Annotated in this window: 50 protein-coding genes and 1 pseudogene (1 of these 51 running past the window's edge); 34 read left to right on the forward strand and 17 right to left on the reverse strand. The window is 56.6% G+C overall.

Going from position 1 to position 57,671, the window contains the following annotated elements:
• Window positions 1–279: 279 nt before the first annotated feature.
• The 4 genes and pseudogenes from GRAN_RS16900 to GRAN_RS26375 all read left to right on the forward strand — a co-directional run.
• Window positions 280–582, forward strand: a pseudogene (locus GRAN_RS16900) (DUF1738 domain-containing protein); the annotation flags it as partial.
• Window positions 582–998, forward strand: coding sequence for a DUF6908 domain-containing protein (locus GRAN_RS16905; RefSeq protein WP_128914249.1), 417 nt, complete (start codon window positions 582–584; stop codon window positions 996–998). The pseudogene GRAN_RS16900 and the gene GRAN_RS16905, both read left to right, overlap by 1 nt.
• Before the next feature lie 86 nt (window positions 999–1,084).
• The gene (locus tag GRAN_RS16910) at window positions 1,085–2,464 is read left to right on the forward strand and encodes a ParB/RepB/Spo0J family partition protein (protein WP_241654868.1); all 1,380 of its coding nucleotides are present in this window, start codon (window positions 1,085–1,087) and stop codon (window positions 2,462–2,464) included.
• A 29-nt stretch (window positions 2,465–2,493) separates the two neighbouring features.
• The gene (locus tag GRAN_RS26375) at window positions 2,494–2,757 is read left to right on the forward strand and encodes a hypothetical protein (protein ID WP_241654869.1); all 264 of its coding nucleotides are present in this window, start codon (window positions 2,494–2,496) and stop codon (window positions 2,755–2,757) included.
• 317 nt (window positions 2,758–3,074) lie between these two features.
• Here GRAN_RS26375 and GRAN_RS16915 read toward each other — a convergent pair whose 3' ends face one another.
• The 4 genes from GRAN_RS16915 to GRAN_RS27080 form a co-directional block, all read right to left on the reverse strand.
• Window positions 3,075–3,824, reverse strand: coding sequence for an SDR family NAD(P)-dependent oxidoreductase (locus GRAN_RS16915; RefSeq protein ID WP_128914250.1), 750 nt, complete (start codon window positions 3,822–3,824; stop codon window positions 3,075–3,077).
• Window positions 3,825–3,891: 67 nt separating this feature from the next.
• On the reverse strand, window positions 3,892–4,083 hold the full coding sequence (locus tag GRAN_RS16920) for a hypothetical protein (RefSeq protein ID WP_128914251.1): 192 nt from the start codon (window positions 4,081–4,083) through the stop codon (window positions 3,892–3,894).
• Window positions 4,084–4,216: 133 nt separating this feature from the next.
• Complete coding sequence (locus GRAN_RS16925; RefSeq protein WP_128914252.1) at window positions 4,217–4,972, reverse strand: SDR family oxidoreductase; 756 nt, start codon at window positions 4,970–4,972, stop codon at window positions 4,217–4,219.
• 164 nt (window positions 4,973–5,136) lie between these two features.
• Window positions 5,137–5,490 (reverse strand): winged helix-turn-helix transcriptional regulator, encoded by a 354-nt coding sequence (locus GRAN_RS27080; RefSeq protein ID WP_128914253.1) that lies wholly within the window; start codon window positions 5,488–5,490, stop codon window positions 5,137–5,139.
• 258 nt (window positions 5,491–5,748) lie between these two features.
• Here GRAN_RS27080 and GRAN_RS16935 point away from each other — a divergent pair, with 258 nt between their 5' ends.
• On the forward strand, window positions 5,749–6,351 hold the full coding sequence (locus GRAN_RS16935) for a TetR/AcrR family transcriptional regulator (RefSeq protein WP_128914254.1): 603 nt from the start codon (window positions 5,749–5,751) through the stop codon (window positions 6,349–6,351).
• 37 nt (window positions 6,352–6,388) lie between these two features.
• Here GRAN_RS16935 and GRAN_RS16940 read toward each other — a convergent pair whose 3' ends face one another.
• Window positions 6,389–7,366 (reverse strand): helix-turn-helix domain-containing protein, encoded by a 978-nt coding sequence (locus GRAN_RS16940; protein WP_128914255.1) that lies wholly within the window; start codon window positions 7,364–7,366, stop codon window positions 6,389–6,391.
• A 335-nt stretch (window positions 7,367–7,701) separates the two neighbouring features.
• Here GRAN_RS16940 and GRAN_RS16945 point away from each other — a divergent pair, with 335 nt between their 5' ends.
• Both GRAN_RS16945 and GRAN_RS16950 read left to right on the forward strand, forming a co-directional pair.
• The gene (locus tag GRAN_RS16945; RefSeq protein WP_161571016.1) at window positions 7,702–8,055 is read left to right on the forward strand and encodes a response regulator; all 354 of its coding nucleotides are present in this window, start codon (window positions 7,702–7,704) and stop codon (window positions 8,053–8,055) included.
• Window positions 8,056–8,170: 115 nt separating this feature from the next.
• Complete coding sequence (locus GRAN_RS16950) at window positions 8,171–8,827, forward strand: TetR/AcrR family transcriptional regulator (protein ID WP_128914257.1); 657 nt, start codon at window positions 8,171–8,173, stop codon at window positions 8,825–8,827.
• A 36-nt stretch (window positions 8,828–8,863) separates the two neighbouring features.
• Here GRAN_RS16950 and GRAN_RS16955 read toward each other — a convergent pair whose 3' ends face one another.
• From GRAN_RS16955 to GRAN_RS16965, 3 genes are all read right to left on the reverse strand, one after another.
• Window positions 8,864–9,493: a response regulator gene (locus GRAN_RS16955; protein WP_128914258.1), complete on the reverse strand. Its 630-nt coding sequence runs from the start codon at window positions 9,491–9,493 to the stop codon at window positions 8,864–8,866.
• Window positions 9,483–12,545, reverse strand: coding sequence for a sensor histidine kinase (locus GRAN_RS16960; RefSeq protein WP_128914259.1), 3,063 nt, complete (start codon window positions 12,543–12,545; stop codon window positions 9,483–9,485). The genes GRAN_RS16955 and GRAN_RS16960 overlap by 11 nt, the downstream gene beginning before the upstream one ends.
• Before the next feature lie 490 nt (window positions 12,546–13,035).
• Entirely contained in the window at window positions 13,036–14,022 is a 987-nt protein-coding gene (locus tag GRAN_RS16965; RefSeq protein WP_161571017.1) for an alpha/beta fold hydrolase, read from the reverse strand.
• A gap of 252 nt (window positions 14,023–14,274) precedes the next feature.
• Between GRAN_RS16965 and GRAN_RS16970 the strand changes: the two genes are divergently transcribed.
• The 6 genes from GRAN_RS16970 to GRAN_RS16995 all read left to right on the forward strand — a co-directional run bounded on the left by GRAN_RS16970 (window position 14,275) and on the right by GRAN_RS16995 (window position 21,544).
• Window positions 14,275–15,891, forward strand: a complete 1,617-nt coding sequence (locus GRAN_RS16970; RefSeq protein WP_128914261.1) for an MFS transporter — start codon at window positions 14,275–14,277, stop codon at window positions 15,889–15,891.
• A gap of 206 nt (window positions 15,892–16,097) precedes the next feature.
• Window positions 16,098–17,381 (forward strand): TolC family protein, encoded by a 1,284-nt coding sequence (locus GRAN_RS16975; protein ID WP_161571018.1) that lies wholly within the window; start codon window positions 16,098–16,100, stop codon window positions 17,379–17,381.
• Window positions 17,381–18,577, forward strand: a complete 1,197-nt coding sequence (locus GRAN_RS16980) for an HlyD family secretion protein (protein ID WP_128914263.1) — start codon at window positions 17,381–17,383, stop codon at window positions 18,575–18,577. Before GRAN_RS16975 ends, GRAN_RS16980 begins: the two co-directional genes overlap by 1 nt.
• A 533-nt stretch (window positions 18,578–19,110) precedes the next feature.
• Complete coding sequence (locus GRAN_RS16985; RefSeq protein WP_128914264.1) at window positions 19,111–20,022, forward strand: NmrA family NAD(P)-binding protein; 912 nt, start codon at window positions 19,111–19,113, stop codon at window positions 20,020–20,022.
• 192 nt (window positions 20,023–20,214) lie between these two features.
• Window positions 20,215–20,802 carry an RNA polymerase sigma factor gene (locus GRAN_RS27085; RefSeq protein WP_390890452.1) on the forward strand — a complete coding sequence of 196 codons (588 nt, stop codon included), beginning with the start codon at window positions 20,215–20,217 and terminating at the stop codon, window positions 20,800–20,802.
• A 121-nt stretch (window positions 20,803–20,923) separates the two neighbouring features.
• Window positions 20,924–21,544, forward strand: coding sequence for a hypothetical protein (locus tag GRAN_RS16995; RefSeq protein WP_128914266.1), 621 nt, complete (start codon window positions 20,924–20,926; stop codon window positions 21,542–21,544).
• Window positions 21,545–21,596: 52 nt separating this feature from the next.
• Here the strand turns inward: GRAN_RS16995 and GRAN_RS17000 are convergent, their stop codons facing one another.
• The 3 genes from GRAN_RS17000 to GRAN_RS17010 all read right to left on the reverse strand — a co-directional run bounded on the left by GRAN_RS17000 (window position 21,597) and on the right by GRAN_RS17010 (window position 25,280).
• A complete protein-coding gene (locus GRAN_RS17000; RefSeq protein ID WP_128914267.1) occupies window positions 21,597–23,222 on the reverse strand; it encodes an MFS transporter in 1,626 nt (541 codons plus the stop codon).
• A 3-nt stretch (window positions 23,223–23,225) separates the two neighbouring features.
• The gene (locus tag GRAN_RS17005; protein WP_128914268.1) at window positions 23,226–23,618 is read right to left on the reverse strand and encodes a nuclear transport factor 2 family protein; all 393 of its coding nucleotides are present in this window, start codon (window positions 23,616–23,618) and stop codon (window positions 23,226–23,228) included.
• An 843-nt stretch (window positions 23,619–24,461) separates the two neighbouring features.
• Window positions 24,462–25,280: an alpha/beta fold hydrolase gene (locus GRAN_RS17010; protein WP_206662818.1), complete on the reverse strand. Its 819-nt coding sequence runs from the start codon at window positions 25,278–25,280 to the stop codon at window positions 24,462–24,464.
• 595 nt (window positions 25,281–25,875) lie between these two features.
• On the opposite strand from GRAN_RS17010, the gene GRAN_RS17015 reads away from it, so the two are divergent.
• The 8 genes from GRAN_RS17015 (at window position 25,876) to GRAN_RS17050 (ending at window position 34,022) form a co-directional block, all read left to right on the forward strand.
• Window positions 25,876–26,751, forward strand: a complete 876-nt coding sequence (locus GRAN_RS17015; protein WP_128914269.1) for an alpha/beta hydrolase — start codon at window positions 25,876–25,878, stop codon at window positions 26,749–26,751.
• A 126-nt stretch (window positions 26,752–26,877) separates the two neighbouring features.
• On the forward strand, window positions 26,878–28,269 hold the full coding sequence (locus GRAN_RS17020; protein WP_128914270.1) for an FAD-dependent oxidoreductase: 1,392 nt from the start codon (window positions 26,878–26,880) through the stop codon (window positions 28,267–28,269).
• Between the two features lie 52 nt (window positions 28,270–28,321).
• Entirely contained in the window at window positions 28,322–28,651 is a 330-nt protein-coding gene (locus GRAN_RS17025) for a hypothetical protein (RefSeq protein ID WP_128914271.1), read from the forward strand.
• Between the two features lie 69 nt (window positions 28,652–28,720).
• Window positions 28,721–28,858, forward strand: coding sequence for a DinB family protein (locus GRAN_RS26745; protein ID WP_277751241.1), 138 nt, complete (start codon window positions 28,721–28,723; stop codon window positions 28,856–28,858).
• 94 nt (window positions 28,859–28,952) lie between these two features.
• On the forward strand, window positions 28,953–30,596 hold the full coding sequence (locus tag GRAN_RS17035; RefSeq protein ID WP_128914273.1) for an FAD-dependent oxidoreductase: 1,644 nt from the start codon (window positions 28,953–28,955) through the stop codon (window positions 30,594–30,596).
• The gene (locus GRAN_RS17040; protein ID WP_206662796.1) at window positions 30,593–31,249 is read left to right on the forward strand and encodes a carbonic anhydrase; all 657 of its coding nucleotides are present in this window, start codon (window positions 30,593–30,595) and stop codon (window positions 31,247–31,249) included. The genes GRAN_RS17035 and GRAN_RS17040 overlap by 4 nt, the downstream gene beginning before the upstream one ends.
• Before the next feature lie 102 nt (window positions 31,250–31,351).
• On the forward strand, window positions 31,352–32,263 hold the full coding sequence (locus GRAN_RS17045) for an NmrA family NAD(P)-binding protein (RefSeq protein ID WP_206662797.1): 912 nt from the start codon (window positions 31,352–31,354) through the stop codon (window positions 32,261–32,263).
• Between the two features lie 133 nt (window positions 32,264–32,396).
• Window positions 32,397–34,022 (forward strand): DHA2 family efflux MFS transporter permease subunit, encoded by a 1,626-nt coding sequence (locus GRAN_RS17050; protein ID WP_128914274.1) that lies wholly within the window; start codon window positions 32,397–32,399, stop codon window positions 34,020–34,022.
• A 147-nt stretch (window positions 34,023–34,169) separates the two neighbouring features.
• Here the strand turns inward: GRAN_RS17050 and GRAN_RS17055 are convergent, their stop codons facing one another.
• Window positions 34,170–34,949: a sensor histidine kinase gene (locus GRAN_RS17055; protein WP_128914275.1), complete on the reverse strand. Its 780-nt coding sequence runs from the start codon at window positions 34,947–34,949 to the stop codon at window positions 34,170–34,172.
• Between the two features lie 756 nt (window positions 34,950–35,705).
• Between GRAN_RS17055 and GRAN_RS17060 the strand changes: the two genes are divergently transcribed.
• From GRAN_RS17060 to GRAN_RS17070, 3 genes are read left to right on the forward strand one after another with little or no spacing between them, the layout of a single operon-like run.
• Window positions 35,706–36,425 carry a Crp/Fnr family transcriptional regulator gene (locus GRAN_RS17060; RefSeq protein ID WP_128914276.1) on the forward strand — a complete coding sequence of 240 codons (720 nt, stop codon included), beginning with the start codon at window positions 35,706–35,708 and terminating at the stop codon, window positions 36,423–36,425.
• A gap of 54 nt (window positions 36,426–36,479) precedes the next feature.
• Window positions 36,480–36,752 carry a cold-shock protein gene (locus tag GRAN_RS17065; protein WP_128914277.1) on the forward strand — a complete coding sequence of 91 codons (273 nt, stop codon included), beginning with the start codon at window positions 36,480–36,482 and terminating at the stop codon, window positions 36,750–36,752.
• Window positions 36,753–36,767: 15 nt separating this feature from the next.
• Window positions 36,768–37,379, forward strand: a complete 612-nt coding sequence (locus GRAN_RS17070) for a response regulator (protein WP_128914278.1) — start codon at window positions 36,768–36,770, stop codon at window positions 37,377–37,379.
• A 10-nt stretch (window positions 37,380–37,389) separates the two neighbouring features.
• Here GRAN_RS17070 and GRAN_RS17075 read toward each other — a convergent pair whose 3' ends face one another.
• The gene (locus GRAN_RS17075; RefSeq protein WP_241654871.1) at window positions 37,390–38,160 is read right to left on the reverse strand and encodes a hypothetical protein; all 771 of its coding nucleotides are present in this window, start codon (window positions 38,158–38,160) and stop codon (window positions 37,390–37,392) included.
• A 552-nt stretch (window positions 38,161–38,712) separates the two neighbouring features.
• Complete coding sequence (locus tag GRAN_RS17080; RefSeq protein WP_128914279.1) at window positions 38,713–39,822, reverse strand: PDDEXK nuclease domain-containing protein; 1,110 nt, start codon at window positions 39,820–39,822, stop codon at window positions 38,713–38,715.
• A gap of 484 nt (window positions 39,823–40,306) precedes the next feature.
• Between GRAN_RS17080 and GRAN_RS17085 the strand changes: the two genes are divergently transcribed.
• The 4 genes from GRAN_RS17085 (at window position 40,307) to GRAN_RS17100 (ending at window position 48,505) form a co-directional block, all read left to right on the forward strand.
• The gene (locus tag GRAN_RS17085; protein ID WP_128914280.1) at window positions 40,307–43,582 is read left to right on the forward strand and encodes a transglutaminase family protein; all 3,276 of its coding nucleotides are present in this window, start codon (window positions 40,307–40,309) and stop codon (window positions 43,580–43,582) included.
• A gap of 290 nt (window positions 43,583–43,872) precedes the next feature.
• Complete coding sequence (locus GRAN_RS17090) at window positions 43,873–44,271, forward strand: Dabb family protein (protein ID WP_241654874.1); 399 nt, start codon at window positions 43,873–43,875, stop codon at window positions 44,269–44,271.
• Window positions 44,272–44,561: 290 nt separating this feature from the next.
• Window positions 44,562–47,261, forward strand: a complete 2,700-nt coding sequence (locus GRAN_RS17095; RefSeq protein WP_128914281.1) for a beta-glucosidase family protein — start codon at window positions 44,562–44,564, stop codon at window positions 47,259–47,261.
• 68 nt (window positions 47,262–47,329) lie between these two features.
• The gene (locus GRAN_RS17100) at window positions 47,330–48,505 is read left to right on the forward strand and encodes a Gfo/Idh/MocA family protein (RefSeq protein ID WP_128914282.1); all 1,176 of its coding nucleotides are present in this window, start codon (window positions 47,330–47,332) and stop codon (window positions 48,503–48,505) included.
• Between the two features lie 5 nt (window positions 48,506–48,510).
• Here the strand turns inward: GRAN_RS17100 and rpiA are convergent, their stop codons facing one another.
• Window positions 48,511–49,221 (reverse strand): ribose-5-phosphate isomerase RpiA, encoded by a 711-nt coding sequence (rpiA, locus tag GRAN_RS17105; protein WP_128914283.1) that lies wholly within the window; start codon window positions 49,219–49,221, stop codon window positions 48,511–48,513.
• 77 nt (window positions 49,222–49,298) lie between these two features.
• Here rpiA and GRAN_RS17110 point away from each other — a divergent pair, with 77 nt between their 5' ends.
• Window positions 49,299–50,258: a 2-hydroxyacid dehydrogenase gene (locus GRAN_RS17110; RefSeq protein WP_128914284.1), complete on the forward strand. Its 960-nt coding sequence runs from the start codon at window positions 49,299–49,301 to the stop codon at window positions 50,256–50,258.
• A gap of 110 nt (window positions 50,259–50,368) precedes the next feature.
• Here the strand turns inward: GRAN_RS17110 and GRAN_RS25795 are convergent, their stop codons facing one another.
• A complete protein-coding gene (locus tag GRAN_RS25795) occupies window positions 50,369–50,728 on the reverse strand; it encodes a hypothetical protein (protein WP_192898036.1) in 360 nt (119 codons plus the stop codon).
• Between the two features lie 407 nt (window positions 50,729–51,135).
• On the opposite strand from GRAN_RS25795, the gene GRAN_RS17120 reads away from it, so the two are divergent.
• Window positions 51,136–52,254 carry a YihY/virulence factor BrkB family protein gene (locus GRAN_RS17120; RefSeq protein WP_241654876.1) on the forward strand — a complete coding sequence of 373 codons (1,119 nt, stop codon included), beginning with the start codon at window positions 51,136–51,138 and terminating at the stop codon, window positions 52,252–52,254.
• A 17-nt stretch (window positions 52,255–52,271) separates the two neighbouring features.
• Window positions 52,272–52,766, forward strand: coding sequence for a DinB family protein (locus tag GRAN_RS17125; protein WP_128914286.1), 495 nt, complete (start codon window positions 52,272–52,274; stop codon window positions 52,764–52,766).
• Window positions 52,767–52,810: 44 nt separating this feature from the next.
• Here the strand turns inward: GRAN_RS17125 and GRAN_RS17130 are convergent, their stop codons facing one another.
• Window positions 52,811–54,697 (reverse strand): M61 family metallopeptidase, encoded by a 1,887-nt coding sequence (locus GRAN_RS17130; RefSeq protein ID WP_128914287.1) that lies wholly within the window; start codon window positions 54,695–54,697, stop codon window positions 52,811–52,813.
• A gap of 92 nt (window positions 54,698–54,789) precedes the next feature.
• Here GRAN_RS17130 and GRAN_RS17135 point away from each other — a divergent pair, with 92 nt between their 5' ends.
• The 3 genes in view from GRAN_RS17135 to GRAN_RS17145 are tightly spaced (at most 48 nt apart) and all read left to right on the forward strand, a layout consistent with a single transcriptional unit that may run on beyond the window.
• Window positions 54,790–56,313: a sodium:solute symporter family protein gene (locus GRAN_RS17135; protein WP_128914288.1), complete on the forward strand. Its 1,524-nt coding sequence runs from the start codon at window positions 54,790–54,792 to the stop codon at window positions 56,311–56,313.
• A gap of 48 nt (window positions 56,314–56,361) precedes the next feature.
• Window positions 56,362–57,342, forward strand: coding sequence for an MBL fold metallo-hydrolase (locus tag GRAN_RS17140; RefSeq protein ID WP_192898037.1), 981 nt, complete (start codon window positions 56,362–56,364; stop codon window positions 57,340–57,342).
• Window positions 57,339–57,671, forward strand: the start of a protein-coding gene (locus tag GRAN_RS17145) for an aldo/keto reductase (RefSeq protein ID WP_128914289.1). It continues 531 nt past the right edge of the window; 333 of the gene's 864 nt are visible here — the first part of the coding sequence; it begins with the start codon at window positions 57,339–57,341; its stop codon lies beyond the right edge, outside the window. Before GRAN_RS17140 ends, GRAN_RS17145 begins: the two co-directional genes overlap by 4 nt.

Raw genomic sequence — 57,671 nt, forward strand, 5'->3', positions numbered from 1 at the left:
CATGGCTCGGTCATGTCTCCATCGACACCACCAACATCTACGCCGAGGTCGATCTGCAACGTAAGGCCGAAGTCCTCGCCCACTCAAACGACTTCAGCACAACACCCACCACCAACCAGCGATGGAAGGACGACCCATCGCTGCTCGCTTTCCTCCGCTCACTCTAAATAGTTATGTTGTGTACGCAGGGCTCGAACCCGCATGTTCAGCGGCAACGAGCCCGCTACGCAACATAACTGCGAACACAACATAAATGCGCTTATGTAGTGCTCAACATAAGCGCACGAGATGATGCACAAGGCCGAGCGGCGCACCGCGACCACCAAGACCGTGCGCGAGACGGAGGCCGAAGCTGTCGCCTTCGTTGTCGGGAAAGCGATTGGTCTAGTTACGGGCAGCGCGTCAGCGGACTACATCAACCTTTATCACGGCAATGCTTCTCTCTTGGCCGAGAGCTTGGAGGTTGTGCAGCAAGTCGCCAACGTCATTCTCGCGGCTTTGGAACCTTCCGTGCCGGATGAGGCAGAAGCGACGACCGCAGCCCAGGAGACGGGTGAAGAGCAACTGCAGGAGGCGGCGTAATGGACACCATTCTCCGCATCCTCAAAGACGCAGGAGGCTGGCATCACGGCCTCCACCTGCGCATCGAAAACCCGCCTTACATGGCGTTGGTAATCGAGGCAACCGATGAATCCGGCCCGTGTGGTTTGCCCGCTCTGTCCGTTTGTCATTACGCAGAACAGAACGGCGACGCGATGCGTGACCCGGAGATGTGTTTCGAGCTGGGATTCGCGGCAGGTCCCCACCTGAACCCGTTCTATTGGCGCAATGACTATCTAGGCGTTGAGCAGTGGAGCCGATTCATCCGTGACGCCCACTACTGCTACCACACGCTACTCCACACCGAGCATGAACGCTTCGCCAAGCTGTGGGACAGAAACCTTCAACAGCAGGGCTTCGCCGAGGCCTTCGAGCGGCAGCGACAGCGACACGCATAAAAGCCAAGTTTCCCCGCCTACGGAGCGGATACAGGGCAGCGTGTGCGCTCCACAACCCCAACCTTCACAGCCCAAAGGAGGGCACCATGCAGGACAGCAGCGCATTCCAATACATCGCCGTTGACCAGATACACGAGTCCACCACCAACCCACGCCAGACCTTCGAGCAAAACAAGCTGGAAGAGCTTGCCGAATCGATCCGCCAACATGGTCTGATTCAACCCATCACCATCCGCCCGAACGCTAGCGGATTCGAAATCGTCGCAGGTGCAAGGCGCTTCCGCGCGGCGCAGCTTGCAGAACTGTTTTCTCTTCCCGCCCGCATCGTAGAACTGGACGATGCCGCCGCGATGGAGTGGCAGCTGGTCGAGAACTCACAGCGTGTGGACGTTCACCCTTACGAAGAGGCGCAAGGCTTTCAGCGTCTCCTAGATCTCCCCGGCTACGACGTAGCCGCGCTTGTCACCAAATCAGGCAAGAGCGCAGCGCACATCTATGCGCGCTTATCACTGTTACAGCTTGTCCCCGATGTCGCGGAGGCCTTTGTGCACGAGCGCATCACCGCCAGCCACGCCAACCTGATCGCTCGTCTACCCCAAGAGCATCAAACGGAGGCGTTCGAAAACTGCTGGCGCAAAGACTGGCAGGACAAGGAAGCGCACCTGCTTCCCGCCAAGCACCTGAGCGCATGGATACAAGCCAACCTCTACCTGAGCCTTGCCGAAGCGCCGTTCGACCTCGAAGACGCCACCCTCAACCCAGAGGCCGGGGCTTGCATCACCTGCCCGCGTCGCAGCGGTTTCAATACCAGTCTGTTTGCCGACGTGCATGGCGACCAGTGCCTTGACGCGCCATGCTTCCAAGCGAAGGTGACGGCTCACATCGACCGCGAGATTGCCGCGCGGCCTGAGCTTGTAACCATCGAGACAGCGTGGAGAGCGCCGAAGGAGCAGCGTCCCGGTGCCTTGCAGAAACACCAATACCGCGAACTCAACATTCCCGATAACCCGGACGCCGAGCCGCCATGCAGTCACACCAAATCCGCCCTGATCGTGTTCGGCAAACATGCCGGGCGCACGCTCACGGTCTGCATCGAACCCGATTGCCCGGTACACAACCCGCGCGAAGTTGCGCGTGTTGCCGCTGACCCACCTCCTGTCATGGCTCCCCCCGCCGAACAGGAGACGGAAGAGGAGGCAGCACAGCGCGAAGCCGAGCACGAGCAACGGATGGCCGAGTATAGAGCCGAACAGGAGCGCAAAGAGGAGGAGCGCAAAGCCGAGTTCGACCGTCAGCAGAAGGAGTATGAAGCCGAGCAAGCGCGTCGCGACAAACAGTGCAAGGCTCGGGTTGCCACTTTCGACCGCATCCTCGACCAGGCACCCGCCGTTTTCACCACCCCCAGCTTCGCTTGTTCCTGCGGTTGGTGGTCTACATCGACCCCTATAGCTTCCTTGAGGAAGTAGCTAGCCATTTCGCGGGGAACGATGAAAACTTGGAGCAGACCGAACAGGAGATCGTACTCGCTGCTCTCGCCGACAGCGCAGACGACAAGCTAACCAGCTTCGCCTTGCGCCTTGCATTGAGCGATCACTTGGCCATACCGCGCGATACCGACCCCGACCTGCTTTCCGAGGCTGAGGCACTATTCGCACCCGCCCAGGCCCGGACCAAGAAAGCAAGTAAGCCAAGAACCAATCCAACCCTCGTCAAACCAGCCGAGAAAACGGCGACTGCCAAGAAGCAGAAAGCCGCCTAAACTGGTTCACTCTGGCCCCGGATTCTTCCGGGGCCGCTTTGTCTCTTAACCGGCCTCTTAATCGCGGCGGGAGAACCCTCTTCGGTTTCTCCCGGCCCTCATCCCGCTTAGCACCGGCCTCGCTCGCCGGCTGCGCGGCAGAAGACGTTCCCCCTTCTGCACTTTCCCCTTCACTGCCTGCGGCGCTCATGACGAAAGGAGCGTTTGTCGCGAATTTGAAAGGGAGAAGCGTAGCCACAACACAGACCTCGGGGAGAACATGATGCTGGGATTGGCGGGTGCGTTTGTTGCCATACATATTGCCGCGCCAGTCAACTCTAAACCTGGCCTAGACCACCATCGACAAAGAGTTCCGCTCCGGTGATGTAGCTGCTGTCATCTGAGGCTAGGAACAAGACCGCCTTCGCGACCTCATCCGGATGCCCGGTTCGGCCGATGGGGACTGCCTTAGCCAAGCTGGTCATACGCTGCTGGCCGACCGGTGACTTTCCTACCAAATCCCGGAATCCCTCTGTATCGATTGAACCTGGACTAACGACGTTGACGCGGATTTTGCGATCCCTGAGGTCAGTGGTCCAAGTCCGCGCAAACGAGCGTATAGCAGCCTTGGAAGCGGCATACACCGAATTGGATGAGAAGCCCTTGCTTCCAACGACTGAGCTGGTCAGGACGATCGTCGAACCCTCACGCATAAGCGGGAGAGCCTTCTGGACGCTAAAGAGCAAACCCTTGACGTTTGCGTTGAATATGCGTTCGAAGTGGCCTTCATCGATCTGGCCCATTTGCGCGTATTCCGCCGTTCCGGCATTTGCAAACACAATATCAAGCCGTTCGTGTGCTTCTGCGATTTGCTTGAAGAGGCCATCGAGGTCGCCCATATCTGCGACATTCCCTTGCACGCCGATGCAGCCTTTGCCGATCTTTGTCACGGCCGCATTAACTTTGTCCTTGTGACGGCCGGTTACATAGACCTGTGCGCCTTCGGCCACGAAAACCTTTGCAGTCGCAAAGCCGATTCCGCTCGTCCCGCCTGTGATCAATGCCACTTTTCCATCGAGCTTTCCCATGTCATTCTCCTGCATGCCGTCGAAGGGTCCCGCTAGATGGTTTCCACTCCTCCAGCGTGACGACTTGCTACCCTTTAGGTTTGAAGGTTGACACCTCAACTGTTTCGACCTTCTCTCGCATGCCTTTGGGCGAACGTTTCTCGCTAACTTCCGGGTCGGGCTTGGGAGCTTGTGATTTTGGTGGATGAACGTGCTGTTCGGTCAATTTGGCCTGTAGTTCTTCTTCAAGTTCCGGGCGGTTCGTGATATTTTCCCTCATTGTGTTTCCTCTCTAGGAGCTCAAAAGAGCGTATTGGAATTGGGTATCGATTCAGCGAACATGAAGAAGTCCGGGCAGTCTGCCTCTCGGTAAGATCGTCTGCGCGTAGACCCAGAGGCTCAACCAGTTTGCTCTACTGCAGGCCGCCCGAAGCTTGTATGATCTGCCCGGTGACCCAGCGTGATTTGTCAGAGGCAAGAAAGGTAACGACATCCGCAATGTCCTGGGTCGTTCCAGCGCGCCCCAGTGGCGTTTGGGTAACAAGGTCTACGACAAAGGCCGTCTCAGAATTCATTCCCAAGGCACTGACACCCTCGGTCAGCACAATCCCGGGATTCACCGAGTTCACTCGGATACCGCGCCTGCCTAGTTCCTTGGCGAGAACATGGGTGATGGAATCGGAGGCTGCTTTGGTTGCCGTATACATCACCGTGCCAGGCAGATTGAGGGTCGTACCGGCGGTGCCGATGTTGATGATGCTTCCGCCGGCGTCACCAAAGCGGATGGAAGCTTCCTTGCACATCAGAAGTGTTCCCAAGACATTCGTATCGAATTGCCTCCGGTACTCCGCCTCTTCGATCTCCGCGAGAGGACCAAACGTGTAAACGCCTGCGTTATTGACGAGGATGGCTACCTTACCGAAAGCCGCAATCGTCTGGTCGAAGATCCGCCTCACCTCCGACAGGTCACTAACGGATCCCTGAAGGGCGATCGCGATGCCGCCTGCCGCAGTGATTGCGGCCACAGTCTTTTCCGCGCCGGTTTTGTCTGAAACATAATTCACGACTGTTGACGCCCCTTCGGCTGCCAGCGCCTTTGCGATCGCCGAGCCGAACCCTTTGGAACTTCCGGTGACGATCGCGACTCTACCGTCTAGATCCTTATGCATGAGGACTCCCTATATCTTTCGAGCGACGAACTCGTCGGTCATTTCCTAGACTACGAATCTGGCTTCAAGGCGTCTTGGCAAATGAGCTTCAGGATTGTTCGAAACAATCGACAGAGTGACGCGAGTCTGCACAATCCTCAGAATGTCAATGTCGGGTTCACCAATCAAGCCTGCGAAGGAGGGACCTTTGCTCTTGCTTGCAAGATCTTTCCCCAAACGGCCAGATGATCCAAGATCGTCCAGATTGTCTCTCTCGTGTCATCGACAAAGTCGTATTCAACATGAAGCAAGGTATCGCTCAAATCCCTTCTCACAACGATCCGTGCGGACTCCAAGGATCGAAGATTGGCTCTTAGTGCCTTCTTCGACGCCTTGGGAATGAGCCTCATGAGCCGACTGAGACGAACGGGTTCCGTTCGCATGGCGCATAGGATTTCCAAGCTCCATTTGCCCTGTAGGACCGTTTTTACTCCAGAAACCCGCTGAATGTAACTTGCGCATTCGTGATAGTCCTGCATCAATCACCCCAAGTCCAAGCAACACTTGGGCTGTCTGAATAATACGACCAGTCGTCTTATCGTGCCGTGACATTCAGCGATTATGTCAACTTCTTCTTTGACGGTGTCTTCAGACAAAACTTAGCGCGATATGCCAAGCATTCGGCTGATCGGCACCATATCGTTATCTGGTTGCCATTGAGACATCCCTGGCGCAGATAATCGAGCAGCCTCTGCGAGGCTGTTCACCTTCTGTCAACGATGAAGAAATGAGCCAGCATGACTGTAAGACGAAATGAGCAGCGGACCCGGTCGCTCATACTTCAAGCTGCATTCGAGATCGTCTGTATCTATGGGTTTTCCGGAGTGACATTAGGGAATCTCGCAAAACACATAGGAATGTCGAAGAGTGGCCTCTTTGCTCATTTCAAATCGATAGAGCAACTTCACCGGGAGCTGATTAAACACATTGGCAGTGTCTTTCGCACGGAAGTTGTGTCCCCAGCTCTCAATGTCGCCGAAGGGCTCCCTCGATTGGAAGCCACCATCGCAAACTGGTTGACGTGGGCGTCTCGTCCGACGGCCTTAGGCGGCGCTCCACTCTTAGCGGGCTTTTTCGAATTCGATGACCGTGAAGGTTCGGTCCGAGATTCTCTCTTAGAGGAAGGAATTCGCTGGTGCACTCACCTGCGGCAGCTCGTTACCCAAGCCATCGCAATGGACGACTTCCGCCAGGATCTTGACGCGGAGCAGTTTGTCTTCGAGCTTTGCGGTATCTACTTCAGCTTCCATGTCTCGGAGCGCTTCATGCGCGATTCAGGCTCGCGTGGTTTCGCAAGACTGGCTGTCGAAGAACTCATCAACCGTGCTCGCAGGCGTTAGCGAGTCATTCGATATGCAAACTCCACAACGAGGGAGACTACACCTTGAAGTCCCTACGCCAGCGGCCGGGGCTGGTGCCAGTGAGCTTCGCGAATGTTCGATTGAACGACGCTTGGTCACAAAATCCGGCTTGGAATGCAATCTCTATCAAAGATTCATTGGAGTTGAGAAGGAGTTGTTTAGCGTGATCGACGCGCTGATCGATAACCCAGCGGTGAACAGGAAGTCCGAAGGTTTTCTTGAAGGACCGCGCGAAATGGCTCACAGACAAGCGGCACTCTTTGGCAATTACCGCCAGCTTGACATCGTCGTACGTTCCCTTTGACAAGAGCTCCATCGCCCGCCGCCTCTGCCAGGTGGAGAGACCGCCGCGATGTACCTCTTCATCCTTCGACCGGGAGCTCCAAAGATGAACCACATGTGAGCAAAAGAGCATCACGAAGTGATTCATGAAGGTGGACGAGAAGAGAGAGGGCGCTTCAATGCAGGGAATGATAAGGCTCGTGAGCTGCGCAAAGACCGGAGACTCACTCAAATCCCCATGGCATTCAATGGAGAGTCGAGGCAGCCCGTTGGCGTCGGTGAAGTCGTTGAGCGTCGTCCGTGGAAGATGAAACTGCACGGAATCGCACGTATGAGCCACCTCAGGTGAAAGTGCCCAGTCGGCGTCGATACTGAGGTTTTCGGCAGTGTCGATCTTGGGATCGGCAGAAACATCAAGCAGCCACCGTTGTTGCACCCGGACAGGGTTGAGATGGACGGTGACGACCAGCCTTGGCAGATGAACGTAGTCAACCGAAGCATTTGTCGTTCGGGTGTGAGGCAATAGAGGTATTACTGCCGTTCTGCCGCGCGTCTCTGATGTGGGCGCGGTACACACGCTGTCTGCGATTGAAGGGAGCGGGCTCCCTTGAACGCTTTTGTAGGGCTGTGGGTTGCGTCTGTCATTCATGTCCGCTACCGCCTTCATGTGCTTCTGCAATTGATAATACGACCAGTCGTACTCGGGAATCATGAAAAGGAATTACCCATTCGTGGGGGGTCCTTTAGGGTGTTTCCTCCCTTTTGAGTGATTCGACGATCAGCGACAGCCAATATATTGACAGGCAACAGGTTCCAACGACGCGAAACCGCCAGAGATTCGCAGAACAGTCGTTGGAGGTCGGAACCTCGTGCCTCACGGACGCCTTTCTGGCCTGTTCCGCTAAAAGCCGAATGGCTTCGACAAGAGAACTCGGCGTATGTCAGTTACGGTTGCGGTAGTCGATTGCACACAGATTCGTTTGCATTTGGAGGTTCATTTTGCGCGGAAGAGAGAACACCGCATCAGCCGGACACCGGATCTTATGTGTGGACGACGATCTTGTATGTCTTAAGCTCCGTCAGACTCTTCTTGAAAGCAACGGATACGCTGTGATCATCTCAGATCGACCGTTTGAGGCTTTAAAGCAAGACTTCGACGCTGTCGACCTAGCGTTCGTGGATTACGACATGCCTGAGATGAATGGCAGAGAGTTGCTGCTCAGAATGCGCGCGTCAAACGCGACATTTCCGATTGTTCTCCTGAGCGGGCGAGCCTATACCTTGCCGGTCGAGGTGCGCGGCCTCTTCTCAGCTTGCATCGATAAGGGCTCGCCGGTAGGAGAAATGCTCGAAATCATCGAGCGGTTTCGGACCCAGGGAGACGTGAAGGATTGGGGTTAGGCAAGGTGCATTCAGCTCTCAGACCCGAGTTGCAGGTCGGTTTTCAAGCCAACCAGCACTAGACCAGCGACAGGTGGCCTCAGCTTCGCTATGATTGCACTGTAAACGGAGTGCCATGGCAAACACCGGAACTCGCGAGAAGATCATAGAGGCAGCGTATGTCCGATTCTATGAGTTCGGATACAACGGCACGAGTGTACAAGACATCGTCGATCTGGTCGGCGTTCCCAAGGGAACCTTCTACAACTATTTTAAGAGTAAAGAACTTTTAGGCCTTGAGGCGCTCGATCTCTATGCTTGCGTCGCCGACAAGGTGTTCACGCCACCCGACGTCGCACAAGGATCGCCCAGGTCGAAGAAACCTCCGCCATCGGAGATTGCACGCCTCCGCGGCCAATTTGAGGAAGCTCTTAAGTTTCAGGAGCGGCAGAAGATATCTCTCGGCTGCCTTATGGGAAACTTCACCGCGGAATCTTCTGCATTGCCAGAGAGTTTCGGGAAGTTGATTGAAAAGAGCTTTAGTCGTTGGATTGCTGCGGTCTCTGCTTCCCTCCGAGCAGCTCAAGTGAGTGGGGAAGTTGCCCACTCGCATGATCCGGATAGTCTTGCCAGATACCTGATGGCTGCATGGTTTGGCTCGTTGCTGTTGATGAAGAATTCGCAAAAAAAGACACCGATCGATGATTTTTTCAGACTAAGCTTTGATACGCTCCTGAAAACTGCGCCTCCGCTAACTAAAAAGAAAGTGCCGCAACGTCGCAACGGGAAGTGAGAGACTTCGATCTCGGTGCGGAGACGAGATGATGCACTATCCGTCGAGGAAGCCACGCCTCATCGCGATCGTCACAGCATGAGTTCGATCTTGCGCCGAGAGCTTCGACAGGATACTCCCCATGTGATTTTTCACCGTGTCTTCTGAGATCGATAGTTGCTGCCCGACTAGCTTATTCGAATGTCCGTTCGAAACTAATCGGAGTACCGCAATTTCTCTTGGAGTCAATGAATCATGATCGAAATTATCCGCGATCCGCTCCGCAACTTCTCTAGGGATGCAACGTTTGCCGGCATAAACCATCCTTATGGTTTCGAGGAGCTCTTTGCGCAGCATGCTCTTGAGCAAGTATCCCTGAGCCCCGGCACGTAAGGCGCGAACCACTTGTACATCTCCATCATAAGTTGTGAGCATAATGATCCGTGCCGAAGGAAACTCAGATCGAATCACTGTGAGAGCTTCCGTCCCACTCATGACAGGCATCTGTAGATCCATGAGTGCGACGTCCGGTTGGAGCCTTCTGAAGGCTTCAATGGCCTCTTGACCATTCGTTGCCTCTCCGACGAGTGTCATATCCGATTCCAAGTTAACCGCACCTGCGATTCCCTCTCGGATCATCGGATGGTCGTCAACAGTAAGGACAGTAATCTTCTTATTAGCTTGCATCTAAGGGGCCTCGGCTTCGGACTCGCCTCCAAAAGAAGGAAAGGTACCCTCCTGTTGGCTTATCCACGTAAGCCAAATCAGCGGGTACCCGCAAAGTTATCTCCGTACCCTCATCGGTGCGACTCAGAATGCCGAACTTTGCCCTAATCTTTAGAGCGCGTTCGCGCATGCCACCCAGACCCCAGTGGCCCGCGCGACCAAATTCTATTACTTGCCTATCAATTCCGCTTCCGTCGTCCCGGATCCCAAGGGCAAAAAATCTTCTCTGAAACGTAATCTCGCATTCGACGGTCGTCGCGTGCGCGTGGACAAAAGCATTTGTGAGAGCTTCGCGGCCGATTGAGTAAGTCTCGTCTTTTACGATAGGGTGCAGGTCGAGCGGATCACCCCTGAGACTAAGTAAAAACTTCACATGATAGGTCGATTGCAGTTCTTCGCCGATCAAACGTAAGGCCTCTGCCAAGTCTGTCACATCTGAACCTTCGGCACGCAGGTTCCGAACTTTGTTCCGCCCCTCCTTTAACACTTCATCCGCCTGATCAAGAGCACTGTTCATCATGGTATGAGCAGGTTCAAGCTGAGGTATCTGCGTTGCTACATTTTGAAATTTAAGGACCAGACCCTGGAAGCCTTGCAGAAGAGTGTCGTGCAACTCGCGGGCGATCCTTTCGCGTTCAACCATTCTTTCTGAAAGATGTGCCTTCATTCGGGCTGTCATGGTCCTGAATCGCCAGGCAACAACTAGAGTGATCCCACATGCAACTGCGAGAAAACATAGGATTCGAAACCAAAGGGACTCCACCGTAGTAGGCGGGACTATAAAGGAGAAGGTTGTTCCTGCCTCATTCCACAGACCATCGTTGTTCGCCGCAATGACATGGAAGTGATAGGATCCGGGACCGAGCTTAGTATAGAACGCTTGCCTGCGTGTTCCAGCGTTCTGCCAATCCTTGTCAAAACCATCAAGGCGGTACCGGAACTGAACCCTTTCCGGAACAGTTAGACTCAAGGCTGTGTAATCTATGCGCACGCTATCGGGGTCAGGAGTCAGTTTTAACGCTCGAAGATCCGAGTAGACGACTGAATCCGAGGTAAGAGATTGGATCGCGACTGGCGGTGCAACCTTATTTTGTGGACTATGCGCAGGATCTATCATGCCCACAGCGTTTTGAAGCGCGAACCACATCTTTCCGTTATCACCTTGAGCGATCGTAGGGTTCACATCTTCACCTGACGACCCCGCGGTGATGCCGTCCAGAACGTCGTAGACGCGAGCCTTCACCATGATTGATTTACTCGACGACGGGCGGTTGAGTTCCGAAGCAGGGATCATCACAATGTTGAAGGCACCATTCAACCAGAGATCGCCGTTTGACGTCTCTGAGATCCCCGACAAACCCAGAAACTGATTTCCTTGTGCATCTTCGATTTCTTGAAAGTGTCCGTCGACAAAACGTCGAAGCCCGTTTTCGCCACCGATCCAGATGTGGTTGCCCCGGCAGTGAAAGGACAACACGTTGCCAATTTTCTCGTCGTCATCTTGTGTCATCACACTTACGTGACCAGACTTCTCCAAAATAGCTACTCTGCTGGAGCTATAGCCGAACCAGATGCGTCCCTGTTCATCGGTCATGGCAGCCCTGGCGCTTCTCGTGGGTAACGCCGGATTGATGTCAGAAGTAGTCCAGAGCCCATCGTGAAAATGGAAGAAGCCGTTACGAATTGGAAACGTCACCCAAAGACCATTTCCGCCATCGGAAGTGACGGATTCGACTGGGAGATTAGGTTCTGGAAGGATCGGAAGAGGATATTTGCTAAAGCCATGTGCGGTCTGTTGCCAGAGAAAGTGCCTGCCGACGAACCATGTGCGACCATTAGGAGAGCGATAGGCGAGATTAAGGTCAGTTGGAATAATCGGCGTCGCCGGCAGAGCCTCGGGTTCTCGACTGAGTGCCCCGACCGGATGGGCAATGTATACGTTGCCCTTATCAGCTTCTAGCAAAGCTGATTTAGAGTGAACCTTCTCTATTGGTAACAGGCTAAAGGCGCTATTCCGGAGACGATCAAGTCCCCGAGATGTTGCGGTCCAGATATTACCTTCATGATCTTCAAAGATTTGATAAACAGTCTCACCGGATAGCCCTCCATTTGGTAGGGAGAGGCTCTCAACTTTCTCGCTATGGAGCCCGATACCATAGCGGTCGAAGTCCCGAATTCTGACAATGCCCATCGTCGTTGTCGCAATCCAAAGGTCACCTCGCCGATCAAATAGCGCTTTCAGCATTTGTCCTGGAAGGCCTAGGGGCCGGCTTTGGTGTTTACCATCGGGTGAGCCGAGCACAATCATCGTGCCTTTCGAATCTAGCCCCCAGACAATGTCCCTTGCATCTTGGGTTATGGAAACGATCTCCTTTCCGGAGAGAACCAAACGGAACGAGGTATCGGACTTTGAGAGGGCATACACATCTCGGCGACCGGCGCCCACCCACATGGTTCCATTCCTGTCGGTAAAACCGTAAGGATAGGTCGCACCAGAGTAGCCCATGCCGGAACCAAGCGGCTGCCACCGGTTATTCTGTAAACGATACATGCCCTCAGGGGAAAAGGCCCAGATGCGGCCTCGACCATCTTGCTGAACACCATTCACGGTGCCGCTAGACAGGCCAGACTCTTCACCGTAGTTCACGAGCCGCCCGTCCTTAAGTTGACTCAATCCTTTTACATTCCATCCGATCCAAAGTGAGCCATCATTCGTAATGTCTAAAGATTGAATGTTTGTATTTGGCAGCGGTGGACCGGCCACCGGTGTGAAACGTTCAAAGCGGACACCGTCGAAGCGATACAGCCCGCTTCTCCCGCCGAGCCAAAGGTATCCGTCTGCGGTCTGTGTGAGATCCCAGCTGATGGGCGCACCGTCTCGAAATGTCCACGCGGTATGGTAGAGCTGCTGCAGCGATTGGTCAGGACTTTGCGCTCCTGATGAAGAACTCAAGCAGGCGAAACATGCGCCGAGCAAGATCGGAAATTGGCGAAGACACCTTGCGGTCTTCATATGTTGAGCCCTCGCGGCGACGTTTCCTGCGGACGCTTGATTCCCGACAGGGTAGGTCGTCCCATTCGTTGCCTCACTCACTAATTACCTGCTGTTCAGTCGTCCCTTCGGGATACGGAGGAAGGCGCACATTGTGTATGCTGCAGTCGAGTGAAGACGCCTCACGCTGTTTCCGTCCGGATTTCTTGATACGGCTTGATTGCGAGAATCCCGGGGAGGCTGAGAGGAGTATTACATCGCTCTTAGAGCAAATCGTAGCTCAGACAATAAGAATGAGCGAAAAGCACAAAATGTAGCGCATTTCGTCAAGAAGCTTCAACCGTTTCTCGTGGCCGGATGCCAAGATAATTGATGAGTCATACTGAGCGCCAGCCTTCTATCGCGCGGAACTTCGATGACACGCACTATGAGATTCGCTCGGATCGGAATGCCTAGCAATCGAGATGAGTGTGCGTTGTGTCTTCAGGCTGGCGACGATATCTTGATGCGGCTACCGCTCTGCTAGAAGGTAGCGTCCGACATCTTCTGGCAGATCAAGTTGTGGCCAATGGCCCGCATCGAGCAGATGTACCGTCGCCCCTTTGAAGTGGCCGGCAAGATCCTGCGCAACCCCAACATTGAGATACGCGTCGCTCTTTCCCCAAACGATGGTTGTCGGAATGCCCAACTCTGCAAGCTTGTTGACTCGCTGATTGTTTATAGCGACCTGGGGACGAAGGTCTGCAGCTAGAGCCGCGAAGGCGGGCCCGGCACTCGGCTGTTGAGCAAAATTATTGAAGATGAGAGGCTGTACCAGCTTGTCAATGACGTCGATCTGGGCTTGCGGTACGCCGATTTCAAACTGGAGCTGCTGAAACCTTAGAAGGAAAGCGAGTTCCTTGGGGTCGGAAGCCATAGCTAGTCCAAACGCGCGTGTCTGGGGTAATGAAAACAGTTCGATTAGTTCAGGTATACGGAGCGTTGGCGCATCTGCATAGAAGGTGTTCAATAGGACGAGGCCTGCGATTGACTTTGGTTTCGCCATGGTGAAGTTGATGGCGGCCACGCCACCGGCATCATGGGCGACCGGCACGATACTGTTGAGTTTGAGGAAGTCGACAACCGCGTGTAGATCTCCGAGTTGCTGTCTAAAGCCATAGTCGCCTCCAGCAGGTTTGTCGGAAGCCCCAAAGCCAAGGAAATCGAAGGCTACGACATGACGGCCAGCAGCGACGAGTACTGGGATCAGCAGGTCGTAGATATGCAGATTGTCAGGATAGCCGTGCAAGAGAACAAACGTCGGTCCCTCCCCCTTGTACTCGCGGGCATACAGGAAATGGCCTTCTCGTGGGACGCGGTGTTCTAGGAAGGGGGGTATGGAATCCGTACCCTTTGGTTGCGATGCTCCCCCCCCACTCAATAGGTTTTCAGGTTGGTGCTTATCCACCTTTGCTCTTGTGGATGGTGGCAATACGAGCAAGGCTGCGGCGGCACCCATTCCGGTTACTATCTCTCGTCTGTTCATCTGTCACTACCCTTCAGAGCGCACGCTCATTGTGATCATTTGGAGCGGCATACCATCTGACCATAGAATTCCCTGCGCCCCTGGTCTTCCCAAATAAGCTCACGCTTTGACGGGAACAGCCTAAGATCGCTTGCGCTTGATCATCGATTCGCTTTTGAGTTGGAAATGGGAAAATGCGGTACTTTCTACAAAGAGATGTCTCGCGCCAGCACGTAGTGTCGAACGATGACACAGTCAGCTCACGCAGCGTCAATCGGGACTGTTGGTGCTGATAAAAGAAGGGAACTCAGCAGGTCTGTCACGCTTGCCGCACTGACACTTGCCAGCGCAGCGGAGACTTGGACCACCTCTGGCGTGAGTCTGACCCTTACCGATCTAACGGGCACTCTAAGCGCCTCCAGCGATCAGGCTAGTTGGGCTCTAACGGTATACATGGCTGCGTTCGCCGTCTCGATCGCTCTGTCAGATCGCCTCTCCCTCAAATATGGAAATCGACATTTCCTCACAGCTCTCTCCCTTTCTTATGCGGTCGCATCGGTAGGATGCGCGCTCAGTACCGACCTGAGTACCTTTCTTCTCTTTCGCGCTATCGCTGGATTCGCGGGAGGAGCATTTCTTGTCCGTGCATTCGTTTTCTTCACACAGCAATATGAGCCTGCGGTTCGTCCTATACCCCTGGTCGGCTACGCGATCGCCTACTTCTTTGTTGGTAGGTTCTTGTCGCCGGTGATATGCGGATGGCTCGCAGATGTTGCTTCGTGGAGATTCCTGTTTGTTGTGCCAACTGTCTTCATGCTCACGGCCGCCTGGTTGTTCAATCGGCACGGAGCGGATCACTGGGCGGAGGAGGATTCGCGTAAGCCTCTCGACTCGCTCGGCATAGGGCTTCTTTTTCTCGGTGCGGTCTGTCTGCAAACCGCCTTGAGCCGCGGCGAGGTAGACGGCTGGTTCGAGTCTTCGACACTTTTCACCTTTTTTCTGGTGGGTATTACTGCAAATTCAATCTTTGTGCTGTGGCAACTTTCTTCTTGGAACAAACACCCCCTTCTTGATTTTGCGATCCTTCGCAATTCTTTAGCTCGCGGCGGCGCCATCCTAGGCTTTCTCGTAGGGTTGCTGCTGGCCGGCAGCCTCTACGTCATCCCCCAGTACCTACGGAATCTTGAAGTTCATTCTGCTCTTCAGACAGGTTTGCTTCTCAGCATAGGCGGTGCGGCCTCTGTACTGGTCCTTTGCTGCTTCCGTTCGATCATCCCTCTATTCGCGAAGATCGGCGGGACCAGCGTACTTCTTTTCGCCCTCGCAGTAGAGATAGCGTCGCAACTCCTCTTTGCGCACTTCGTAACGACGGATACTCCCGATCGAGATCTGTGGCTGCCCTTAGCACTAAACGGGATATTCGTTGGTCTATCCGTTCCTACCCTCGGGATTGTGGCGTTCGCGACAGTCGACAACCAGAAGGCTTCGAACGGTCGAGCAATGTATTACGGATGCAGACAACTCGGCGCATCCGTGGGGGTTACCCTATCGGCGGTCCTCATTGACCGCAGGATGTCCTTTCATTCGTCGAGGCTCCTCGACGCCTTTGCTAATCGAAACCTTTCCGTCCTTGGTCAAGCTTCAGATCTCAGTGACAGAACACTGTCCGCGATGGTTCGGAAGCAAAGTTCGGTGTTGAGCTTTGCCGATACGTTTTACACGATGGCTCTTGTGGCCGCGGTCACCGTGTTCTTCGTTCCACTTCTTTCCGCGCCTGCGCCAGCCCCATCACCCGCGCGCAGTCCTCTGGACGAACAGGGTTCCGCCGCGCTTCCGCAAGCCATCGCTGGAGTGGGCCGATGAAAAGGTCTCCGTGGTCGTGTGTTCTTACAATCTGTGTCACTCTCGGTGTGGCAGTGTGTTTGACAAGAACTGGCCGAACGCAAAGTACCGGAAACGGGAACTCCGCGCAAAATACGGTCGACACACCTCGTCCCTTTAACCCCGGTCAGAACACCACCAACCCAAGCGCGTTTGCCGTGCAGTCGCAGAATCCTTTCCTTGGCAGCGTGCCGACAGGACTGGTAATCCCCGGGGTACTCCAGCTCTCATTACACGCCGCAGTGGACTTAGCACTTCGTACAAACCTTGGTTACATCGACTCGGAACAGGATCATCAGCGGTCGCGTGCTGCAAGGATCCGCGCACTCTCGACATTGCTTCCTCAAATCGGAGTCGAGTCCACCGAAGACTACAGAAATCTCGTGATGGACGCCTTGGGCACCGAGAAGCTCGGAGTTCCACATGTCGTCCAGGGCTACAACTACCAGGCAGCTCACGCCACTCTCCAGCAGCAAGTTGTAGATTTCCAGGCACTTCATGAGGTGAAAGCTGCAAGCAAAGAGATGGAGGCTTCTGCGGCGTCGATGGCCGATGCCAGGAACATCGTTGTTCTAGCTTCAGTCAGTTCTTACCTGCTAGTTGCGGCGAGTCAAACAAGGCTGGAAACCGCGCGGGCACAATTCGAAACTGCCAAGACCATAGAGTCCATTCTGTCGAGCAGAGTGGTACATGACCTCTCTCCTCAGATCGACGAGATAAGGGCGCACGTCGCCATGCGTTCTGCGGAACTTCGAGTGACTCTTGCGACGACCACGCTGGAGAAGGACAAGCTAGCCCTGACCCGGATCATTGGCCTTCCCATTGAGCAAGAGTTCACCTTGACGGATGGGTTGAGGTTCCTTGAAACCCCGTCCGCCGATCAGGCGGAGCTGCTATCAAAAGCCTCAGAAAAGCGCCAAGACTTACGAGCTGCGAGGGCGCGCCTTGATGCAGCTGAACAGAGTGTGAAGGCGGAACGAGCACAGCGGTTGCCGAAGGTGGAGATACTCGCCAATGGCGGCGAAACAGGCATCACCTATGGACACCCCTATCGAGACTATGACGTCGAGGGGAGAATCTCAGTGCCTATCTTTACTGGGAGGCGAATCGAGGCGGATGTCCTGGACGCAAAGGCAACTGCCGACCGGCGGAGAGCCGAGTTCGCGGACACGCGGGCAAGGGCAGTATTCGATGTCCGGACGGCCCTTCTGGATTTGACAGCTGCCAGCAAGAGCGTCGAAGTCTCCCTGGAAAATCAAGCCTTGGCCGTCGAGGGCCTGCGCCAGGCAAAGGACCGATTCGACGTTGGTGTGTCGAATGCGGCCGATCTCATCCAAGCTCAGCAGTCCGTGTCTGAGGCAGAGGATAACCGGATCGCCAGCATTTATGCTCACCAGGTCGCGAAGCTGATGCTGATCCGAGCGACCGGCACAGCAGAACAAGACTACGTATCGTACCTGGGGGTGCACTGATGTCATTGACCGAGACCAAGAGCAGGAAGGCTAGCAACACTCTGCTCGTTGCACTATTCGTCGCGGTACTGATAAGCGCACTGTTGGGCTGGCACTTTGTGCTCCATCCCAACGAGGTGAGCACAGATGACGCGCAGATAGACGGGCACGTTCACCCGATCAACACTCGAATCGGAGGAACCATCACCTGGGTGAACCCAAATGTTGAAGATACCTACTACGTGACGGCGGGCACTGTGATCGCACATTTGGATCCCAACGACTATCAACCAACCGTCAATCGATTAGAGGGCGATGTACAGGCGTCCGTAGCGCAGGAGCGGGCAGCAGCGCTGAACCTTCCTATCGCTTCAGAGACCGCTCTGAGCAGGCTAACCTCAGCTCAGGCCTCGCTTGTAGAAGCAGAGGCAGACTTGGAATCTGCCTTGTCTCAAAAGACCGCATCCGAAGCAACGGTTGCTCAGACCGAGGCGAACTATCGCAGAGCAGAAGATGATAGGGTCCGATATCAAGCACTTGTGGCGACACACGAGATCTCACGATCCGAGTACGATCAGCGCGAGGCGGACTCTAAAGGTACGGGGGCACTCCTCGCCGCCGCTCAGGCCAACAGCGCCGGTGCCGATCAAAAGATCGAGGCTGCGCGCCAAAAAATCAAAGAGCGGCAGAGTGATCTTCGCATGGCCGAAACCGCTCCAGCGTCGATCGCGAGTGCGCGTGCAAACGTGCTCCGCGCTTCAGGTGAAACGAAGAAATCGCAAGCCGCGCTTTGGAATGCGCAGCTTGACCTCGGCTACACAAACCTGGTCGCACCTGTCAGTGGAATCGTGGGTCGTAAATCTATGGAAGTTGGGCAGCGGGTGGCAGCCAATCAATTGATGCTAACTCTCGTGCCGCCTAAGGACGTGTGGGCCATTGCCAACTTTCGCGAAACGCAGATGAAGAAGATGCGCATTGGCCAGTCTGCAACTGTGCACGTCGATTCGGTAGGTCGTGATTTCCAAGGAACTGTAGAAAGTATCGGAGGGGCGACCGGGTCCAAGTACTCAGTGATCGCCCCAGACAATGCAACCGGCAACTATGTGAAGGTCGTGCAGCGCATCCCTGTGCGGATTCGGCTGAATGGTCTTGAAGCGGCAGGTCCGCTCTTGTTACCTGGTATGTCGATCGAAGTTTCAGTTCGAGTGAGCCCATAGCTCAAGGTCGGGCCTGTCCTCGCCTTTATCCACTAAGCCTGTGATTCGCCAGGCTAGAGATGGCGTATGAGTACGAAGAACACAAACACAGCCAGAACCACCATTCCCACGAGCAGAGTCGACACAAAGATGAGCGCGCCGCGCTCCTTTGCAGGGGTCGGAGGTGTGATACCAACGGTGAGGATAAACGCTTGTGAGATCGCCCGCAGCGGATTTTTCATGGTGTATTAGCGTCGCTTGATCTATCGCGGATAGATGTCGTACAAGCAGCAACGATAGAAGAACTAGGGGCGGGGTTCTTTACGAAAACGACTGTCATTTGTCGCAGACGATAGAGATCTTCGCCAAACCCTAGGTAGGGAGAAGTTCGCCTAAGAGAACAAAATCTTTTGGCAGCAGCACTGCCAAAATGCAGTGCGATTTGAAAATCCTTCTTGGAGCAAGGCCAGTAGTCTCGCTGTATTGGCAACCGGGACATTGTCTTTGGTAGCTGGTCTGGTATCTGTACAACCAGGCGGAACAAAGGAGATGCAATGACAAAGTCAAAGATTTTAGTGACCGGCGCGACCGGGGGAACCGGCGGCGCGGCGACGCGCTTCCTTCGCAATGAAGGGCATGAAGTACGAGCATTCGTCCTGAAGGACGACGCGCGGGCCGACGAATTGCGCTCCCTGGGGGCGGAGATCGCGGTAGGCAATCTCCTGGATATCGATAGCGTCCGCGCGGCGATGGAAGGCGTTGGTGCTGCATATTTTGTCTACCCTCTTGCCCCACAACTCCTGGAGGCAACGGTCGCCTTCGCACAGGCAGCAAAGGAAGCGGGGGTTGGTGCCATCGTCTACACCTCTCAAATGACCTCAAGGCGCGATTCTAAGAGCCATGCGGCTCAGAGCCATTGGCTCGCCGAACAGGTGTTCGACTGGTCCGGTGTGCCTGTCACCCACCTTCGGCCAACATTGTTCGCCGAGTGGTTGCTTTACCCCTTCTCGTGGAAGGACTATGCGACCAAAGAGACACTCGCGCTTCCATTCGGTCACGGAAAGTTTGCGCCGATCACTACGGAGGATCAGGGACGCGTGATTGCAAAGATTTTGGCAGATCCCGCTCCCCACGCGGGCCATCTCTACAAATTGCTTGGTCCGGTCGAACTTGACGTATATGGGATCGCCGCCGCCGCCAGTGAAGTGCTGGGACGCACCATCACGTACACTCCGCTCGAAGTCGATGAGTTCTTAGCGATTCTCGGGAAGATCCCAGACTACTCCTCGCCTTTCTTTACCCAGCACATCGGGGCAGTGGCCTTGGATTGTCAGAATGGGATAACCGGCGGAACGAACGACGATGTTGAGCGGATTACGGGACGCCGACCGATGACCATCCAGGAGTTCGTCACCAAACACAAAGCCGCGTTCGAGATTACCCCGAACTCCAAAACAGCCGGTTAGAGATGACCAGCCGCCCAGTTAGACGCGCCAATACTGCCTGCAGCCGACGCGGGTGATTCAAACGGCTAGTTCGTATCCCGCGTCGAGGTCTTATCCCTAAAGTAGTCGCATGTGTGACGATCATTGTTTTCACACCAGGGGCCGCAAATGTACAACGGACTCAGATCATCGAATGCGGCTCGAGACACCCGAATGGGGGTAGGGAGCGAACACGTACCTGACGATCGCCTTGTCGAACAGATCAGGATAGGAAGTCATGAAGCCTTCGAGATTCTTCGAGGTCGGCACGAGAAGCGTCTACTCAACACGGCGATTCATATCCTGCGGAACAGAGAAGATGGCGAAGACGCCGTGCAAGATTCGTTCCTGAAGGCCTACCGGCGCATCGAAACCTTCAATGGACGGTCTGCCGTTTCGACCTGGCTGACTCGAATCGTCATCAACACATGCTTGATGCAGTTGCGAAGGCAGCGAACGAGACCCAGCGTCTCTCTCGATGATCCCAACGAACACGGTCTTTCCAGGCTAGATGGCATACCCGACCGAACAATTAGTATCGAGGCTTCTTACGCCGTACGGGAGAGGCGTGAGTTACTGTCAATTGCAGTGTCCCGGTTGAAACCCTCACTGCGTTCCGTGGTCGACGCCTACCGTCACCACGACTACACGATGGCCGAACTCGCGGAACAAAGCGGCTTGTCGGTACCTGCCGCTAAATCTCGTTTGCGGCGGGCGCGTCAAGCTCTGGAGAGATCCCCGGTTATGACCGCATGTCGATAGTCTTCTCCACGATGTTGTTGCACGCATCGCCAAAAATTTGCCTTCAAGGAGTTCGCCGATGAATTACCTCCCGCTTCCTATCAGTGTCTTTTTTCTGGGAGTCAGTGCTCTGGCTCTCTTCTTGTTTGGCAAAGCCGTTCGCGGGTCCAAGCCGGCGATCGTGCTTTCGCTGGTTTGGATGGTGTTGCAATCGGTTATCGCAGTCAGTGGCTTTTACCTGATCACGAGCACGATCCCGCCACATTTCATCTTTGTGGTCGCCCCGCCCATCCTTCTAATTGCTGGCTTGTTCCTCACGGGAGCTGGTAGGCGCTTCGTTGATCGGATGGACCTGAAGTGGTGCATCCTCGTACACACGATCCGGATCTTTGTGGAGGCTACTCTCTACTGGCTATTCCTTTACAAGCAAGTACCCGCGCTGATGACGTTTGAGGCTGGTAATCTCGATATCCTGGCCGGTGTAACGGTGCCTTTCGTGTGGTGGGCGTTCAGCGCCGGAAAGATGGGAAGAAGAGGTTTGTTTATTTGGAACGCCCTCTGTCTACTCAGTGTGCTCAACGCTCTCGGCCGAGCGATGCTCTCCGCCCCGTTTCGCTTCCAGCGCTTCGCCTTTGATCAGCCGACAGTCGCTATTCTTCATTTCCCGTTCGTCCTGCTGCCCGCGTTCATCGTTCCAGCTGTTCTGTTGTGCCATTTTGCGGTGTTTAGAAAGCTAACTTCTTCGATGAGCTTGCCCCAATAACGTTGTTCTGGGTGCGCTGTAGCCAGTCGCTTGGATATCTCGCCTAAGGCATTTAGAGACGGCCCTCAGTCTCAGCGACGTCCAGCGCGTTTTTGGACTTCCGCACTGTCGTCAGGATTACAAGTGTGCCGACGAGGGTGGTTAGCGCACAGCCAAACATCACATGCCGGTAGGCGGTTACAAACGAGCTTTCTACCATTCCTTCCGCACGCAACGCCGGCGAAGACCCAAACTGTTGAGGGATCGGGATAGCAAGCATCAACCCTTCTGAGTGAACGAGTATGCGTTGCATCTCGACCGGTAAGCCCGACGATTGCATTTGCCTTCCAAACTCATGGTTGAACGTGTGGCTCACAGCCACGGCCACGATTGAGACTGAGATGAGACCGCCAAGCCTGGATACGGAGTTGTTCACTGCGGATGCGACCCCCCTGCGGCTGGCGGCGACGGAGGCCATGAGAAAAGACGTGAGAGGTGCAACGGTCAAAGTGATGCCCACACCCAATACCAGGACTCCAGGCAGAAAGCCATAAGAGTAACGGGTTTCCTTCGAGACCAAGCCTAATAAGGCGAAACCTCCCGCTGTCAGGGCTGAGCCCGCCACCATGAACTTTACTTCGCCTACTTTGGCAGCTATCGTACCGACCCTTCCGGAAAAGGCGAACATGATCGCAATCATCGGCAAAAAAGCAGCGCCCGCGGAGCTGGGCAAGAGATGCCGTGCGCCAATCAGGAAGTACGGAACAATGTAGAACGCCCCGCCGAGCGCCCCATAGGCAAGGAAGGTCAGGACATTCGCACCAGAAAATGCGGAACTTCGAAACAACGAGAGCGGAACGAGAGGGTTTTTGCTACTTCGTTGTGACAGCACGAAGACAATAAGCAAAACCAATCCAGCGAAAAGTGAGAGCCCGATGCGCGGATCTTTCCAGCCGAGTTGCGGCACGAAAGACAGGGCGAAAACGATCGCGGCGAATCCTAGAATGTTGAGCGCTGCGCCCCGATAATCGAGAGGAGCAGGGGCGGCTGCCGAACGGGCAGCTGTTGCGCGCCTAAGCTTGGGGGCGAGCCACATTATCCAAGCAGTCAGGGGAATATTGAGAAGGAAGATCGCTCGCCAGCTAGACACCTGGATTAGCCATCCGCCGACTATGGGGCCAATTGCGATCGAAACAGAAGTCCAAGCTGACCACGCTCCGATGGCGCCGGCGCGCTCGCCTTCTGGGTAGGTATCAGAAAGTATTGCGAGCGCTTGCGGGATCAGTAGTGCTGCGCCGAAGCCTTGGATTGCACGCGCCAAGATCAGCTCGGTAAGGTTCAACGACGCTGCACAGCCGATCGAGGCTAGAGCGAATACAGCGACACCCAACAGGTACATTCGCGTTCGGCCGAAGCGATCGCCCAAAGCTCCGCAAAACAGAAGCAGCGCCGAGCCTAGAAGAGAATAGGCCTGGACAACCCAGAGGATGTGGGAGGAAGTGGCCCTGAAACTAGCCTGAAGCGTCGGTAAAGCCACATTCACAACGGACCCGTCCATGAATGCCATGGATGATCCCAGCACAGTGAGTACGAGGATTGATCGTCGATCGGAGGCAAGGCACCGCGAGTCCGCTGCGGCCTGCACCCCGGCTGCGACACATGGCGGACTCATCGGCGACCGAGAAACGGCAGATGTCATAAGTTATTGGGCTGGAGCGAACATGGCGTTGCCGCTGACTGTTTTCTCAGGTGGCACTTCCTCCTGCATTACATCCCAATGCTCAACGAGCTTGCCGGCGACAACCCGAAAGATATCGACTGCAATCAAAGGCTTGGCTGCCCAACCCGTGTACCGGCCGTGAATGGCAACGAACTCGCCTTCAGCGATGACCATGCCCATTTCGTACCTAAATTCGGCCGGCAACGCACGAATCAGCTCAGGGATAGCGACGCTGCCATTCGCAATTGTAGGGTTGTGTTGCGTGTAGTTCATATTGAACAGCTTTTGGGGCACATCGGTGTCTCGTTTGATAAAGACCCCTGTGATCGCCTCGATAGCAATCGCCCTGTTCCTTGCAGTTATCTCGTCACTCATCGGATCTCAATTCTCATGGGTGTGGGGCAAAGATTTAATGCCGGTCACTTGCGGTTCATGGTCGAGCGTAGTCCATGGTCCATACAGCCTTGTCGCCGACATGATATTCGTTACCTTCCCAAGGACTCCCGCAGACGTGCAGGTAGGAATAGGGCGTTCCTGAGAACATCACCCAGGCTCCTCTATCCCGGACCGTAGTTGGAAGTCCATTGGCCTGAGCATCGAACGGCCAGGTAATCATCCAGTGAGGGCCGATTGGGATCGCGGGACTTGTCGTGTCTCGTGCGTCCGTATTACTCCGCTGAGTTGCGCCGCAGAGCATATAAATCATGCCGGGCGCTGCATTCGTCGGCTTCGGCTTGCCCTGCATTGCATCCATCATCCACTGCATACCGAGCGAATTCATACACATTGGCGGCGAACCAATTCGATTCTCGTCTCCTGGGACGCACACCCACTCGTTCGATCCTTGAACCAAGACCTTCATGACCCCGTTCGGCCCAAGTTCGGCCACGGTTGCATTCTTCGTAACCTGCGCCGGCCCTGAGAGCCGCGCTCTGGTGATCCTTGGATCCTCTGCTTGGTCCTGCATATGTTTGCCCCTTTCCGTCTTTCCGAGCTTGTGTTCTGACTCCGCCGCGCCTCCGGCTAAAGCGCCTGAAGTTTGGCCTGAGCTGCTCGCCAACGAAGCTGCTGTGGCAATCGTCGCGGCGATGAAAGTTCTACGAGTTGTCATATCGAAGGCATACCCTACTTGGCAATCTTGCTGCCCAGCTCAGTCAATAATGGGGCGCAAGGGGCTCTAGTACTCTCCCTCGCGCCGTCTGGAGCCAGCCAGAAAACTCAACCCTTGATGAACGCGAGCACATCAGCGTTGACCTGATCGGCGAAGGTGGTGCAAAGCCCATGTGGCTGACCAGGGTAAATCTTCAGCGTGGAGTTTTTGACCAGCTTGGCGGTGAGAGGCGACGAGATCTGCAAAGGGACAATTTGATCGTCGTCACCCTGCAGGACCAGCGTCGGAATCGTGATCTTTTTCAGATCCTCCCGAAAGTCCGTTTCGGAGAATGCCTTGATGGAGTCCAGTTCGCCTTTCACAGAACCCAACATTCCCTGAAGCCAGAAGGAATTCTTGATGCCTTCCGAAACCTTCGCATCCGGTCGGTTGTAACCATAGAACGGAACGGAAAGACCACGGAAAAACTCGGCGCGATTGTTCACAACGCCTTGTCGTAATCCGTCAAAGACCGACATGGGGGCTCCGGGATGATCGGGAGTCCCGAGCATGAACGGCGTTACAGCTGAGATGAGGACTGCTTTCGATACGCGCTTGCTTCCGTGCCGTCCGAGGTACCGGGCAACTTCGCCGCCGCCGGTCGAATGGCCAACCAGAACAGCATCCTTTAAGTTCAATTTCTCGATCAGCTCCGAAAGATCGTCGGCATAGGTATCCATATCATTCCCGTTCCAGGACTGGCCGGAACGGCCGTGGCCCCGACGATCGTGAGCGATGACCCGATACCCTTGCTCGCCGAAGAAGAGCATCTGCGCATCCCAGGCGTCTGCCGTTAGCGGCCAACCATGTGAGAAGACAATCGGTTGACCCGCGCCCCAGTCTTTGTAGTAGATGGATGTTCCGTCTTTGACTTTGAGCATGTCCAATGAATCCTCTCCGGAGTGTGGCCTCGAAGGAGAATCCCCCGTGGCGTGTTGTGAAGCAAAAGACTCAAGCGGAAGCGCCAAGGATGTAGCCATTGCGGCGCCGCCGATCAGGATAGTTCTACGTGAAAACTGGCTTGGCCCATCAACGTGCTGAACGTGGTCTTCACCCTCTTCTAGCAATTTGTCCTCAAGGTTTGACATGTCGTTCTCCTGGGATTTGGCGCGTTATATGGATATCGACGATCAGCAGCCGTAGTTATTGAGGATGGCGCATTTTCCAAGCTCTAAGGTGTTTCACCGCGGTTGATCGATTCTGACTGTTCTCCAAGCTACCGGAAGAGAAAGCGATCCTCTTTCTCATTGCAACTGTATTTTGACGAATACAGCTTCGATGTTTCGGCACGCTTCGCGCTCCTGACCTAACGTGCAAGCGTGGTTGAAACACGTACGGATTAGTCCTTCCTTTCGACAAAACCTAGCCGGTTTGGCAAAGAGAGATCATGCGACCCGGCTCTATGGTCACAACAGACATGTCTGTGGGCGTAACTGCCGTATCAGCGTCACCAGAAACCAATAAAGCACTCAGGAGATTCTTATGAGCATAAAAAGCCAAGAAACAATCCAGGACGCAGATGACCTGAAAATATTCTTTCGGTCCTGGCGTCCTGAAACGAAAGCCCGCGCCACCGTAGTCATTGTGCCTGGATTCAACGCTCATAGCGGGTACTACGAACATGTAGCCGAGCACCTCGTTGCCGACGGCCTATCCGTATACGCGGTCGATCTTCGTGGCAGAGGTAACTCTGAAGGCGAGCGATTCTTTGTTGAATCGTTCGATGACTACGTGCGTGACGTCGAGGCGGTCATGGAGATCGTGAAAACCCGCGAACCGGCGCTCCCGATGTTCATGCTCGGTCATAGCGCCGGAGGTGTCGTCGCGTGTCTATACACGCTCGATCACCCAGCCGATCTAACGGGGCTAATCTGCGAGAGTTTCGCCCATGAGCTACCCGCTCCCGACTTTGTTCTGTCAGTCTTCAAAGGATTGAGCCATCTCGCTCCGCACGCACACATCCTTCATCTCCCGAATGAGCGATTCTCAAGGGATCCTGTTGTTGTAGAAACGATGAACAACGATCCGCTGATTGAGAACGAGACTCAGCCTACACAGACCATGGCCGCGATGGTTCGGGCGGACGAACGCCTCAAGCAGGACTTCCCGCAGATCACGCTGCCTGTTCTCATTCTTCACGGAACAGAAGATAAGAACACACGGCCAAGTGGTAGCCAGCACTTCTACGACAATGCTGGCTCTCCCGACAAAACGCTCAAGTTCTATGAGGGCGGATTCCACGACCTCCTGAACGATGTGGATAAGGAAGTGGTATTGGCCGACATCATTGGCTGGATCAACGCTCATTTGGTAGTGACCGCGCACATTTCCGAAGAACTCCCTGCACTTGCGCATTGATGTCGTGCCACCAACGTTATGCGCCCCTTTCCTCTGCCGCGCTGCGTTATGCCGCGCGGCAGCTTTTTTTGCTCCTAGGGTCCGAGCGATGAAGCGCGACGAGATCAATGGAAAGGAAGTTTTGTTATGACTGTGGAGAACTACGAAAACGTCGTCATCGGCAGCGGCGAAGGTGGCAAATACCTCGCTTGGCATTTGTCACAGTCTGGACAACAAGTCGCTGTAATCGAGCGGCGCTGGATCGGGGGATCCTGCCCGAATGTAAACTGCCTCCCGAGTAAGAACGAGATTTGGAGTGCCAAGGTCGCGTACCTCTCGCAGCACGCAAGCACCTTTGGTGTGGCTCCCACCAAACCCCCATCTGACATGGAGGCGGTCCAAGAGCGCAAGCGAAGAATGGTGCAGGGCCTAATCGCTACGAATTTGGAGCACTACAAGAGTAGTAGCACTGAGCTTGTGATGGGTGAGGCAAAGTTTGTTGGTCCGAAGACGCTTGAAGTCCAACTAAACGACGGTGGGACTCGAACACTGAAAGCAGAGCGGATCTTCCTCAACCTGGGAACCCACGCCTCTATTCCCCCGGTGCCGGGCCTCGCAGAGGCTCGGCCCTTAACGAATATCGAGCTTCTTCAACTCGATCGCATCCCCGAGCACCTTATCGTCTTGGGGGGAGGATATGTCGGGCTCGAGTTCGCTCAGGCGTTTCGTCGTTTCGGAAGCCGAGTAACGATCCTGCACCGAGGGTCGCAGTTGTTGACGAACCAGGATGCAGATATCGCTGGCTCTCTACTTGAAACGATACTCAAAGAGGAAATCGAAGTGATTGCCGTCTCCGAGACTCTGAGGGTGGCGGGGACATCGGGCTCTAGCGTCACTTTGCTCGTAAAAACTGATGCTGGAGAAACCATGGTTGCAGGAAGCGATATCCTCGTCGCGACCGGCCGAGCCCCGAACACCACCTCAATAGGTCTAGAGATCGCTGGTGTTCAGCTCACTGAACAGGGGTATGTGAAAGTGGATGATCGTCTCCAGACGACCGCTGCGAGTATATGGGCAATCGGGGAATGCGCAGGGAGTCCGCAGTTTACTCATATTTCCTACGATGATTTTCGTGTAATTCGTGACAATCTCGCCGGCATTGATCGGACGACAGCCGGCCGCCTGGTACCCTCCTGTCTCTTCACCGATCCACCGGTCTCGCAGATTGGTTTGACAGAGGGGGAGGCTCGCCGTCGCGGAATACCTGTACGAGTAACCAAGTTACCCATGGCTGCTGTGCTAAGAACGCGAACCCTCGATGAGAGCCACGGGTTCATGAAGGCACTGCTTGAGGTGGGAGGGGACTGCATTCTGGGCTTTTCCATGATTGGACCGGAGGCGGGCGAGGTCATGGCCATCGTGCAAGTAGCAATGCTGGCCGGTCTTCCTTATACGACCTTGCGTGACGCCACATTTACACATCCGACGATGGCCGAAGGCCTCGTCTTTCTCTTTTCACAAGTGGAGCCACGACGTTGACGGTTAGTTAGAGCCCCTCACAAGGGGCTGCGGAGATAGGAGAGGAAGTGCTATGGCAACACACGGATTCGGTGCGCAACTTAGTAATCGAGAGTTTTTCATCAAACGTTGGCAGCAAGAGCACTCTGCCTTTGTCAATGTGATCGCGGCATTGCCGATCGATCTCTTGGACTTCCGGCCACATCCTCTTTCGCGTTCAGCGGCACAGCTAGTTGCGCTGCTCATCTCAGCCCAGCGGAGCTGTATTCAACTCTGCGACAACAAAAAGAGCTCATACACTGGGATGCACTGGCAAGAACCAACCACCTTGGATGATCGTCTTCACACTGTGGCAACCTACGAACGCGACCATAGCGAATTGAGAGTTCAGCTTGGCGCCTAGGACGATGAGAGTTGGAATCATCAAGCCTGGTTGATCCATGGTAAGGACGAAATCCTACTAAGGGATACTTTGGGTGGGCTTCTGTGGATTGCTCTCTTCGATACGGTTCATCACCGCGGCCAGTTGACTACCTACATCCGTCCCATGGGTGGTAAGGTCCCGAGCATCTATGGCCCGTCGGCCGACGACCAAAGGGAATGGCACTAATGGGTCGGACGAAAGGTCCATTCTTAGGGTCCGCAGCGTCGACGCGTCGGTCATAGTCGAACGCACAACGCCGATCGGAGCAGGAGACTTGCACATGTCGACCGATAACAACGAGAACCACTCAGTACTCTTTCCTCGCCTTGACGCTCAAAGCCTTAGAACGCTTCAGAGAAAAGGTACTGTGCGAAAGACCACGGTGGGTGAGGTCCTGTTCAACCGGGAAACTCTACAGCATGGGCTCTTCGTGGTGCTGAGCGGCAGTATTGATCTCGTCGGCGTTGCAAACGGGCATGATTCCATTATTAGCGTGCTCGCTCAGGGTGAGTTCACGGGCGAGTTGACTCAGCTCTCTGGTCGGAGAAGTCTTGTCTCTTGTCGAGTCTCGACAGCCGGCGAAGTTCTTGAAGTGGATCGTGCATCGTTGCGCCACATCATGCAAACGGATGCCGTCGTCGGCAACCTGCTGCTTAATGCGTTTGTGCAACGAAGAATCTATCTGATTGCGAATGCCGTGGGCGACGCAGTCCTAATCGGCTCAACCCATTCCAGTGACACCCTACGCTTGCGCTCGTTCTTGGTACGTAACGGGCACCCCTATACCTATCTGGACATTGATGAAGATCCCGATATCCAAAGCGTTCTAGATCAGTTTGGCATTGAAGTGGCCGACATTCCGGTTCTGATCTGCAGAGGGGACGTGGTTCTGCGTGCTCCTAGCAATGCAGAAGCAGCCGTATGTTTCGACTTGAACGCTGGGGTGGACCAAACGGATGTGTTCGATGTGGTCATCGTTGGAGCTGGACCATCTGGATTGGCGGCTGCAGTTTATGCAGCATCCGAAGGACTCAACGTATTAGTTGTTGAGAGCAACGCTCCTGGTGGGCAGGCTGGATCGAGCTCCCGCATCGAGAATTACCTCGGATTCCCCTTCGGGATTTCAGGACAAGAGTTGGCGGACGCAGCTTACATTCAGGCAGAAAAGTTTGGCGCTAGGTTATCCATTGCTCGAAGCGCCTGTACCGTGCAATGCGAGCAGCATCCTTATCGGATCAAGCTCGATGACGGAACTTTAATCCAGACCCGAACTGTTGTCGTTGCCACCGGATCTCGTTATCGTCGATTGGATATCCCTAATGTCGCTCGCTTTGATGGTAACGGAGTCTATTACGGGGCGACACAACTTGAGGCTCCTCTGTGTCAAGGCGAAGCGGTTGTAATTGTCGGAGGCGGAAATTCTGCCGGGCAAGCTGCGATCTTCCTTTCGAGTTTCGCGACTAAAGTCTATCTGCTTGTTCGTGGGCCAAATCTCAAGACCAACATGTCCAAATACCTGATCTCAAGAATTGAGGCTTCGCCAACCATCATCCTGAAGACGCGCACGACTGTAGTGGCTCTGGAAGGTGGAGACAGGTTGGAGGGTATTCGTTGGATGGATCACTTGACAGGCGAATCGGAAGACCATGAGGTCCGACGCCTGTTCATGATGGCTGGGGCCGACCCAAACACAAGCTGGGTGAGCGGCTGTCTTTCCTTGGACACCAAGGGATTCATAATGACGGGTACGAGCGTGCTTGCAGACTGGAGTCTCCAGCGTGCTCCCTATCCCCTAGAGACAAATGTGCCAGGAGTGTTCGCTGTAGGAGACGTGAGGGCTGAAAGCGTAAAGAGGGTAGCGTCGGCCGTGGGAGAAGGTTCCATGTGTATCCAGTTCGTTCATCGTGCACTGGCGAATCAATGATCGCAAACCAGACAGACAGAGAGCAATTTCTTTTGACAAACGCTGGCGGCTTCCGCAAAGACTTCCCCCTCGAAGAGATCCTATCGTTGGAATCAGCTTCCGGAGAAATCATGACCTTCACTGACACAATTGCTCTACGAAACGCCGAGTTTGCCAAGAAACGGTATTCGTCTGATCTGAAGATTATCCCCTCAGCGAAGACCATCATCATCGGGTGCCTCGATCCCAGGGTCGATCCGGTAGACGTTTTCGGTTTGAAGTCGGGGGAGGCAGCGATTTACAGAAATCTTGGCGGCAGGCTCAATCCCGCCCTCGTCGAAGCCATGGTCTTGCTCCCGATCGTGACCAGAGCCGCAGGCCAAGAGATGGGCGTAGGGTGGGACCTCATCATTCTCCACCATACCGAGTGCGGCATTATCGGCTGTTATAAACACGCGCCTGATCTGCTCGCAGTCCATCTTGGTGTTAGCAGGCCCCAACTCGATCTGATGGCGATCGCCGACCCACGCAAAGCTGTGGCCATGGATGTTGAAGCCTATAGGAGCAATGAAGACATCCCTGGTGGATTCATGATCACTGGGCTTGTCTACGACGTTGCAACAGGGTTGATCGAAGTCGTCGTGCCCCCAAGCCGACTCCGCTTGGGTGCGTAGGGTCAAGCCCGCGCCGGACGGATTCGACCCTCGCCCTCCTTCCAAACCGTAAATCAGCAACGCATAAGTGATTCTGATTCCTAAGATCGAGTGAGGCGAGCCATGAACTCTGATCAGGTAAGCAAGCGTAGTGCAGCATCTGACATGGACACAAAGCTGATACTGGTTACCGGTGGAACAGGCGACACTGGACGGCCAACGGTGAAGCTCCTGCTAGAGAGAGGTCACCGAGTAAGAGCATTGGCGCGCAAACAAGATGTGCGCTCCAGAGCACTTCAGGCGCTTGGCGCCGACGTTGTCTTTGGCGACATGTTGATGATTGGGGACATCAGGGCTGCGCTGAAGGGTGTCAGGAGTGCCTATTTCGTCTATCCTCTGGCGCACGGACAAGTTGAGGCCTCGGTAATTTTTGCCAAGGCCGCGGAAGAAGAAGGACTGGAACTCGTCGTAAACATGTCCCATAAGCAGTCTCGGCCTTTCGCGAGAAGCCAAGCAACGATGGCTCATTGGCTTTCGGAGCAAGTTTTTAACTGGTCAGGAATACCCGTAACGCACCTCCGGATTACGTTCTTCGCCGAATGGATACTTTACATCTCCGCCTTTATCCGCAAGGGGCGTTATGTTGTTCCGTTCGACGGGGAAAGCCGTTTTGCCCCCATCGCGTCAAGTGATATTGCGCGGATCGTGGTCGGTCTACTTGAAAATCCAGCGAAACACGTCGGGCAGGCCCTATCCCTACACGGGCCCGTTGAATATAGCCATGTCGAGCTTGCGGCCCTTATCGCGCGGGTCCTCGGAAAAGGCGTTCGATTCGAACAAGTCTCTACTCCCGAGTTCCTTGAGTTGCTTGGCATTCCGAACGACACCGCAAAGGGAGCGCACTTCGAGGCGGTGAAGATTGATCAGCAGGAGGGACTTCTCAGCGGAACCGACAGCCTAGGATCGGAGATCGCCGGCGGCCCACTCATGACGATGGAAGAGTTCGTTGCAAACCATCGTGCGCAGCTGATGTGACTGCGCGGATTCAGACGGATACCGCGGACCGCCAGCGCTCGAAAGCAGTGCCTTCTCGTTTTGCCCGATCCAGCAATCGTGCTATGAGCATTCCACTTGTTCAAAGTCTTGATCGCATTTAGCGGAGACGTACATGGTGACTGAGATCGCAGATAGCACCGCAAGGATCGATCTAGGTCATCAGGTCTCCACCGGCATCAGCCCCTGGGTGGTTGCACTGACTGTAACGCTTGCTACCTTCATGGAACTCCTGGATACGTCCATTGCGAACGTTTCCTTGCCATATATCGCTGGCGGTCTCGGTCGCTCCTTCGATGAGGTGACATGGATATTGACCACGTATCTCGTTGCGAATGCAGTAGTCCTCCCGATGTCAGCCTGGCTTTCGCGCGTATTCGGCCGGAAGAACTACTACATGGCATGCGTATTTCTCTTCACCGTTACTTCCTTTCTGTGTGGGATTGCCCCAAGTCTCCAGGTGATCCTTATCGCGCGTGTGCTCCAAGGCATTGGGGGAGGAGGCCTCGCCCCTGTCGAGCAGGCCATCCTAGTCGACGCATTTGAGCCTGCTAAGCGGGCTTCGGCGTTTGCGCTTTACACCGTAGCAATCGTGACAGCACCAGCAATAGGACCGGTGTTGGGGGGATACATCACTGACAACTTCAGTTGGCGTTGGGTGTTCTTTATCAACATTCCAGTCGGCATCTTGTCGCTCATTTTGACGAACCGATTCGTACATGATCCGCCCGCCTTCATCAAAGAGCGCGCTTCGGTTCGCGTCAATGGAAAGCTGCGGGTGGACGGTATCGGGATTGCTCTGGTCGGCATCGGTTCTGCTGCTCTGGAAGTTCTGTTAGATCGCGGGCAGATTGACGATTGGTTTGGCTCAACGACCATACGCTGCTGTTCCGTTATAGCGGTCGTATGTCTCAGTGCCGCTGTGTATTGGGAGCTGCACACTCCGGAACCGATCATCAACCTAAGACTCTTGAAGGTCCGGAACTTTGCAATTGCTAACGTCTTCTACTTCGTCTTCGGCGTAGGGTTGTTCGCTTCCACCACGATGATTCCTCAAATCCTGCAGTCTCTTTTCGGATATCGAGCGATCGACGCCGGACTTGTTCTGGCGCCTGGGGCGGTGGTCATCACGTTGTTGGCTCCCCTAGGCGCTCAATTGGTTCAGCGTAAGATCATCCAACCCCGAATCTTGTTGTTTGGAGCTGTAATGGTTGTCGGTATCTCGTTCCTGCATTACAGCCGTATGACCCTCGATACCGACTTCCAACATTGGGCGCTTGCAAGGTCGCTCCAGGGTCTCGGCTACGCCTTCTTCTTTGTTCCTCTTTCGGTTCTTGCATACTCACAACTCGCGCCCGAAGACAACAACAAAGCATCTTCCCTCACTAATTTCTTCCGGAATTGGGGAGGCAGCTTTGGAATTGCGCTGGTCACGATCATGAGCGACAGACGGGCTAGTTTTCATCAGTCAATTGTCGGTGCAAATCAGACCGCATCGACAATTCCGTTGCAAACCTCGGTGAATCAGATATCTGCTTATCTCCAAATACACGGGCTATCCCATGCGGACGCTATCCATGCTGCCACCGGTCGTATTTACGAACAGCTCCAAGTCCAGACCAGATTCCTGGCTTTCATGGACTGCTTTTACATTTTGGGCGTTGGAACGTTGATTGCTGCACCTCTCGTTTTGCTGACAAAGGGGTTCCAGATCGGCGCAAAAGTGCCTAGCGGACACTAGCGGCGTGCGTTTGCCTACCGCTGGGCTGACGGTAGCAGACGTGGCAGCGGCTTTGCTACTTCAGGTGACGGCCTTGTAGTGTGCAGGTAGATCACTTCCGAAAAGTCGACTTAGGGGACTGACCCAGCGAGCAGCGACACTATACGACTACCGCCATCGCAACGGCAACGAGATCTTGAAGGCTGTACCGCTCTTGCCTGGGCGTATGCTGCTCCGAACCCGTATCCGCCCGTTGTGACGCTCAATGATGCGTTTCGACAAGGCCAGGCCTAGACCGGTGCCCTTATCAGTCTTTGTCGTGAAGAACGGTTGGAAGAGAGCTTCCTTGTGTTGAGCCGGAATTCCATGGCCGTTGTCGGCAATCACGAAGTCCACTTCATTCTTCCGCTTCCTCACCCGGAGGCGAAGGATACCTTCAGCCGGCAACGCATCCAAGGCGTTCACGATGAGATTTGATACCACTTGCAACATCTCTCCGGTGAAAACCTGAGCGATCGCGCCTTCACGCAAATCTTTTACAAGATGGATTCGTTTTTCTTCGATCACACGCTGATGAATGCGGATCGCAGCTTCCGCGACAGCCACCAAATCAACCGGACGAGGCTTCTCCATTTGTTGCGAAAAACCGAGCGTCTGCCTTGCGATATGACTCAAGTTTTCCATTTGCTCCTCCGCCTGGAGCAAATACTTCCGGACCTTTTCGGGGTAGTCTGCTTCTTGCAACGCCAAATATGTCAGGTGACCGAGGGCTTCGAGGGGATTCTTGACTTCGTGCATGACTTCCAAAGCGAGACGGCCAGCGACGGCGCGCTCTTCGGCTTTGCGCAAAGCCTCAGTCGCAATAACTAGCTGGCGCTCCGAAAGTTGGAGCGCCTCCTGCAATGCCTCTATGTCGGTTGGAAGGTCCGGTCTGGTGTTGGTGCCCATAGCTATCCCCAAATGTATTTGCTCTGGAGAGAACGCCTACCTCGGCGTTGCGATCAGGGTATGCCCACAGACCAGTAGACTCAGATAGTTTGATGCAACCTGAACCTTCGACATCAGATGCAATGCTAATGCGCTATGTCGCCTATTGGGCATAAGAAGGAGCCTCGCACACGCTTATGCTTTCTATAGGGATGCAGCCGGAACATTTTCCAAGAGATTCTGAACTGTCTCCACTAACCTGCGAGGGCCGTCAAAAGCACTCAGGACGGCGTCGTGAGCGCGCTCAGAGCACGGAGTGGAGCCTGCGGTGAGCACGAGACTCCGAATTTTAGGATGCTTGCTCTCTGCAAAATCGAGCGCCGCTTCGCACTTCTCTGACGAAAGCGTGTGGCAAAGGACAAGTAGCGAAATCTTCTGACTGAGAAGGGTATTCTCTAACGCCGGAGCTTCAAGAGCTGTGAAAACGGTATAACCAGCCTTTTCCAAAACCATTGAGCGAGTTCCAAGCAATAGTTCATCACTGCCATAGACGAGAACGCTGACGGACGTGGGTAGTGCGGGTGCCGAACTCAGAGTGAACTCCAGTCGCTCGAATTGTAGGACACCGCCTCGCTTATCTATGCCCAATACCCGTCACAGCCGCTTTTAGAGCGTATGCTTGGACTATGGGCGGTGTGCAACCCGTTCCATACAATCAAACGTGACTGCTTGCCGTCTCCCAGATGGCCGTCCCTTGCGAATGAGCAAGGGGGCATCATGCCTACCAATGACGTCAGCCGATTTCTAAGTTCACTCTCCAAGCGAAGCAGTCAGGCCCTGCTCAAATACTCCATTCCTGTAGACCTTCCTTTGGGCACAGTTCTCTACGAGGCCCAGGAGACCCCGGATTATGCCTACTTCCTTACGTCTGGCATGGCATCGGTGGTGACGGCCATGTCCGATGGCGCCACCGCGGAAGTCGGAGTGATTGGACGGGAAGGGGTCATTGGCAGTCTGCAAGTGATGGGGCCTGCCCTGGCTTCGACCCGTTGTTTTATGCAAATGGCCGGCACGGGACTTCGCATTCCGCTTTCCGAGTTGCGGCGAGAGTTTGGCTCCTCAGAAGAGATTCGAAGCCGCATCCTCGAATTCTTGCAAGAACAAGCCATGTGCCTGGGGCAGATCGCAGGTTGCCACCGGCTCCACGAAGCGGAGCAGCGTTTGGCTCGCTGGCTCCTCATGGTTTCAGACTGCTCGCAGACGGATGAATTGAACCTGACTCAAGAATTCCTTGGAATGATGCTGGGGTCTCGCCGAACCACCGTAGGCACCGCAGTTGGCGTTCTACAAGCGAAAGGCCTGGTAGATCACCAACGAGGTCGTATCAAAATCATCGACCGGGGCCGACTCGAAGGAGTGGCCTGCGACTGCTATCAAGTTGCGAAAGAGCTCTACGCGGGCCTCTATAGTCGGGGCGCGCCCGGTAGCCAAAACTGACATTCGGAGAGGATCTTACCAACAAGTTCGGAGTTCGAAGAATCGAGGAACGCAATGGCACACTACACAGGCACCGTGAAGTGGTTCAACAACGCGAAGGGGTATGGCTTTCTCGGTCACGATGGAGGAGCCGACGTATTCGTTCACTACAGCTCGATCCAAACCGAAGGGTACAAGACCCTGAAAGAGGGCGACGAAGTCACCTTTGACATCATTCAGGGTGACAAGGGGCCTCAAGCAGACAGGGTAGAGATGCGGCATGGGAAGACCCCGTCTTCCGGACGGACATTAAATTCCGACGGCCATTCAACTGAACTGGCTGGTTGATGCAAAGGAGGGCGCATGTCCACGAAATCGTTTCCGTACCGAATCCTTGTTGTTGAAGACGATCAAGCCTTGCGCGAAACAGGCGCCATGCTTCTGCGAACGAAGGGGTATGAAGTTCTGTGCGCCGAAGATGGTTTTGAAGGCTTGGCTGCTCTGAAGCGTTCTTTACCCGACATCATCATCTCGGATCTCCGAATGCCCAATATGAACGGATTCGAGTTCCTGTCCGTTGTACGTCGCCGATTTCCTGCCATCCCCGTGGTTGTTGTCTCAGGCGAGTTTACCGGTGTCAGTGTCCCGGAAAGCGTTTTAGCGGATGCGTTCTTTCCAAAAGGAAATTACAAGCCGGAGGAGCTATTCAACAAGATTTCAGATTTGATCCAAGAGTTACCAACACGTCCTCGACTCGGGAAGCCAAGTAAAGCAGCTGTATGGGTAAAGAATGACAAGGGCACCGTCGCCGTCACTTGCTCGGAATGTCTGCGCACCTTCCCGGCGCCGGATGCGCTCGCGGGTGTGAATGAAGTGGAGTGCGACTTCTGCTCTTGCATGATTCGCTTTGAGATTATCGGGGAGCCATTCGCTTCGGACTCCGCCCAGCCCTTTGCGCGGCGATCTCTGCAATAGGAACCTGAGACTATTGAAATGATGGACTAATTTGTTCCATCCGCCAGATCGGTCCTCCTTCGTATAACGGTCCTTCTTCTCGAACAAAGGCGGGCGGAGTGCCGTCTTGGAGCCAGATGTGGTAGTCCGAGGGCTGCTTGCCGATGATCGGTGCAACGACCCCTGTCACTCCACCCAACTCTACGTGCAGCGTGAAGTCAGTAGCTTTACGTCGGAATGCACCCACGCGAAACGTTAAGGTTCCCATCGGCTTGATGGAAAGATGAATCAGCCGGGCCTTTTTACCGGGGGCTATGTAGGCGACTTTGGTCTCGGGAGTCGTTGGGAGAATGTTGAGCAGAAGGTTCGGTGGCAGCCCGTTCGACACGTCAGCGGGTAAGTCCATGTGCTCCTTCGAGATCGTTCCGTCTTCCGCCTTGAACGTGAGATCTCCACTCGCCATGTCGATGAGAAAGTCGATGGGTTTCGGAAACGAGGGGCCGTGCTGAATGTGGTGATCGCTAATCAAGCGAAACACACCTTGCTGTGTAAAGACAGTGACATCTTCATCCACGGAGCCGTCTTTGAAATGGAAGATCAGGCGAGACGTGACTCTCCCGCGGCTGACGACCTGAGTAGAATCGCCTGTAGCGATGGTCACACCGTCGAGCGTCTTGAGGGCCAAAAAGCCGTGGCTTGACCCCTGCCCATAACGCACTTGAATGGGTTCTCCTGACAAGGTAGCAACGTAGACACAGCTTAAGATTGATATGAGACCGAGAGCAATGGTCGTGAAACGCATGGAATTGTTACTCCCGGGAATTTGAGTGCGGTCTAGCGTTTGAACGAGCCGAAACGGCGCTGCAGCTGACTAAACCCTGCTCAAAACCTTTTGATGCAACTAGGCCGGTGACTATCGATCTTCTGATCGAATCTGTGCGATTTTCCAAAATCCTCTTTCTGAGGGAGGAGTTTCACTCCTCACCCCTCTCCAGCCGCTGCGCGTCTTCCGCCACCTGCCTCAGCGGGACATTCCTTCACGCAACCCATCCCCAATAGTTCTTGCATACTTACGCACTCATATCGAAGCCAAAACTCGATAGGAACCTCTGCCCTGATCGCGCGCGATTAGGGGTTCCCGCAGTCTTCCTCAACTACAAACTTGGGAACGTGCATACAGCCACTCTCGCCACTGAAGCTATCCTGCTCTCAGATGTCATAGTCCGCTGAGGGAGGCCCGATCGACGTCGCTCCGGGTAAACGCGCTTCCCGTCAGCAATGCTTCTGGATTGATGTTAATGGCCGATGCGTTCCTCGATGGACCAGGAACGGGCATTCTGCATGTTGAGATTTATCAGTTCGTTCTACGTTCCTGAATCGCAGCTTGTGAGCGCTCTAACGCATCAGCAATCAGCTTTTCATCGGGGAGAACAGTCCTGTATTCCGCGGCAAGGACTTTGTTTGGCAGGTTATCGAGTGCGTAGTGAGCTTCCGCTACGCCTTTCTCCGTGCAAAGGATTAGACCAACGGGAGGATTCTCGCCAGGCTTCATCCAGTGTTCCTTGGCGTAATTGAGATAGAGGTGCATCTGACCGGCGTCAGCGTAGCCGAACTTGCCCACTTTTAGATCGACGATGAGCAAACACCGCAAACGCCTATGAAAGAAGATGAGATCGATTCGAAACCAATTGTCATCTAAGCGCAGCCGACGTTGACGCCCCATGAACGCAAAATCGTCGCCCAGTTCGAGCAGGAAGTCCGCTAGATGTTGGATCAACGCTTCTTCGAGTTCTGATTCTGAATATTCGTCTTTCAGGTTGAGAAATTCGAGTATGAAAGGATCTTTGATTGCTTCTTCCAGCGAGATCGCATCACCGGATTCCGGGACAGCAGCCTTTTCAAGCATCGCTGTCTTGTTACGGGATAGCGCAATGCGCTCGTAAAATTGGCTGCTAATCTGGCGGTCGAGCTGCCGAACCGACCATCCGGAACGCAACGCTTCGGTTTCGTAGAATTTGCGGGCCTTTTGGTTTCTCACCGAGAGCAACCGTACATAGGCGGACCACGGTAGCGGGAAGCGAGTCGCCACCGCGGTGATCTCCGATATGGTCGACGCCGCGGCAGGGAGAGGAGATTCTCCAGACGGTGTCTGGAGAAAGTTCTTTTCCGGCCATGTTCGATAAAAACCCCTCATCTGCCAGAGATTGGCTCTGCCGAATCCGCGTCCGAAACGCCGCGTGAGGTCCTTGGCGAGTTGCTCTACCAGCTTCTCACCGTAATCCGCCCGGTTCTCTCCTCGCATCTCAGATTCAACAATGCGCCTTCCGATCTCCCAATAGGTCGCGGTCATAACCGCGTTGATGCTGCGCGCTGACGCGACGCGAGCGGCTTGCAACAAATCGACGATGCCGTTGCGAACATAGGCGTAGTCCGCATCTGGTCTATCCAGCTTCTGCTCAGCCATATCCAGGTCCATCTCAATTCATTTTAGTGATTGCACTCCTCTGGTTTCGCCAACCAGGGAGACGTTGCTGACTGTGCCAAACAAGAATAGTGGTGAGCTGGCCCGCCACGACCCAGCTCACCCGCCCTCAAAAGTTTGTGTCAAAGTTTGTGTCAAAGACCGCCGATTAGGCCGGTTTTGCCGGTTTTTCCGGTTGCTAACTGCTTTACCGTCAATAGCTTAGTGTTTTGAAAGTTCCATGGCATGGAAGAGGTCATCGGTTCGATCCCGATCAGGTCCACCAAACAACCCCTTACAAACTATGCAGATACAGGAAGGCTTCGGGCTTTCAGGCGGTTGCGCGTTCCCCTCCGGAATGCAGTCGCGACAGGGGCAGCAGCCGACTTGATCGATATCGCTTAGGACCGCCTTCAGCGGGTAATAAGGTGAATGTGGGGGAATGTACCCCGTTCTTAAAATCTGCTATACACGCAGATATACACCTATGAATTTACGTTTGCTTGTGCTGACTGCTGCGGGGCTCGCCGCTTTGCGTCTATCGTCTCAAACTCAAAGCCCAAGGCCTTCCGCGGATCCGTATCGCGACGAGCCGTTTGTCTTTGAGCGCTACGACACGACTACCACCATGAAAGCCGACGGCACCGGCGATGTGGTGCAGCATGTGATCGTGCGCGTTCAGTCCGACGGTGTGGCGCGGCAGTTCAGTGTGTTGAATTTGTCTTACGCTTCGGCGAATTCGACCGCAACGATCGAGTTCGTGCGCGTACACAAGCCGGACGGCAGCACGATCAACACGCCAGTCGACGAGGCCATGGAGATGCCCGCCGAAGCGACCCGCGAGGCCCCGATGTATTCGGATCTGAAAGAGAAGCATCTGCCCGTGCGCAGCCTTGCGACGGGCGATCGGCTTGAATATCAGTTCCACACCGTCCTCACCAAGGCGCAAGCTCCGGGCCGATTCTGGGGGGCGGAGCATTTCCTGGTGCAGGGTGGCGTGGTTCTGGAACAGAGCCTAACGCTCGCCGTACCGGAAAAGACCTACGTGCAGGTTTGGAGTCCGAACCACAAAGCGACGCCCATGACGCGCGACGGGATGCAGGTGTGGACGTGGACTTCTTCCCAGACCAAGGCAAGCGCGCGCGATGAGAACGGCAAGATGACCGCGGCCGAGGTGAAGGATCCGGACGAGGATGCCGACGGGCGCAAGCTCCCGAGCGTGGCGTGGACCAGCTTCCATAGCTGGGATGAGGTGGGTGCGTGGTACCGCAGCCTGGCCGAGGAGCGGCTCCAGCCTACGGACAGCGTGCGAGCGAAAGCCGATGAGCTCACCAGGAATGCGAAAACACCTCAGGAGCAGGCAGAGGCGCTCTATCGCTTCGTTGCGACGCAGATCCGCTATATCTCGCTTTCCTTCGGTGTTGGCCGCTTCCAGCCGCATACGCCTGACGAGGTGTTGGACCATGGCTATGGCGATTGCAAGGACAAGGACACCCTCCTGGAGAGCCTGCTGCGCGCCAAGGGGATGACCACGGCACCCGTGCTCATTGGGGCGGGGATTGCGCCGGTGATGGATGTGCCCTCACCTGCGGTCTTCAACCACGCCATCACGACAGTCGAACTGCCGGATGCCTCTGGCAAGCCGGAGCGAGTGTGGCTCGATTCCACTGCCGAGGTAGCACCCTTCCGCGTGCTGATGCCGGTTATCCGCGATCAGCAGGCGCTCGTCATTCCGGATAAGACCCCGGCCACACTCGAGAAGACTCCGGCGAACCCTCCTTATGCCTATTACGAGGACTTTGTTGCCGATGGCACGTTGGACAGCGAGGGCCTGCTGAAGAGCCACATGGTATTGACCGCGCGGTCTGACACCGAGTTGGACTTGCGCTCCATGATGCAGCGCCTCTCGCCCGCGCAATGGGATGACGCGATGCAGTATCTCTCGGGGGCAATGGGCTTTGGCGGTAAGGTGAGCGGCACGGACATGCGCCAGACCGACGCAGCCGCGCCGGTCAAGATCACCTACGACTACAGCCGCGAGAAGTACGCCGGATGGGAGAACAAGCAGTCTTTGCCGCTCTTTCCCGCAGTGGAACTCACTATTGTGAGCGAAGAGAAGGCTCCCGAACACGATATCGACCTTGGCGCGCCGCGTACCGTTGAGGCTCACAGCACGATGGCCCTTCCCGCGGGTTATCGTGCGGAGCTGCCCGATGCCGTTCATGTCTCCCGGGAGTTCGCTACCTATGACAAGACCTATCGCCTGATCGACGGGAAGGTCATTGCGGATCGCAAGCTGGTCGTCAAGGTGCATAAGCTGCCGCGCGACCGGTGGAAGGATTACCTTGCGTTTCAGAAGGCGACGCTCGTGAACGACGGAGAGCCTTACCTTCGGCTCATCCCACCCGATCACCTCACGATCACGAAGGAGGGCGCGAAGAGCGCATCCGCCGCGCCAGCAAAGGATACGAGGCCTGCGGCGGAGCCCTCGAATCCCGTCGACACGCGACAGCAGCTTGCAGAGATCAACTTGATGCTGCAGCGGAGAGATGTCGCTGGTGCGCGCATCCGTCTTGAGAGTTTACGCAAGAGCTCGCCGGATGCGCCTTACGTCCTGGGTATGCTTGGGCTCGTCAAGGCGAATGACGGGGATTTCGACTCCGGCGCCCGCGATGTCGACGCGGAGATGAAGGCGCACCCCGATGATGACCCGTGGATGGTACTCGGGCTGGCCCAGGAGTACAGCAACAAGCAGCGTTATACCGATGCCGATGCCTTGTTAAGCAAGTACAGCGGCAGCAACGAACGGGTCCAGAAGATGCGTATCTTCGTTCTTGAGAAACAGGGCGACTATACGCATGCACTCGGAGTGCTGCGCGATCTGCAGGCGCGTCAGCCCGAAGACCGAGCGGTCGCGACGCAGGTGGCGAGCGCACTGTATGAACTGCATCGCAACGAAGAAGCCGCCATGGCCGCCAAGAAGGCGATGGACGGCAGCGATGATCCGGATGTCATCAACAACAATGTCTACGTGCTGTCCGAGACGAAGATCGATCTACCATTCGCGGAGGCCCAGTCGCGCCGCTCAGTCGATCTGCTGGAGAAGGCGACCGCCTTGCAGGTTCTGGAAGAGTCCAATACGAAGGCCTTTGCTGCGTCGGCGAACCTCACAGCCTCATGGGACACGCTGGGCTACATTCTTCTGCTGCAGGGCAAGTCGAAGGAGGCCGAGCCGTACCTGCGCGCGGCATGGTTCTCCCAGGAAAACGTCATTGTCGGCAATCACCTGGCGCAGGCGTTCAAGGCTCTCGACCGCAATGCGGATGCGCTATGGATGTATCGGCTTGCGAAGCAGGCGGATCATGCCGCCGACGCGAAGCAGGACTATGCCGAAGTGGTCGCAGCCATCGCGCGTCTTGAGAAAGCCGGGATCAAGGCGGCCAGCGGCGAGGGTTTTGCCACGTCGATGCAGGACTTTCGCAGCTACCACGTGAAGAATGGCGCGGGCGCGGAGGGTGGCGGCACGGTGCGGCTACAGTTGAACGCCGATGGTGTCGCGGCAGCGATGCTCGTCTCGGGCGATGCAAAATTGAAACCCTTGTTGGAAGAGGCGAAGTCGCTGCGTCTACCCGGCGCGGAGCCGTCCGGATCGTCCGCGCGTGTGCTGCGTGACGCGGTTGTGTACTGCGGTAAGAAGAGCTCGACCTGCGATCTGGTGTTCATGCTCAACTCTGGTATCGCGGTGGAAGGCGCGTCGGAGTAGATCGCGCATGAATGGGGCGGGAGTTCGCGTCCAAAGACTCGCGTGAGCCGAAGTGTCCTGACCACTCGCTCTTGCGCACTCGATCGATGGAACCAGAGGCTGTTGTGATCGTACGTCTGGTGAAGCAGCATCCCAGATAGTTGACGCCTACGGTGGTGCGATGTGCGAGTTCGCCGGTAGGACACCGAGCGCAAGGGATGGCGTGTTTGCGCATATCACTTACGATGCATATCTTGATGGCATAGAACCACCAAAGGCGCTCCGGCAGGTACGGGGGCGGGGAGATCGACATGCCGAAGATGACAAGGCGCGGAATGCTGCGCCAGAGCGGCCTCGCCGCAGGGGCCATTACACTCTTGTCCATGACACCACAGACAGCTTCCGCCGCGAGCAACGATTCCAGCGTCTTCCATATCTTTGCCTTTATCTGGAACGAGGGAGTCTCGGCCGCGCAGAAGGAACGGGCGCGGAAAGAGATTCTTTCCTTCCAGGGAGTGATCCCGGGATTGATGCAGACGCATGTGGGACCGAATATTTCGCCTCGCGGGAAGGGCTATACCTTCGGCGGCGTGATGCAGTTCAAGGATCAAGCGGCGCTCGACGCGTATGTGCAACATCCAAAGCACCAGGCCCTGCTTGTGTGGCTCAAACCACTGATCGACGCGGTCGAACTCGATCTGAATAGCTGATCGATCCTGCGAGTTTCGACATTGGGTGAGATTTGCGTTTGTGGCGCGATCCTGGCGCCAAGTGCTTCCGGGGAAAACTCCTCAGGCGCGGGGCTATTCCAGCCGCCTGGCACGTGGAGACGCCTTCCCCCAAGCCGCAAATCGCCTGTTCGTGGCTAAGACTTGGCCCTGAAGATTTGTCTTATGGACGGTCGCGATTCGGTCTTCGCAGCGTCTCGGCCGAACATCCAGTGACGCGTGTAGTCTGTTGCGATCAAGCGCCCGTCTTACACGGGACTAGGAGTTTCGCAATGAAATGGCAACCCGCTGTCATCCTTGGCTTTGCTTTCGTGGCCGTTCTTGTACCAATTTCGGGGCAGACCGTACCCGCTGAAGCGTCGAATGAGACAAGAGTCGATCGGCTTTTGTCGCAGATGACCCTGGAAGAGAAGATGAACCTGATTCGCGGGGATGTTGAGCCGGCCGCCACCAATCAGGGCCAGGCTGGCTACCTGCCGGGTGTGCCGCGTCTCGGTGTGCCGTCGCTACGCTTCGCTGATGGCCCTCCGGGGGTCTTGACGCGCGTGGCGGGACAGGCGCAGTCCGCCACCATGGCCGTGGCCGCCACCTGGAGCTTGAACGATGCCGAGCAGAACGGTGCCGCGATCGGCAAGCAGGCGCGTTCGCTGGGCATCGACGTGGTGCTGCAGCCGTTCATCAATATCGACCGCGATATCACCTTCGCGCGGAGCTACAACACGCTGGGCGAAGATCCTTTCCTGACCGGCGCGATGGGCGCGGCCGAGATCCGTGGCGAGCAGGCACAGGGCGTCATGTCGCAGGCCAAGCATTATGTCGCCTACGACTCGGATTCCTACAACGTCTTTGTGGATTCGCAGACGCTCCACGAGGTCTACGTTGCCCCGTTTGAAGCGGCCATCCATGCCGGTGTCGCGTCCATCATGTGTTCGTACAACAAGATCAACGGACCGTTTGCCTGTGGCAACGGGGACACGCTGAAGACGATCCTGCGGGATGAGATCGGCTTCAAAGGCTTCGTTACGTCGGACTGGGGCGGCGTTCACAACGTGCATTTTCTCAACCAGGGCCTGACCATGGAGATGCCGGGGGAACTGGCGTCCGACAGTCCTTTCGCCGCCATGATGCGCACCTACTTCCGGACCAGCCCTGAAGACAGCGCAGCGCCTTCCAAACCCAACACGGGGGCCCTGGCCGGTATGCTGGGCGGCACGATCCCGGAGGAGACGAAGGGCGGCAGCATGGATCTCGACGCCTTTCCCATGGATTCTGATTCGGCGACGATGAGGACGGCGCTGCAGGATGGCTCCATTAACGAAGCAGCCATCACGGCGGCGGCGCGGCACGTGCTTTACGAGATTGATCGCTTCGGCTTCCTCGATGGCAAGCAGAAGCACGATGTGACGCTGCAGGACTTCAAGGCGAACGGAGAGATCATCGAGAAAACCGCCGAAGATGCAGCCGTGCTGCTGAAGAATGAAGGTGGCGTACTGCCGCTCAAGGCCAGGGGTAGCATCGCGCTGATTGGACCAACGGCGGGCCAGGTCGCCGCGATCGGCACCTTCGGCGAGCGTTCGCCGGGAGTCCCGGAACTGCAGACCGGACCACTGGCCGCGCTGAAGCAACTCGCGCCCGGAGCGAAGGTGACGTACGCGGTTGCCGATGACATGACGGGAGCGACTATCGGAGCCTCTCTCCTGAGTCACGACGGCAAGCCCGGCCTTCTCCGGACAAGCGCGGACGGAGCGAGCCGTGTCGACGCGGTTCTCGACTTCACGAAGGGCAACAGAAAAGCGCTTCCGGCGAACAGCGTGGTGACGTGGAAGGGTGAGGTTCAGATCCCGGCGGCGGGGGCGTACTGGTTCTATCTTCAGCTTCTGGGTACACGCGGAATACTGAGCATCGACGGCAAGGAAGTCGGCCGCAGCGGCGCGGTGAAGGGAACGGTTCACGGCGATGTGCAGCACGCTACGCAGGATAACGGTCTGCCGACAACGGATGGGCTGGACAATATCCGCCGGGCCGTCGAGCTCACGGCGGGCAAACACGCGATTGAAGTGGTGACGTCGATCGATACCTCGAACGCACCGGTGCAGGTTCGCCTCAACTGGATGACTCCCGAGGCCCGCGCAAGGGCTCACCAAGAGGCGATCGCCGCGGCGAAGTCATCTGACACGGCCGTGGTCTTCGCGTGGACGCGGGACAAACCTCACTTCGAACTGCCGGGCGACCAGGACAAGCTCATCGAGGAGATCGCGGCAGTCAACCCGAATACGGTGGTGGTTTTGAACACGAGTCAGCCGGTGGCGATGCCGTGGATCGACAAGGTGAAGGGCGTTGTCGAGATGTGGTGGCCCGGAGACGAGGGTGGGCCGGCCGAGGCAAAGACACTGCTTGGCCTCAATAATCCCGGCGGCAAACTGCCGATGACCTGGGCGAAATCGCTTGAGGATTATCCGGCGACGTCGCCGGCGCACCCGGAGCGGTCGGCGAAGGGCGTCGACGGGAAGACGACTTTCTCGGAAGGGCTTCTTGTCGGCTATCGATGGTTCGACGATCAGAAGATCGAGCCTCGTTATCCCTTTGGCTATGGGCTTTCCTATACGACCTTCGAGCTCTCCGGGCTTGCGACCAAAACGGCAAGCGATGGTGGCTTCGATGTCACGTTCAAGGTAAAGAACACGGGCGCAATGCGCGGAGATGAGGTTCCGCAGGTGTATCTCGCCGCACCCGCGTCCCGCCCGCAGGGAGTACAGTTCGCTCCGAAAACATTGGTTGCGTTTGAACGTGTCTCGCTTAGGGCGGGGGAGGAGAAGACCGTGTCACTGCATGTTCCGCTGCGCGCGATGCAGTACTGGTCCGAGAGCAAGAAGCAGTGGGTCAAGGCTGACGGGCCGAGGGAGCTGTTTGTCGGAGATTCCTCGAGAGCGCTTCCGCTCAGCGGGACCGTTGCCTTACCGGGCGGGCTCTAGGAGTGTTTCGGAGAACAAAGGTCAAGCGGCGCTGATACGATCCTCGGGAACATCTCTTTAGGAGCAACATGAACGTGACGCCGAATCGCCGCAGCTTCCTCATTGCGGGCGGACTGACCGCCCTTGCTTCCACGCGAGCTTTTGGTGCGAACGAGAAGATTCGCATTGGCGTCATCGGCGCGGGAGGGCGGATGCACGCGCTGCTGTCTTCCGCCGAAGCTTCGGGGGTTCCGTTCGAGATCGTCTCGGTAAGCGATGTCTACGCGCCCAACCGCGAACAGGTGAAGACGCGGCCAAGCGCCACGGCAGCGACGACGCACATGGACTTTCGCGAGGTTCTGGACGACAAGAGCATCGACGCCGTCCTCATCGCGACTCCCGACCACTGGCACGTGCGGATCGCCTGCGCTGCGTTAGCCGCTGGTAAAGACGTGTACCTCGAAAAGCCGGTGACGCACACGCTTGAAGAAGGCGCGGCCCTTCTGAAAGGCGTGCGTTCGAGCAAGCAGATTTTGCAATGCGGCATGCAGCAACGAAGCTGGAGCCACTTCCGCAATGCCGTAGCGCTCATACAGGGCGGTGCGCTTGGGCGGGTCACGCAGGTGCGGACCTACTGGTGGCAGAACTACGACACGAACTGGGTGCCGAAGCCGATCGACGAATCGCAGCTTGACTGGAAGCAGTGGCTCGGCGGGGCGCCGGATCAGCCGTTCAACCTGGAAACATACAGCCGCTGGCGGTGGTTCTGGAACTTCGGCGGAGGCGCGATGACCGACCTTTTCGCGCACTGGATCGACGTGGCGCAATGGGCCATGAAGGCGGATGAGCCGTCGATGGCCTTCATGCTCGGCGACAACTACGTGATGAAACAGTGGCAATGTCCGGATACGATCCAGGCGGCGTTTCGCTATCCAGGGTTCGACGTAGTGTACGAAGGAATGATGAGTTCGTCGATTGATGATGGCGGGCTGGAGTTCCGCGGGACCCAGGCGACGCTGAAGATTACGCGCTCGGGGATGACCGTGTGGCACGAGGGCGTGAAATCAGCCCAGAATCCGGTGATGAAGGAAGACAGCTTCGAGGACGGGACAACGACGCACATGCGGAACTTCTTCGAGTGCGTAAAGACGCGCAAGGAGCCGAACGCCCCGGTTGAGGCTGGCGTTGCAGCCGCGAGGGCGGGGCACATCGGGAATCTGGCCTATCACAAGGGCGGTCACACGGCCTGGCCGGCGAATGCTTAGGCTCGTTAGCGGTTCGCTTCGAGAACCTGGATGCCGTCGGGGCTTCCGATGACGACGCGGTTCGCCATGCCAAGGAAGAGTCCGTGCTCGACGACGCCGACGGTGTGCTTGAGCGCCTCGGCGTTCCCCTCCGTGGTCCGTTCGGAAGGCAGGGCACAGTGGAAGATGTAGTGCTGGCCATCGGTGATGTAGGGCGTTCCATCCTCTTTCATGCGCATCTCAGGAGCGAATCCAAGGTCTGAGAGGCGTTTGTAGGTGGTTTCCCACCCGAAGGGGACGATTTCGACGGGAAGCTGGAAGACCGAGCCGAGCGTCTTGACGAGCTTGCTTGGGTCAACAGCGATGAGGAGCTTGTCGCTTGCCATGGCGACGATCTTTTCGCGGAGGAGCGCGCCGCCGTGCCCCTTGATGAGATGGAGCGTTCCTTCCTGGACCTCGTCCGCTCCGTCGATCGTGACGTCGAGGCGGGGCGTGTCGCCGAAGTTGGACATGGGAATCTTGAGCGATTCGGCTTGCTCCTGCGAGCGGAGGGAGGTGGCGATCGCGGTGATCTTCATGCCTTCGGCTACGCGCCTGCCGACTTCGGCGATGACGAGCGCGGATGTCGAGCCGGATCCCAGACCGACTTTCATGCCGTCTTCAATCTGTGATGCGGCCCACTGTGCCGCTGCGCGCTTCGCTGCCTCTGCCGGATCGTTCTGCTTCGGAAGACTCATGCCCTAGTTGATATCACGTGCACGGGACAGAGCACCAGACGATAGCGCGTTTGTCCGCGTTGAGGCAGACTTGAACCATGGTGCGAGTTGGTGTGGACGGAAGGATTCAAGAGGAGTTTCTTGTCGATTTTCCCAAGGATGTAGAGATTGTGCGTATTCCCGAGGGGATTTCGGAGCCGATCGAGATCGATTTCTGGATTCCTCCGTTTGCGCGGAAGAACTCCCAGGACACCTTCCGCATGCTGCGCGGAGTCAAGGTGGTGCAGTCCATTCTGGCTGGAGTGGACTGGATCCTGCCGTGGCTGCCCAAGGACATTACTCTGTGCGACGGGCAGGGAGTTCACGATGTGATGGTGTCGGAGTGGGTTCTCGCGGCGATTTTGACTTCGTTGAAGCGCTTTTACGTCTATCGCGATCAGCAGCACCGCAAGGAATGGCGCGGAGCTGGAGAGCCTGGAGACACGGTGCTGCACGTCGGGGAACAGTACCAGGTGCTCGGGGACGACCTGGCTGGAAAGACAGTGCTGATTGTCGGCTATGGATCGATCGGTAAAGCTATCGAGGCGCGTCTCAAGCCCTTTGAAGTCAATGTTTTACGCATTGCGAGAACAGCGCGGACGGAGCCTGAGGTTTCCACGGTTGGCGATCTGCATCGGCTGCTCCCGGACGCGGATATCGTGGTGGTGATCGTGCCCATGACGCCGAAGACCAAAGGAATGATAGGGATACAGGAGATTGCCTTGATGAAGCGGGGGGCTCTGCTGGTGAATGCCGCGCGGGGGCCGGTGGTGGTGACGGAGGTTTTGGTGGAGGCGCTGGAGGAGAGCCGGATCTTCGCGGCGCTCGATGTGACCGATCCGGAACCTCCGCCTCAGGGGCATCCCCTTTGGAATGCGCCACATTGCATCATCACCCCGCATGTGGCGAGCTCGACGCCTGCGCTTCTGCATCGAGCTTATCGGCTTGCGGCGGATCAGGTTCGGCGGTTTGCGGGGGGTGAACCGCTCCAAAATGTGGTGGCAGAAGACGGTTATTAGCGGTTAACTTGTGGCCGTTGTATGGCTAACAGTGTCGAGTCTGCCCCGGAGAGGCGGAACGCTCTCCGGGGGCGGTGATCTGCTACGAGCGATGAGGCGGCTTTTGAGGACTAAGCGTCTTCGTCGTCCTCATCCTCTTCTTCGTCTTCGTCGTCATCTTCCTCGTCTTCGTCCTCTTCTTCCTCTTCTTCGTCGTCTTCGAGGTCGTCGTCTTCGTCCTCATCGTCGAGGTCGTCCTCGTCGTCGTCTTCGAGGTCGTCGTCATCGTCTTCATCCGCCTCTAACTCGTCGTCATCCTCGATTTCGTCTTCTTCGTCGAGGGCGGACTTGCGTCCGGCGACCTCGAGGTTTTCGCTGCCTGCGTGTTCCGTCGGGTTGGCCGGTGCGCCTGCAGGTTCAAATGCCGCGGTCGCGTCCGGGCCGATGGTGCTGAACTTGTCGATGGGGTCCTGATTTGGCTGGATGGCCATGTTGCTTCTCCTTGAAGTTTAGGTGGTTCGAAGAGTGGAGTTGCGCGTTGTTCAGGGTTGGATGCAGCACGTTGCAAAGGGTGGCAGAGAAATCGGAGCGGATTGTTAAAGTTTTGGGCGATCGGGAAAGAGTCCGTGGCCGTTGATGGATCAGGGAAGACTACCCTGCCTGTTGTTACGTGTTGAATACGAAGTCGTTCCCTGGTGGCTACCAGTCCGAGGAAATGCGGCATCTATCTAGACGCAGGGTTGACGGCTTCGGGTTCGTTCTGTCCGGTCCTGCATCACGACTCCAAGCGAATAGCATGCCGGTCCGGAATTTGACGCAAGGGGCCGGTCAAGGTAATCCAGCCCGAACGCGCGAATCGTTCCGAGGATGCAACGGAATAGTTCAAGGAGCGACCGACGTGCCGACCCCGGAGATGCTCAAAGACGTATCCCGTCCTGTGCCAGCGAGCCCGCCCGCGACACAGATTGCAAGTCAACAGCCGCGCTCGTCCATGAGCGACCCCAAAGACCACAGCCTCGTGAAGAAGCCCGAAGTGCTGCGGCAGCGAATCTGGGACCACGTCTCCGCCTCGCCACTGCACTCGCTGTGGGATCTGCAGGGCGTTGCCCCGATGGTGATCGTGAAGCGCACGTTCAACTCGTTCAACGAGGACAACCTGCTGAGCCGGGCGGCTGAACTTGGATACTATTTTCTGTTTGCCCTGTTCCCCACGCTGGTGAGCGCGTCATCGATCCTTGGACTCGCGGCACGGTCGGCCTCGGAGATCTACTACAAGCTCCTGAACTACTTGTCGATCGTTGTTCCGCATGCCGCGCTTGGGATTGTTCTCGACACCTTCAACCAGACCACCGCGCATGCAAGCGGGGGCAAGATCACATTCGGGCTGGCGGCGGCGGTGTGGTCGGCATCGGTCGGGTTTACGGCGATTCAGGACACGCTGAATACCGTGTACAAGGTGAGGGAGACGAGGCCTTACTGGAAGGTCCGCGGAGCGGCGATGCTGGTCACCATCCTGCTCTCGCTGATTGTGACGGCGACGCTGGCGACGCTGTTCGGAGCCGATTTTTCGGCTCGATACATGGAAGCGCATATGTCGAGGCCAAGCTTCGGACTTGCGATTGGCTGGCTCACCCGAGGGCTTTCGTGGATTGTAGCAGCGGGGCTCCTGATCCTTTTGTTTGCCGTGATCTATTACTTCGCGCCGGACGTGAAGAATAAGAGGTGGCACTGGCTGACACCGGGTGGCGCGCTTGGCATTGGCGGATGGCTGATTGCGTCGATCGTGCTGCGAATTTACCTGCACTATTTCGATAACTACTCGGTCACGTATGGGTCGCTGGGTGCGGTGATCATTTTGCTGACGTGGTTCTACATCACGGGCTTGATGCTTCTGCTGGGGGCGGAGATCAACAGCGAGATCGCGGCATCGGTGGCGGAGAAGAAGCTGACGGGGACGACGCCTTCGCCGGAAGGACCAATTGCGCCCGCGGGGGTGAATCCGGCTATCGTTGCTTAGGGTAGCTGGAGGATGACATGGATGAGTTAGAACGGGCGCTGGTGGCGGACAGCGCCGCTGCGTCGCCGAGTCACATTCTTGAAGGGCTCAGCCAGGATCTTGCGGATCGGGTCGTGCCGGGTGCAACGCATACGATCTATGCCGAGGTATGGCACGTGACGTTCTGGCAGCAGATCACGCTGGACTGGGTGCATGCAAAGGAGACTCCGGTTCCTGAGCATGCGGCAGGTGGCTTTCCAGGCGAGAAGGAGCGGGCGGCGGAGAGCTGGCATGAGCTCTGTGGGCGGTTCTTTGCCGGGCTTGAAGAGGCCGCTGCGGCGGCGCGGGATACGTGCAGGTTGGACGAGTCGATTCGCTGTCCTTCGCCTGCGGGGAAGCCGGTGCGGGTGATGTCGGTGCGCGATCAAGTTATCAGCCTTGCGGCGCACAATGCGTACCACTTCGGAAGAGTCGTGCTGCTGCGGCAGATGCTTGGGGTGTGGCCTCCGGCTTCAGGCGGGTATACGTGGTGATGGGTGGCTCAAGTGAGCCGATATTGGGGCTATGGCCGCATTCGCTACTTGGTCATGGGTTTCAGGATGTCGTCCAGACGGTCTGGTGTGCCCGTGACGCGGACGAGTTGGGGGAAGCGTTCGCCATCGTGGTAGGCAATGGATAGCACGCGGTAGGTTCCAGTGTTCTCGATGATGAGTTCGATGGCAGGTTTGCCTTCGCCCTTCGAACCGCGGATGGCCGCGCGTAAGAGTGCGGGTGTGTAGGCGCGGCTGTTGACGGCGAGGATCTTCATGCCCGGGCCGATGGAGGAGTGGTCCGCGATTCCGCCGACCTCGACGTCCTGGACTTCGCCCTTGGTGTTGAGCTCCATGCCGAGGGAGTACCAGAAGGACGGACCGGTGTGGGATTCGGCGATCGTCGACCAGGCGCTTGGGGTGTCGGTGTAGGTGAGCTTGTAGCCGCCGCTGGTGAGGCCCCCGAGCGGAGCACCGGGCTGGTTCGAATCGAGGCGGGTGTGGAGGAAGGTGGACCAGTCGTTGGGGACGACGGCGTTGAGACCGGCTACGACGTCGTCGAAGGTGTAGGGAACGACGCGGGGCGGGGTGTTGCCGTTGAGACCGTGAAAGGCGGCGACGAAGTCGTTGATGGACTTCTTGCCGCCGGTCTTCTCGCGAATGGTGGTGTCGACGTCGAGCCAGAGGAGTTCGCCTTCGTCGTAGAAGTCGGTGCCGCGACGCCAGTTATCGTAGGCGCCCCCGGTGGTGTAGAGGACCTGGGCCATGGTAGCGGTGTCCTGCAGGTCGCGCCAGGTGCGGCCAGGGCGGTTATCGAAGTAGGCCGCGGTGATGGCGAGGCGGTCGCGGTACTGCGCGGGTGTCCAGATGCCGCAGCGGGCGGCGAGCACGTCGCCGAGGTACTCGGTGAGGCCCTCGTAGACCCAGAGGAGGTCGCCGATCATGGGCTGCTGGTAGTTGGGCGTGGCAAGGCCGGCGGGGCGGCGGTACTTGCCGTTCCAGCTATGGGTGAACTCGTGCGGCAGCAGGAGGCCGTCGAGGACGAACTCCTGATCGTCGGTGAAGGTATTTTCGCGGACACGGTCGTCGGAGGACTCGTGGTGTTCCAGACCGAAGTGCGAGACCTGGTCGGAGAGCGTGACGAGGAAGTGATAGGAGCCGTAGTGGCGGCTCTTGTAGAGGGCTCCAGTCTCGCGGACGAGGCGGCTGAACTGGGCGATGTGCTCGTCGGAGAGGGCGATGTCCTCGGGACCGTCACCTGCCATGTCAAGGAAGTGTTTGGGCGTGATCTCGGGGGCGAGGGGGACTTCGCGGAAGTAGCGTCCGGCGAGGACAGGGGAGTCGACGAGGGTTTCGAGGGAGACGGTCTTGAAAGCGGTGGTGAGGGAAGTGCCGGTCGAGGTTGGTTCGAGGGCGGTGCCGAACTTCCATCCGGTGGGGATGGTGATGGATGGCGTGATCATGACGTCGCCGGCGTTTGTGTTCGCGGGGTAGACGACGAGCTCGTTCCAACTCAAGAGGGCCAGGCTGGCGCTGGTGGAGGCTCCGGCGGAAAAGCCCGCCGCAGCGGTGGCGAGGAAGTCCATGCGGATGTCGAGCGTGGTGACACCTGCTGGCACGGTGAGGTGGAAGGCGAACATTTCGATCTTGTCCCGCTCCCACTTGATGCGCTGGCCGTTGCCGGTGATGACGAAGCCGGCCATGTTGTCGATGGGGCCGGAGGGCATGTGCTCGCCGGGAATCCACTTGGGATAGACGAGGGTAAGGTCGCCGGGCTGGACGGGGATGGTCTCGGTGGCGTGGATGATCTTGCGGGGGGCATCGTTGAGGTCGACGGCGAGGGTGATGGGGGTCTGGCTCGTCGTCTGGCTAAAGGCTGTGGCGGCGGCCAGGGTGGCCAATGCCGCGAAGATCCGTGCTGCTTGTACGCGCATGTATTCCGTGTCTCGATTCGTGGGAGGCGTGCCTGTGCCCTTAGTTTATCGGGTTAACGAACGGTGAACAGGCTACAATCTCGGCACACTCCATGAGTATTTACGCGGTAATCCTCGGCCTGATCGTCATCGTGCTTCTCACCGTTTCGCTTACCCGCATCAGCAAGGTGAAGACGAAGGCGGACTACCTCGTGGCGGGGAGGTCGCTGCCGGCGTTCGTGCTCGTGTTTACCTTGTTGTCGAGCTGGATCGGGTCGGGGTCGCTGCTTGGCGGGGCGGAGAACGCGTATCGGCATGGGTTTGCGGCATTGTGGCAGGGAGGCGGTGGATGGGCCGGGCTTGTCCTCATCTACTTCATCGCGCCGCGTGCGCGGAAGTTCGCACAGTACACGATTCCCGATCTGCTGGAGGCGCGGTACAACCAGACGGCGCGTGTGCTTGGGGTGATCGCGGTGCTGTTTACCTATACGGCGATTACGAGTTATCAGCTCATCGGCGGCGGGGACATTCTGCATCTCGTCTTTCCGGATACGGTTTCGGCGGTGCTTGGCCGGTGGATCATTGCCGGGTTCGTGATTCTGTTTACGGCGATCGCGGGGATGTCGTCGGTCGCGTACATGGATGTGGCGATCGGGCTCCTGACGACGGTGACGATGATCTGCGCGCTTCCGGTGCTGATCCACCAGGCGGGGGGATGGGCGCAGGTCCATGCTGCTCTGCCGGCGACGCACTTCCAGGTGCTTGGGGACTTCTCGCTGATCCAGGCGCTGGAGCTGTTTCTGCCGACTTGCCTGTTGATGCTTGGCAACCAGAGCATGTATCAGAAGTTTTTCTCGGCGAAGAGCGAGAAGGACGCGACGCGGGCGGTGGTGGGATGGGTGATCGGGACGGTGATCCTGGAGACGATCATCGTGGCGATCGCGCTGGTGGGGTCAGTCTTGTTTCCGACGGGCGATGTGCATGACCACCCGCGGGAGATCCTGGCGTACACGGGCATGCATGGGCTGAACCCGGCGGCGATGCCGGGCGGGATGGGGTCGACCGTAGCGGGAAATCTGCACGCAACCTTGCAGCCGTACGCGCTTGGCGGGTCGATGTTGACGCTGCTTGGGGCGTTGCTGGTGGGGGCGATCTTCGCGAAGATCATCTCGACGGCGAATAACTATTTATTTTCTCCCTCGACGAACCTGGTCAACGACATCTTCGTGCGATATATGAAGCCTGAGGCTTCGAATAAACAGATTCTGCTGGTGAGCCGGTTGATGGTGGTGCTGCTTGGGCTTTGGGCGCTGTACCAGGCGCTGCATACGGATTCGGTGCTGAAGAAGACGCTGTATGCATACACGATCTACTCGGCGGCGCTGACGCCGGTGATCCTGGCGGCGTTCTATTGGAAACGGGCGACGGCATCGGCGGCGGTGGCGAGCATCGGGACGGGAACGTTCGTGACGGTGTTCTGGGATTCGGCGTTTATCCATGATCATCTGCCTCAGATCGTCAGCGAACGGGACGCTATCTTTCCAGCGCTGATCGCTTCGCTGCTCTGCCTGCTCATTGTGTCGCTCGCCACGAAACCTCCCAGCGCGGAACAGTTGAAGCCATTTCTCGAAGCGTAGCCGCAATCCGATCGGCGGCTGGCGCATCCAATAGCGGGAGAGTCCTGGATGCGTTCGGTAAATCGAGTGAGTTCGCGACCGTTTCGAGTGAGGAAGCTGCAGCAGCTCTGGCGGCTTGTGCAGGAGAGCCATGAATGCCCGCTGACAGGTGAGCCTCGCAAGCCGGAACTCGTGGGGCCGGGCGAGCTTGGGGTGACGTTCATCGGGCATTCGTCGTTTCTTCTGCAGATCGGCGGAAAGAATGTGCTGATCGATCCGGTGTTTGCCAAGCGGCTTGTGGTCTTGCGGCGGCAGCGTCGGCCCGGGGTGCAGATCGCGGATCTCCCGGCAATCGACGTGGTCTTTCTGACCCACGCGCATATGGATCATTTGAATATTCCCTCGCTGCGTGCGGTGGCGCGGGCTACGCGTCGTCTTCACGGGACGGCTCCGGTGGTCGTGGTTCCGAACGGCGTTGAAGATCTGGTGCGAACCCTGGGCTTTTCGCGTGTCGAGACGATGAGCTGGTGGGAGGAGCGTGTCGTCGAGGGGCTGCATGTGACGATGACGCCGTGCCAGCACTGGGGCGCTCGCATGTTCAAGGACACGCATCGCGAGTTTGGCGGGTATTGCATACGGCCCGACGGCGGCGGTATGAGTGTGTACCACTCGGGCGATACGGCTTACTTTGGCGGCTTCCGCGAGATCGGGGCGAGGCTGCGTCCGGACGTGGCGCTTATGCCCGTCGGAGCATATTTTCCCGATAGCTACCGCAGCGTGCATACGAGCCCGGAAGAGGCGGTGCGAGGCTTCCTCGAGACAGGTGCGGAGTGGATGGTTCCGATGCACTACGGAACGTTCCGGCTGGGGCGTGAGCCGATGGAGGAGCCGATCGAACGGCTCGCGGCGGAGTCGGCTCGGCTTGGCCTCGAAGGTCGCGTGCGGGTTGTTGCCGAGGGTGAAACCATGCGAATTTCTGGCAAAAACGATGGTACGGCTGAAACGAATTATGCTTCCCGCGATGCGGTGGGTGCATCCAAACGAGCATGAGCAACGCAACCATCAATTCGGTGAGCAAGACATTCAAAATCGGCGGCGATCTGGAAGTGAATCGCCTTGGATTCGGAGCAATGCGCATCACGGGCGAGGGTGTCTGGGGTCCGCCAAAGGATGTGGAAGGCGCGAAGGCCGTGCTGCGCAAGGCAGTCGAGCTTGGTGTGAACTTCATCGATACCGCCGACGCCTACGGCCCGCAGGTGAGCGAGCAGTTGATTGGCGAGGCGCTTTCGCCTTACAAGAGGGGCGTCATCGTCGCGACCAAAGGCGGCCTGACGCGGCAGGGGCCGAACAAGTGGCTCCCGGTCGGGCGTCCCGAGTAC

It is taken from the genome of Granulicella sibirica (genome assembly GCF_004115155.1).
GTDB classification, from domain to species: domain Bacteria; phylum Acidobacteriota; class Terriglobia; order Terriglobales; family Acidobacteriaceae; genus Edaphobacter; species Edaphobacter sibiricus.

Coding starts and splice junctions, on each gene's coding strand:
- GRAN_RS16905 (WP_128914249.1), top strand. CDS start 582: ATGGACACCATTCTCCGCATCCTCAAAGACGCAGGAGGCTGGCATCAC.
- GRAN_RS16910 (WP_241654868.1), top strand. CDS start 1,085: ATGCAGGACAGCAGCGCATTCCAATACATCGCCGTTGACCAGATACAC.
- GRAN_RS16915 (WP_128914250.1), bottom strand. CDS start 3,824: ATGGGAAAGCTCGATGGAAAAGTGGCATTGATCACAGGCGGGACGAGC.
- GRAN_RS16920 (WP_128914251.1), bottom strand. CDS start 4,083: ATGAGGGAAAATATCACGAACCGCCCGGAACTTGAAGAAGAACTACAG.
- GRAN_RS16925 (WP_128914252.1), bottom strand. CDS start 4,972: ATGCATAAGGATCTAGACGGTAGAGTCGCGATCGTCACCGGAAGTTCC.
- GRAN_RS27080 (WP_128914253.1), bottom strand. CDS start 5,490: ATGCAGGACTATCACGAATGCGCAAGTTACATTCAGCGGGTTTCTGGA.
- GRAN_RS16935 (WP_128914254.1), top strand. CDS start 5,749: ATGACTGTAAGACGAAATGAGCAGCGGACCCGGTCGCTCATACTTCAA.
- GRAN_RS16940 (WP_128914255.1), bottom strand. CDS start 7,366: ATGATTCCCGAGTACGACTGGTCGTATTATCAATTGCAGAAGCACATG.
- GRAN_RS16950 (WP_128914257.1), top strand. CDS start 8,171: ATGGCAAACACCGGAACTCGCGAGAAGATCATAGAGGCAGCGTATGTC.
- GRAN_RS16955 (WP_128914258.1), bottom strand. CDS start 9,493: ATGCAAGCTAATAAGAAGATTACTGTCCTTACTGTTGACGACCATCCG.
- GRAN_RS16960 (WP_128914259.1), bottom strand. CDS start 12,545: ATGAAGACCGCAAGGTGTCTTCGCCAATTTCCGATCTTGCTCGGCGCA.
- GRAN_RS16965 (WP_161571017.1), bottom strand. CDS start 14,022: ATGGGTGCCGCCGCAGCCTTGCTCGTATTGCCACCATCCACAAGAGCA.
- GRAN_RS16970 (WP_128914261.1), top strand. CDS start 14,275: ATGACACAGTCAGCTCACGCAGCGTCAATCGGGACTGTTGGTGCTGAT.
- GRAN_RS16980 (WP_128914263.1), top strand. CDS start 17,381: ATGTCATTGACCGAGACCAAGAGCAGGAAGGCTAGCAACACTCTGCTC.
- GRAN_RS16985 (WP_128914264.1), top strand. CDS start 19,111: ATGACAAAGTCAAAGATTTTAGTGACCGGCGCGACCGGGGGAACCGGC.
- GRAN_RS27085 (WP_390890452.1), top strand. CDS start 20,215: ATGGGGGTAGGGAGCGAACACGTACCTGACGATCGCCTTGTCGAACAG.
- GRAN_RS17000 (WP_128914267.1), bottom strand. CDS start 23,222: ATGACATCTGCCGTTTCTCGGTCGCCGATGAGTCCGCCATGTGTCGCA.
- GRAN_RS17005 (WP_128914268.1), bottom strand. CDS start 23,618: ATGAGTGACGAGATAACTGCAAGGAACAGGGCGATTGCTATCGAGGCG.
- GRAN_RS17015 (WP_128914269.1), top strand. CDS start 25,876: ATGAGCATAAAAAGCCAAGAAACAATCCAGGACGCAGATGACCTGAAA.
- GRAN_RS17020 (WP_128914270.1), top strand. CDS start 26,878: ATGACTGTGGAGAACTACGAAAACGTCGTCATCGGCAGCGGCGAAGGT.
- GRAN_RS17025 (WP_128914271.1), top strand. CDS start 28,322: ATGGCAACACACGGATTCGGTGCGCAACTTAGTAATCGAGAGTTTTTC.
- GRAN_RS17035 (WP_128914273.1), top strand. CDS start 28,953: ATGTCGACCGATAACAACGAGAACCACTCAGTACTCTTTCCTCGCCTT.
- GRAN_RS17040 (WP_206662796.1), top strand. CDS start 30,593: ATGATCGCAAACCAGACAGACAGAGAGCAATTTCTTTTGACAAACGCT.
- GRAN_RS17045 (WP_206662797.1), top strand. CDS start 31,352: ATGAACTCTGATCAGGTAAGCAAGCGTAGTGCAGCATCTGACATGGAC.
- GRAN_RS17050 (WP_128914274.1), top strand. CDS start 32,397: ATGGTGACTGAGATCGCAGATAGCACCGCAAGGATCGATCTAGGTCAT.
- GRAN_RS17055 (WP_128914275.1), bottom strand. CDS start 34,949: ATGGGCACCAACACCAGACCGGACCTTCCAACCGACATAGAGGCATTG.
- GRAN_RS17060 (WP_128914276.1), top strand. CDS start 35,706: ATGCCTACCAATGACGTCAGCCGATTTCTAAGTTCACTCTCCAAGCGA.
- GRAN_RS17065 (WP_128914277.1), top strand. CDS start 36,480: ATGGCACACTACACAGGCACCGTGAAGTGGTTCAACAACGCGAAGGGG.
- GRAN_RS17070 (WP_128914278.1), top strand. CDS start 36,768: ATGTCCACGAAATCGTTTCCGTACCGAATCCTTGTTGTTGAAGACGAT.
- GRAN_RS17075 (WP_241654871.1), bottom strand. CDS start 38,160: ATGCGTTTCACGACCATTGCTCTCGGTCTCATATCAATCTTAAGCTGT.
- GRAN_RS17080 (WP_128914279.1), bottom strand. CDS start 39,822: ATGGCTGAGCAGAAGCTGGATAGACCAGATGCGGACTACGCCTATGTT.
- GRAN_RS17085 (WP_128914280.1), top strand. CDS start 40,307: ATGAATTTACGTTTGCTTGTGCTGACTGCTGCGGGGCTCGCCGCTTTG.
- GRAN_RS17090 (WP_241654874.1), top strand. CDS start 43,873: ATGCCGAAGATGACAAGGCGCGGAATGCTGCGCCAGAGCGGCCTCGCC.
- GRAN_RS17095 (WP_128914281.1), top strand. CDS start 44,562: ATGAAATGGCAACCCGCTGTCATCCTTGGCTTTGCTTTCGTGGCCGTT.
- GRAN_RS17100 (WP_128914282.1), top strand. CDS start 47,330: ATGAACGTGACGCCGAATCGCCGCAGCTTCCTCATTGCGGGCGGACTG.
- rpiA (WP_128914283.1), bottom strand. CDS start 49,221: ATGAGTCTTCCGAAGCAGAACGATCCGGCAGAGGCAGCGAAGCGCGCA.
- GRAN_RS17110 (WP_128914284.1), top strand. CDS start 49,299: ATGGTGCGAGTTGGTGTGGACGGAAGGATTCAAGAGGAGTTTCTTGTC.
- GRAN_RS25795 (WP_192898036.1), bottom strand. CDS start 50,728: ATGGCCATCCAGCCAAATCAGGACCCCATCGACAAGTTCAGCACCATC.
- GRAN_RS17125 (WP_128914286.1), top strand. CDS start 52,272: ATGGATGAGTTAGAACGGGCGCTGGTGGCGGACAGCGCCGCTGCGTCG.
- GRAN_RS17130 (WP_128914287.1), bottom strand. CDS start 54,697: ATGCGCGTACAAGCAGCACGGATCTTCGCGGCATTGGCCACCCTGGCC.
- GRAN_RS17135 (WP_128914288.1), top strand. CDS start 54,790: ATGAGTATTTACGCGGTAATCCTCGGCCTGATCGTCATCGTGCTTCTC.
- GRAN_RS17140 (WP_192898037.1), top strand. CDS start 56,362: ATGCGTTCGGTAAATCGAGTGAGTTCGCGACCGTTTCGAGTGAGGAAG.